51 protein-coding genes and 5 pseudogenes are annotated in these 46,503 nt (G+C 73.2%); 20 read left to right on the top strand and 36 right to left on the bottom strand.

Annotation, left to right across the window (positions count from 1 at the left end; genetic code table 11):
* From ACRYR7_RS07860 to ACRYR7_RS07850, 3 genes are all read left to right on the top strand, one after another.
* A partial coding sequence (locus tag ACRYR7_RS07860; protein WP_432571517.1) for a helix-turn-helix transcriptional regulator occupies positions 1 to 545 on the top strand: 545 nt, incomplete at its 5' end.
* Positions 546 to 693: 148 nt separating this feature from the next.
* Positions 694 to 1,650, top strand: a complete 957-nt coding sequence (locus tag ACRYR7_RS07855) for an AraC family transcriptional regulator (protein WP_432571516.1) — start codon at positions 694 to 696, stop codon at positions 1,648 to 1,650.
* Positions 1,647 to 2,651: an AraC family transcriptional regulator gene (locus ACRYR7_RS07850; RefSeq protein ID WP_432571515.1), complete on the top strand. Its 1,005-nt coding sequence runs from the start codon at positions 1,647 to 1,649 to the stop codon at positions 2,649 to 2,651. The genes ACRYR7_RS07855 and ACRYR7_RS07850 overlap by 4 nt, the downstream gene beginning before the upstream one ends.
* Before the next feature lie 261 nt (positions 2,652 to 2,912).
* Here ACRYR7_RS07850 and ACRYR7_RS07845 read toward each other — a convergent pair whose 3' ends face one another.
* From ACRYR7_RS07845 to ACRYR7_RS07835, 3 genes are all read right to left on the bottom strand, one after another.
* Positions 2,913 to 3,461, bottom strand: coding sequence for a GNAT family N-acetyltransferase (locus ACRYR7_RS07845; protein WP_432571522.1), 549 nt, complete (start codon positions 3,459 to 3,461; stop codon positions 2,913 to 2,915).
* A gap of 353 nt (positions 3,462 to 3,814) precedes the next feature.
* Positions 3,815 to 3,946 (bottom strand): hypothetical protein, encoded by a 132-nt coding sequence (locus tag ACRYR7_RS07840; protein WP_432571514.1) that lies wholly within the window; start codon positions 3,944 to 3,946, stop codon positions 3,815 to 3,817.
* Positions 3,943 to 4,098, bottom strand: coding sequence for a hypothetical protein (locus ACRYR7_RS07835; protein WP_432571523.1), 156 nt, complete (start codon positions 4,096 to 4,098; stop codon positions 3,943 to 3,945). The genes ACRYR7_RS07840 and ACRYR7_RS07835 overlap by 4 nt, the downstream gene beginning before the upstream one ends.
* Positions 4,099 to 4,131: 33 nt before the next feature.
* On the opposite strand from ACRYR7_RS07835, the pseudogene ACRYR7_RS07830 reads away from it, so the two are divergent.
* Positions 4,132 to 4,541: pseudogene (locus ACRYR7_RS07830) on the top strand (transposase family protein); the annotation flags it as partial.
* A gap of 65 nt (positions 4,542 to 4,606) precedes the next feature.
* Here ACRYR7_RS07830 and ACRYR7_RS07825 read toward each other — a convergent pair.
* The gene (locus tag ACRYR7_RS07825) at positions 4,607 to 4,972 is read right to left on the bottom strand and encodes a MerR family transcriptional regulator (RefSeq protein WP_432571513.1); all 366 of its coding nucleotides are present in this window, start codon (positions 4,970 to 4,972) and stop codon (positions 4,607 to 4,609) included.
* Between the two features lie 67 nt (positions 4,973 to 5,039).
* On the opposite strand from ACRYR7_RS07825, the gene ACRYR7_RS07820 reads away from it, so the two are divergent.
* A complete protein-coding gene (locus ACRYR7_RS07820; RefSeq protein WP_432571512.1) occupies positions 5,040 to 5,744 on the top strand; it encodes an SDR family oxidoreductase in 705 nt (234 codons plus the stop codon).
* Between the two features lie 41 nt (positions 5,745 to 5,785).
* Here ACRYR7_RS07820 and ACRYR7_RS07815 read toward each other — a convergent pair whose 3' ends face one another.
* From ACRYR7_RS07815 to ACRYR7_RS07790, 6 genes are all read right to left on the bottom strand, one after another.
* Complete coding sequence (locus tag ACRYR7_RS07815; RefSeq protein ID WP_432571521.1) at positions 5,786 to 7,012, bottom strand: threonine aldolase family protein; 1,227 nt, start codon at positions 7,010 to 7,012, stop codon at positions 5,786 to 5,788.
* A gap of 666 nt (positions 7,013 to 7,678) precedes the next feature.
* A complete protein-coding gene (locus ACRYR7_RS07810) occupies positions 7,679 to 8,179 on the bottom strand; it encodes a phosphotransferase (RefSeq protein WP_432571511.1) in 501 nt (166 codons plus the stop codon).
* Between the two features lie 91 nt (positions 8,180 to 8,270).
* Complete coding sequence (locus ACRYR7_RS07805; protein ID WP_432571510.1) at positions 8,271 to 8,408, bottom strand: PIN domain-containing protein; 138 nt, start codon at positions 8,406 to 8,408, stop codon at positions 8,271 to 8,273.
* An 80-nt stretch (positions 8,409 to 8,488) separates the two neighbouring features.
* On the bottom strand, positions 8,489 to 8,674 hold the full coding sequence (locus tag ACRYR7_RS07800; protein ID WP_432571509.1) for a PIN domain-containing protein: 186 nt from the start codon (positions 8,672 to 8,674) through the stop codon (positions 8,489 to 8,491).
* A 45-nt stretch (positions 8,675 to 8,719) separates the two neighbouring features.
* Positions 8,720 to 8,932: a type II toxin-antitoxin system VapB family antitoxin gene (locus ACRYR7_RS07795; protein WP_432571508.1), complete on the bottom strand. Its 213-nt coding sequence runs from the start codon at positions 8,930 to 8,932 to the stop codon at positions 8,720 to 8,722.
* 241 nt (positions 8,933 to 9,173) lie between these two features.
* Positions 9,174 to 9,617, bottom strand: coding sequence for a VOC family protein (locus ACRYR7_RS07790; protein WP_432571507.1), 444 nt, complete (start codon positions 9,615 to 9,617; stop codon positions 9,174 to 9,176).
* A gap of 441 nt (positions 9,618 to 10,058) precedes the next feature.
* Between ACRYR7_RS07790 and ACRYR7_RS07785 the strand changes: the two genes are divergently transcribed.
* Entirely contained in the window at positions 10,059 to 10,952 is an 894-nt protein-coding gene (locus ACRYR7_RS07785; protein WP_432571506.1) for a hypothetical protein, read from the top strand.
* 345 nt (positions 10,953 to 11,297) lie between these two features.
* On the top strand, positions 11,298 to 11,867 hold the full coding sequence (locus ACRYR7_RS07780; RefSeq protein WP_432571505.1) for a dihydrofolate reductase family protein: 570 nt from the start codon (positions 11,298 to 11,300) through the stop codon (positions 11,865 to 11,867).
* 80 nt (positions 11,868 to 11,947) lie between these two features.
* On the opposite strand, the pseudogene ACRYR7_RS07775 reads toward ACRYR7_RS07780, so the two are convergent.
* A pseudogene (locus ACRYR7_RS07775) lies at positions 11,948 to 12,439 on the bottom strand (hypothetical protein); the annotation flags it as partial.
* A 127-nt stretch (positions 12,440 to 12,566) separates the two neighbouring features.
* On the opposite strand from ACRYR7_RS07775, the gene ACRYR7_RS07770 reads away from it, so the two are divergent.
* Entirely contained in the window at positions 12,567 to 13,817 is a 1,251-nt protein-coding gene (locus ACRYR7_RS07770) for an ABC transporter substrate-binding protein (protein WP_432571504.1), read from the top strand.
* A 70-nt stretch (positions 13,818 to 13,887) separates the two neighbouring features.
* Positions 13,888 to 14,639, top strand: a pseudogene (locus ACRYR7_RS07765) (IS5 family transposase).
* Positions 14,640 to 14,651: 12 nt separating this feature from the next.
* On the opposite strand, the gene ACRYR7_RS07760 reads toward ACRYR7_RS07765, so the two are convergent.
* The 4 genes from ACRYR7_RS07760 to ACRYR7_RS07745 all read right to left on the bottom strand — a co-directional run bounded on the left by ACRYR7_RS07760 (position 14,652) and on the right by ACRYR7_RS07745 (position 17,786).
* Entirely contained in the window at positions 14,652 to 15,719 is a 1,068-nt protein-coding gene (locus ACRYR7_RS07760; RefSeq protein WP_432571503.1) for a hypothetical protein, read from the bottom strand.
* Positions 15,716 to 16,258, bottom strand: coding sequence for an RNA polymerase sigma factor (locus ACRYR7_RS07755; RefSeq protein WP_432571502.1), 543 nt, complete (start codon positions 16,256 to 16,258; stop codon positions 15,716 to 15,718). Before ACRYR7_RS07755 ends, ACRYR7_RS07760 begins: the two co-directional genes overlap by 4 nt.
* A gap of 391 nt (positions 16,259 to 16,649) precedes the next feature.
* Positions 16,650 to 16,979, bottom strand: coding sequence for a hypothetical protein (locus ACRYR7_RS07750; protein WP_432571501.1), 330 nt, complete (start codon positions 16,977 to 16,979; stop codon positions 16,650 to 16,652).
* 585 nt (positions 16,980 to 17,564) lie between these two features.
* Entirely contained in the window at positions 17,565 to 17,786 is a 222-nt protein-coding gene (locus ACRYR7_RS07745; RefSeq protein ID WP_432571500.1) for a hypothetical protein, read from the bottom strand.
* A 1,166-nt stretch (positions 17,787 to 18,952) separates the two neighbouring features.
* Here ACRYR7_RS07745 and ACRYR7_RS07740 point away from each other — a divergent pair.
* From ACRYR7_RS07740 to ACRYR7_RS07730, 3 genes are all read left to right on the top strand, one after another.
* The gene (locus ACRYR7_RS07740; protein WP_432571499.1) at positions 18,953 to 19,780 is read left to right on the top strand and encodes a hypothetical protein; all 828 of its coding nucleotides are present in this window, start codon (positions 18,953 to 18,955) and stop codon (positions 19,778 to 19,780) included.
* 321 nt (positions 19,781 to 20,101) lie between these two features.
* A complete protein-coding gene (locus ACRYR7_RS07735; protein WP_432571498.1) occupies positions 20,102 to 20,494 on the top strand; it encodes a hypothetical protein in 393 nt (130 codons plus the stop codon).
* Positions 20,494 to 22,950, top strand: a complete 2,457-nt coding sequence (locus ACRYR7_RS07730) for a DUF4132 domain-containing protein (protein WP_432571497.1) — start codon at positions 20,494 to 20,496, stop codon at positions 22,948 to 22,950. Before ACRYR7_RS07735 ends, ACRYR7_RS07730 begins: the two co-directional genes overlap by 1 nt.
* 73 nt (positions 22,951 to 23,023) lie before the next feature.
* On the opposite strand, the pseudogene ACRYR7_RS07725 reads toward ACRYR7_RS07730, so the two are convergent.
* Positions 23,024 to 23,167, bottom strand: a pseudogene (locus ACRYR7_RS07725) (putative immunity protein); the annotation flags it as partial.
* Between the two features lie 206 nt (positions 23,168 to 23,373).
* Here ACRYR7_RS07725 and ACRYR7_RS07720 point away from each other — a divergent pair.
* The gene (locus ACRYR7_RS07720) at positions 23,374 to 23,601 is read left to right on the top strand and encodes a DUF4926 domain-containing protein (protein WP_432571496.1); all 228 of its coding nucleotides are present in this window, start codon (positions 23,374 to 23,376) and stop codon (positions 23,599 to 23,601) included.
* A gap of 155 nt (positions 23,602 to 23,756) precedes the next feature.
* Here the strand turns inward: ACRYR7_RS07720 and ACRYR7_RS07715 are convergent, their stop codons facing one another.
* Positions 23,757 to 24,524: a GNAT family N-acetyltransferase gene (locus ACRYR7_RS07715; RefSeq protein WP_432571520.1), complete on the bottom strand. Its 768-nt coding sequence runs from the start codon at positions 24,522 to 24,524 to the stop codon at positions 23,757 to 23,759.
* A gap of 347 nt (positions 24,525 to 24,871) precedes the next feature.
* Between ACRYR7_RS07715 and ACRYR7_RS07710 the strand changes: the two are divergent.
* A pseudogene (locus ACRYR7_RS07710) lies at positions 24,872 to 25,273 on the top strand (GNAT family N-acetyltransferase); the annotation flags it as partial.
* 590 nt (positions 25,274 to 25,863) lie between these two features.
* On the opposite strand, the gene ACRYR7_RS07705 reads toward ACRYR7_RS07710, so the two are convergent.
* From ACRYR7_RS07705 to ACRYR7_RS07630, 16 genes are all read right to left on the bottom strand, one after another.
* On the bottom strand, positions 25,864 to 27,045 hold the full coding sequence (locus ACRYR7_RS07705; protein WP_432571495.1) for a hypothetical protein: 1,182 nt from the start codon (positions 27,043 to 27,045) through the stop codon (positions 25,864 to 25,866).
* Positions 27,038 to 27,550: a SigE family RNA polymerase sigma factor gene (locus tag ACRYR7_RS07700; RefSeq protein ID WP_432571494.1), complete on the bottom strand. Its 513-nt coding sequence runs from the start codon at positions 27,548 to 27,550 to the stop codon at positions 27,038 to 27,040. The genes ACRYR7_RS07705 and ACRYR7_RS07700 overlap by 8 nt, the downstream gene beginning before the upstream one ends.
* 667 nt (positions 27,551 to 28,217) lie before the next feature.
* Positions 28,218 to 28,562, bottom strand: coding sequence for a hypothetical protein (locus ACRYR7_RS07695; RefSeq protein WP_432571493.1), 345 nt, complete (start codon positions 28,560 to 28,562; stop codon positions 28,218 to 28,220).
* Positions 28,563 to 28,650: 88 nt separating this feature from the next.
* Positions 28,651 to 28,950, bottom strand: coding sequence for a hypothetical protein (locus ACRYR7_RS07690; protein WP_432571492.1), 300 nt, complete (start codon positions 28,948 to 28,950; stop codon positions 28,651 to 28,653).
* 281 nt (positions 28,951 to 29,231) lie between these two features.
* Entirely contained in the window at positions 29,232 to 29,675 is a 444-nt protein-coding gene (locus tag ACRYR7_RS07685; protein WP_432571491.1) for a hypothetical protein, read from the bottom strand.
* A 64-nt stretch (positions 29,676 to 29,739) separates the two neighbouring features.
* Positions 29,740 to 30,375, bottom strand: a complete 636-nt coding sequence (locus ACRYR7_RS07680) for a hypothetical protein (protein WP_432571490.1) — start codon at positions 30,373 to 30,375, stop codon at positions 29,740 to 29,742.
* A 238-nt stretch (positions 30,376 to 30,613) separates the two neighbouring features.
* Positions 30,614 to 31,387 carry an HAAS signaling domain-containing protein gene (locus ACRYR7_RS07675; RefSeq protein ID WP_432571489.1) on the bottom strand — a complete coding sequence of 258 codons (774 nt, stop codon included), beginning with the start codon at positions 31,385 to 31,387 and terminating at the stop codon, positions 30,614 to 30,616.
* A complete protein-coding gene (locus ACRYR7_RS07670; RefSeq protein WP_432571488.1) occupies positions 31,384 to 31,797 on the bottom strand; it encodes a PadR family transcriptional regulator in 414 nt (137 codons plus the stop codon). Before ACRYR7_RS07670 ends, ACRYR7_RS07675 begins: the two co-directional genes overlap by 4 nt.
* Positions 31,798 to 31,951: 154 nt before the next feature.
* Complete coding sequence (locus ACRYR7_RS07665) at positions 31,952 to 32,365, bottom strand: hypothetical protein (protein WP_432571487.1); 414 nt, start codon at positions 32,363 to 32,365, stop codon at positions 31,952 to 31,954.
* A 137-nt stretch (positions 32,366 to 32,502) separates the two neighbouring features.
* On the bottom strand, positions 32,503 to 33,249 hold the full coding sequence (locus tag ACRYR7_RS07660) for a hypothetical protein (RefSeq protein WP_432571486.1): 747 nt from the start codon (positions 33,247 to 33,249) through the stop codon (positions 32,503 to 32,505).
* On the bottom strand, positions 33,246 to 33,833 hold the full coding sequence (locus tag ACRYR7_RS07655) for a SigE family RNA polymerase sigma factor (protein WP_432571485.1): 588 nt from the start codon (positions 33,831 to 33,833) through the stop codon (positions 33,246 to 33,248). The genes ACRYR7_RS07660 and ACRYR7_RS07655 overlap by 4 nt, the downstream gene beginning before the upstream one ends.
* A gap of 281 nt (positions 33,834 to 34,114) precedes the next feature.
* A complete protein-coding gene (locus ACRYR7_RS07650; protein ID WP_432571484.1) occupies positions 34,115 to 34,969 on the bottom strand; it encodes a hypothetical protein in 855 nt (284 codons plus the stop codon).
* Positions 34,970 to 35,251: 282 nt separating this feature from the next.
* Positions 35,252 to 35,587: a hypothetical protein gene (locus ACRYR7_RS07645; RefSeq protein ID WP_432571483.1), complete on the bottom strand. Its 336-nt coding sequence runs from the start codon at positions 35,585 to 35,587 to the stop codon at positions 35,252 to 35,254.
* Positions 35,588 to 35,856: 269 nt separating this feature from the next.
* A complete protein-coding gene (locus tag ACRYR7_RS07640; RefSeq protein WP_432571482.1) occupies positions 35,857 to 36,096 on the bottom strand; it encodes a DUF4287 domain-containing protein in 240 nt (79 codons plus the stop codon).
* A 234-nt stretch (positions 36,097 to 36,330) separates the two neighbouring features.
* Positions 36,331 to 36,783: a VOC family protein gene (locus ACRYR7_RS07635; RefSeq protein ID WP_432571481.1), complete on the bottom strand. Its 453-nt coding sequence runs from the start codon at positions 36,781 to 36,783 to the stop codon at positions 36,331 to 36,333.
* Positions 36,784 to 36,998: 215 nt separating this feature from the next.
* Positions 36,999 to 37,160, bottom strand: a complete 162-nt coding sequence (locus tag ACRYR7_RS07630) for a VOC family protein (protein ID WP_432571480.1) — start codon at positions 37,158 to 37,160, stop codon at positions 36,999 to 37,001.
* A gap of 19 nt (positions 37,161 to 37,179) precedes the next feature.
* On the opposite strand from ACRYR7_RS07630, the gene ACRYR7_RS07625 reads away from it, so the two are divergent.
* Positions 37,180 to 37,338, top strand: a complete 159-nt coding sequence (locus tag ACRYR7_RS07625; RefSeq protein WP_432571479.1) for a hypothetical protein — start codon at positions 37,180 to 37,182, stop codon at positions 37,336 to 37,338.
* Positions 37,335 to 37,748 (top strand): hypothetical protein, encoded by a 414-nt coding sequence (locus ACRYR7_RS07620; protein ID WP_432571478.1) that lies wholly within the window; start codon positions 37,335 to 37,337, stop codon positions 37,746 to 37,748. Before ACRYR7_RS07625 ends, ACRYR7_RS07620 begins: the two co-directional genes overlap by 4 nt.
* 104 nt (positions 37,749 to 37,852) lie before the next feature.
* Here ACRYR7_RS07620 and ACRYR7_RS07615 read toward each other — a convergent pair whose 3' ends face one another.
* The 3 genes from ACRYR7_RS07615 to ACRYR7_RS07605 form a co-directional block, all read right to left on the bottom strand.
* Positions 37,853 to 38,398: a MarR family winged helix-turn-helix transcriptional regulator gene (locus tag ACRYR7_RS07615; protein WP_432571477.1), complete on the bottom strand. Its 546-nt coding sequence runs from the start codon at positions 38,396 to 38,398 to the stop codon at positions 37,853 to 37,855.
* Between the two features lie 179 nt (positions 38,399 to 38,577).
* Positions 38,578 to 38,919: an HU family DNA-binding protein gene (locus ACRYR7_RS07610; protein WP_432571519.1), complete on the bottom strand. Its 342-nt coding sequence runs from the start codon at positions 38,917 to 38,919 to the stop codon at positions 38,578 to 38,580.
* Between the two features lie 146 nt (positions 38,920 to 39,065).
* Entirely contained in the window at positions 39,066 to 40,118 is a 1,053-nt protein-coding gene (locus ACRYR7_RS07605) for a LacI family DNA-binding transcriptional regulator (protein WP_432571476.1), read from the bottom strand.
* A gap of 521 nt (positions 40,119 to 40,639) precedes the next feature.
* Here ACRYR7_RS07605 and ACRYR7_RS07600 point away from each other — a divergent pair.
* The 4 genes from ACRYR7_RS07600 to ACRYR7_RS07585 all read left to right on the top strand — a co-directional run bounded on the left by ACRYR7_RS07600 (position 40,640) and on the right by ACRYR7_RS07585 (position 46,300).
* Positions 40,640 to 41,962 carry an ABC transporter substrate-binding protein gene (locus ACRYR7_RS07600; protein WP_432571475.1) on the top strand — a complete coding sequence of 441 codons (1,323 nt, stop codon included), beginning with the start codon at positions 40,640 to 40,642 and terminating at the stop codon, positions 41,960 to 41,962.
* 110 nt (positions 41,963 to 42,072) lie between these two features.
* Positions 42,073 to 43,011, top strand: a complete 939-nt coding sequence (locus ACRYR7_RS07595; RefSeq protein WP_432571474.1) for a carbohydrate ABC transporter permease — start codon at positions 42,073 to 42,075, stop codon at positions 43,009 to 43,011.
* 125 nt (positions 43,012 to 43,136) lie between these two features.
* On the top strand, positions 43,137 to 43,955 hold the full coding sequence (locus ACRYR7_RS07590; RefSeq protein ID WP_432571518.1) for a carbohydrate ABC transporter permease: 819 nt from the start codon (positions 43,137 to 43,139) through the stop codon (positions 43,953 to 43,955).
* Positions 43,956 to 44,023: 68 nt separating this feature from the next.
* Positions 44,024 to 46,300, top strand: a complete 2,277-nt coding sequence (locus ACRYR7_RS07585) for an alpha-L-rhamnosidase (protein ID WP_432571473.1) — start codon at positions 44,024 to 44,026, stop codon at positions 46,298 to 46,300.
* Positions 46,301 to 46,503 lie beyond the last annotated feature (203 nt).

Below are 46,503 nucleotides of genomic sequence, written 5' to 3'. Positions count from 1 at the left end.
AGGCGGCGCAGGGCGCCGCCTGCTACGCCGAGCGGAACCCGGGCGTCCCCGGCATCCAGGGGATCGCGCTGCACGCCCGCGCCCTGCTCGACGAGGACCCGGAACTCCTGGCCGAGGCCGTGCGCGTCCTGGCGACGGGACCGAGGGTTCCCGTGTACTCGGTGGCCGCCGGTGACCTCGCTGCGCTGCTGGCCGGGTCCGAGCGGCGCGCCGAGGCGCTGCAGGCCTGGCGCCGGGCCAGCGACGCCCTGCGGTCCTGGGGGGCGAGCACCGTCATCGTCGATCCGCGAGCGCTGGCCCTGCAGGACGGCGACCAGCCGGCCCGTGCGCAGCGGTCCCGCCCGGTCAGCGGTTGGGACGCCTTGACCGCGGCCGAGCAGCGCGTCGCCGAACTCGTCGGCCGGGGCGGCACCAACCGCTCGGTCGCCTCGCAGCTGGGTGTCTCCCCTCACACGGTCAGCACCCACCTGAGAGCGGTCTTCGGCAAGCTGGGCATCAACTCGCGGGTGCAGCTGGCCCACACCGTCGCCGCTCGCCGCGACTGACGCCGCACGAGGCGGCCGGTGCCGGCAGCCGCGGGCGCCGCGGACGGCCCGGCTCGACGTCCGCAACGCCCCCCGGGCGGCGCGCGCGGACCCGGCGCGCCCCTGTGCGCCCGCTACGCTGACCGGCAGCCTGGACCAGGGAGACCCCGTGACCGTGCTGCTCGACACCGACCTGCTGCCCGAGGCCGACCGCGCCGACGCCGTCCACGCCGCCTACGACGGCCAGCACCCGCGGCGCACCGTCGTGCTCGGTCCCCGCCCCGTGCGCCACCGCGTCCAGCGCCTCGAGCTCGGGCCGGAGGTGCACCTGCTGCGCACCGCGGGCAACGCCCTGGACATCGTCCGCACCCCCGGGCAGGTGCGTGCAGACGCGCCCGAGCACGTGGCCATCGGCTGGCACCGTCGCGGGGACGCGCTCGTCTCGACCGCCGGCGGTGACAGCGGCATCCCCGCCGGTGAGCTGAACTGCGTGGACATGACCGCGCCCTACCGGTTGAGCCACCGCACCGCCCACGACCACGACGTGCTCATCCTGAGCAACCGGCAGGCGGGGGTCCCGGTCGACGTCGTCCGGGCCGCTGCGCCGGCGCTGCGCCGCAGCCCCGTCTACGACCTGGTGCGCCGGCACCTGGCCGGCCTGCACGTCGCGGTCGCCGGGCTGCCGGCCCGGCACCGCCCGCTCACCGGGCAGGCCACCCTCGCCCTGGTGCGCGCGCTGCTCACCACCGCAGCGGACTGCGCGAGCGCCGACGACGCGATGGACGCGGCGCTGGAGACGCGGATCACCCTCTACGTGGACGCGCACCTCGGCGAGCGCGACCTGACCGTCGAGCGCATCGCCGCGGCGCACGCCGTCTCCGTGCGCCACCTCTACACCCTGTGGGCCCGGGCGGGGCACCCGCTGACGCCGGCCCAGTGGATCCTCGAACGACGGCTGCAGCTGGCGCAGCAGCTGCTCGCGGCCGGACCTGGCGTCAGCATCGCGGTCATCGCCCGCCGCTGCGGTTTCGCCGACCACAGCCACTTCAGCCGCCGGTTCCGGCAGGCCTTCGGCCTCTCCCCGACCGAGTGGCGGGTGGCGGCCGGTCGAGGAGCGGCGCGGTGAGCGTGCTCCTCGACACCGCGGCGCTGCCGGCCGCCCAGCGGGCCCAGGCGCTGCAGGAGTCCTTCCGCGGGGAGAGCGCGCAGCGGGTCACCTCCGTCGGCGCCGGCCCGGTGCACCACCGCATCGACCTGGTCGAGCTGGGACCCGAGGTGCGCCTGCGCCGCACCGTCGGCAGCCCGCTGCACGTGGTCCGCGACGAGCGCCACGTGCGGCGCGAGCCGTCGGAGCACGTGAGCTTCGGCCTGCAGCGGGCCGGCACCTCGCTGCTGTCGGTGGGCGGCAGCACCGGCCCGACGCGCGCCGGCCACCTGCACTGCGTGGACACCACCCGACCCTACGAGCTCCGGCAGCGCGGGACCAACGAGCGCGACGACCTCGTCGTGGCCGACCAGCAGCTGGGGGTGTCGGTGGACGTGGTCCGCGCCGCCGCACCGGCGCTGGCCCGCAGCCCCGTGCACGACCTGGTCCGCGACCACCTGGCCGGCCTGTTCGACGCCACCGCCCAGCTCGCCGCCAACCCCCGCCTGCTCGCCGGCCAGGCGACGGTGGCGCTCCTGCGGACCCTCCTGCTGACCGCGGCCGAGCACTCCGCCGGGCGGGGTGCTCTGGCCGACTCGCTCGAGCACCGGGTCCGTGCCTACGTCGACGCGCACCTGGGCGACCCGGAGCTGTCGATGGAGGTGGTCGCCGCTGTCCACCACGTGTCGGTGCGGCACCTCTGCAACGCGTGGGCGCGCGCCGGTCACGAGCGCACCCTCACCCGGTGGATCACCGAGCGGCGCCTGGAACGATCCCGCGAGCAACTGCTCGCCGAGGGGTCAGCGTCGACGAGCATCGCCGCCGTCGCCCGCCGATGCGGCTTCTCCGACCCCAGCCACTTCAGCCGCCGGTTCCGTGCCGCGTACGGCATCACGCCCCGCGAGTGGCGGGCCGTGCGATCGGGTGCAGCGCCGAGGTCCCGAGGGGGTGTCGTGCCGACCCCCTTGAGGCCACCGCCATGAGCGTGTGACCGGCCCCTGGCTGCGACGTGGTGGCCGGGGCAGGGGCAGCAGGAGCCTCGGCGTGTCACCACGGACGCCGAGGCTGCGAGGGACGGTTGCGGCGCGCTGTTCGCCCCACCCGCGCACCGGTGAGGGCGGGGAGGAGCCGGTGCGCTCACGAGCAGGCGCGCTGGGTGCGGCGGCGCTTCCGCGCTCGCCGACCTGGACGCGTGGATGGCTGATCGCGCCCGTGCCCGGTGGGTGGGGTGGGCCCGGTGAGCCTCAAGTGCCGGGCCGGCGAAGACCGACGGCGTCGTGGCGCCAGAACACCTCGGGGTAGACCAGGGTGCCCGTCATCCACGGTTCGTACGCAGGCAGTAGGAAGACCTGGAAGGCGGCCTCGGGGATGCGCAGGGAGGGCCTGCGCAAGCCGTGTTGAGCGCCGGGCTGGAAGCCTAGGCGCGCGTAGTAGCCGGGATCGCCCTCGAGGAACACCAGGGGCACGGCCCGTGTGCTGTCGTGCTGCAGCGCTGCCGCTACCAGGGCCCGTCCGATGCCGCGGCGCTGCACCGTGGGCAGCACGGCCAGCGGGCTGAGCACGCGCACGCTGACCAGGCGGCGCGGTGCGTCGAGCAGCGCGTCGGTGAGCACGAGGTGGCCGACGACGGTGCCGTCCGTCTCGGCGAGCAGGGAGAGCCCGTGGCCGGCGCTGACCCGGGCGCGCAGGTCCTCGACCAGGTCGGCCACGGCCCGTCCGTGCTCGTCGAAGGCCTGCAGGTGCAGCTGCCGCACGGCGGGCCGGTCGCCGGGCTGCTCGCGGCGGTAGTGGATCTGCTTCACCGTGCTGCCGCGGTGGGACGGGTTCCTGCGTGGACGAGTTGCGCTGTCGGGTTCCCGCGCGTGCCCGCCGGGCAGGGCGGTGCCGGGGCACCCGGTGGGCGCTGTCGTGGCATCGGTGGATCTCGCAGCACGCGGGCATCCTGCGTCCCGTGCGCCCCTGCCCGCACCCTCTTTTCACTCTGGGCGTGGAGCCCGGCCGTGGTGAGCGCTCGGCGCTCGCAGGCGCTGACCGGGCCGGGGTGCCCGGGTGCCGGAAGTGGCGCCTGAACCGGTGGCCGTGAGCGCGCGTGCTGCTCAGCCGATGCTCACGGGGCCCGACCGCCGCCGGTGTCACACAGTGAGGGTCAGCGGGCCGCGGCCCACGCCGCCCACGACCGGTGCGGCGGTGCAGCAGCAGGCGGGCGCGCGCCGGCCAGCTCCTGCTCGCCGGGTTCCTCGAAGTGCTCCCGCCAGCGCGCCAGGTCCTGGGCACTCACAAGCCGTTGCGTTGGTCCGTCGCAGGTAGTCGACGGGCACAGATCAACGTCACCGCCAGACGGGCCAACGCGGTGATCGTGGTGACGCTGGTGTCGTAGCGCAGCGCCAGCCGCTTGCAGCTCAGCAGCCAGCTGATCGTGCGCTGGGCCACCCAGCGGAGGGGGCACCTCCCGCTTGTGGGGGACTCGCCGACCTCAACGGCGCCCCGCCGGTCGTGACCTTGACCAGCGGCAACCGCTACGAGCACATCGACGAGTCACCCAGCTGCTGCCGCTGGTCGATGCCTTCCCGACCGTTCGAGGAGTCCGCGGCCGACCCCGCTTGCGACCGCGCTGCCTCTCCGCCGACCGTGGCTGCGCTACGGCGTCTACCGCCGCGCACGACGACAACGCGGCATCACCCACGGTTCTGGGCTCTGCCGTGTTCGCCGGGTGGTGGAGCGGACGTTCGCCGGGGTACCTCCCGGTTGCGGGGGCGCTGCACCGGTTCAAGCGACTGCGGACCCGCTGCGAGGTCCGCGCCGATCTGCACCTGAGGCTGCTGCAGCCGGCCTGCTCGCTGGTCCGCTGCCGCAGAGTACCGGCGTCACAGTGAGAGGGACTGCAAGGAAGACCGACCAGGCCTCGACGCTCAGCAGGCGTCAGCTGCCCAGCACTCCCTCAGGCGACGTAGGTGTAGCCCGAGCCGGGGTTCTCCGCGTTGTGTATCACCTTGTCGAGCTCGGCGCGGGCCGCCAGCAACTCCTGGATCTGCCGATCGATCCGTTCACGTTCGTGCTTCAGCCGCCCGCGCACTTCAGGGGTGGACGTCTTGGTGTCGACGCACGGCAGCAGCTTGGCCACCGCCTTGCTGGACAGGCCCGCCGCGTAGAGCTGCTGGATGAGCTTGACCCGGTCGACGGCCGTCTCGCCGTAGTGCCGTTGCCCGCTGGGGCTGCGCTGAGCGGACAGCAGTCCCTGCTCCTCGTAGTAGCGCAGAACTCGAACACTCACCCCCGCAGCCGCGGCGACCTCACCGATCCGCACTCCCGTACCTCCGCTCCCGGTGAACTACTTGCCTCTCACATCAGTGTCAGGGTTTAGCGTAGTTGACGTGAACATCGACAGCACCACCACCGCACTGGTCACCGGTGCCAACCGCGGCATCGGGGCGCACTTCGTCAGTCAGCTCCTGGAGCGTGGGGCCACGGTCTACGCCGCCGCCCGCCGACCTGACTCCATCGACGTCCCCGGGGCCCGCGTCCTCGCGCTGGACATCACCGACCCCGAGGCCGTCGCCTCGGCCGCGCGGAGCGCCGGTGACGTGAACCTCCTGATCAACAACGCGGGGTCCTCGACGTGGGTGGACCTCCTGGGGGACCTGGACGCCGTTCGCGCCGAGATGGACGTGAACTTCTGGGGAACCCTCTCGATGGTGCGCGCGTTCGCGCCGATCCTCGCCGCGAACGGCGGCGGCGCGGTGGTCAACATCGCCTCGGCGCTCTCCTGGTCCGCCTACCCCGGCAACGGCGCCTACGCCGTGTCCAAGGCGGCGAACTGGAACATGAGCAACGCCCTGCGTCTGGAACTGGCGAGCCAGGGAACCCTCGTCACCTCAGCGCACCTGGGGGCCACCGACACCGACATGATCAAGGGCTACGACCTGCCGAAGAACGACCCCGCCGACGTCGCCCGCGCGGTCCTCGACGGCGTCGCGGCGTCGAGGATCGAGGTCGTCGTCGACGAGTCGACCGAGGTGATCAAGGCCTCGCTGGCCAAGGACCCGGCAGAGTTCTACCGCCAGTTCCTCACGGCCTGACCGCCGCACCGCTGAGCGCCACACCGCTGAGCGCTGCGGCTTCACCGCGGTGGCGTCCCGGTGAGCGCGCGCAGGACGCCGAGGTACTCGCGCAGCGCGGTGCGCACGTCCTCGGCGCTCCAGCGCAGCCCCTCCTCGCCCACGGTGACCTCGGTGAAGGCCAGGCCCGGCGGCAGGCCCGGTTCGCGCCAGGTCCCGGTGAACAGCGCGGTGCCGCTCTGCTCGGCGTGCCGGGTGGCGGCCTCGGTCAGCACGTCGGCGCGGTGGGGCAGCCACACCTGGAACTGGTGGGTGTGCGGGACCAGCGGGTGCACCTTGGACCAGGCCGCGCCGGAGGCGGCCAGCTCCCGGCCCAGGGCGTCGGCGACCAGCCGGGCGTGCTCGACGCGGGCGGGCAGGCGGGGCAGGTCGCGGGCCAGGCCGTGCAGGGCGGTCAGTGCCGCGGGGTGCTGCTGGAAGATGTTGCCGCCGTAGCGGTGGCGCTCCAGCCGGGCCTGCTCGACGAAGTCCGCGGGACCGGCCAGCGCTGCGCCGGACAGCCCCCGCAGGGACTTGTAGAAGGAGACGTAGACGCTGTCGGCCAGGGCGGCGATCTCCTCCAGGCCGTGGCCGAGGTGGGTGGTGCTCTCCCACAGCCGGGCCCCGTCGAGGTGGACGCGCATTCCGCGCTCGCGCGCCGCGTCGGTGACCGCGAGGAGTTCGTCCCAGCTGGGCAGCAGGAACCCGGCATCGCGCAGGGGCAGTTCGAGCACGAGGGTCCCGGCCGGCTCGGGCAGGGCCCGCACGTCCTCGGCGGTGGTGGGGCGCGGCTGGGTGGTGACCGGGACGGTGCTCAGACCGGCGAGGCGGGTGAGGGCGTCGGACTCGTGCACCTGCGGGTGGGACAGGGCGTGCAGCGCCACCGTGCCCGGTCGGCTGCCCCGCCCCGCGCCACGTCCCGCACCCGGTGCGGCGTCGTGGGCCCAGCAGCGCAGGGCGGCCTGCTGGGCCGTGGTGCCGGAGGGGAAGAAGGCGGCGTCCTCGGTGCCCAGCAGGGCGGCGACGCGTCGCTCGAGGTGGCCGACGACGCCGCTGCCGTAGAGGTCGCTCGGGGCATCGAGGTCGACGCCCAGGTCGCCGGCCGCGCCGGCGGCGTCGGCCAGGGCGTCCAGGCGCTGGCGCAGCGTGGCGGTGGTGGTGGGGCGCTCCAGGACGCGGGTGGCGCGCTGGAGCGCGCGGATCTCGCGTTCGCCGCGAGCGGCGCGCCTGCTGCTGTTCACGGCGATCAGCGTACGTGGGGCGCCGGTGGGTGGTTGGGCTGGTGTGGGCGCTGCCGCCGGTGGTGGACGTGCTGGTCCTCTGCAGGTCCCCGTCGTCTGCGCATGCCCGCTCGCGCCCTGGCCCCCCGCGCTCTGGCGGTGGAGTACCACCGGCAGCCCCTCGGTCCGTCAGCGCGGGTGGGGCCGTCCTGCACGGGCGGGCCCTCGAGGTCGATGAGCGCGTGCGGCACCCCTGCTTCGCGCAGCAGGGCACCCAGCGCCGCGGCCGCGGTGCTCTTGCCGGCCCCGACGGTGCCGGTGCTTGGCGCCGCGGCAGGCAGGAGGGATCGAGCTGGTGGTGGGCCGGTGGGCGGGGCAGGAGTCGGTGGCTGGCTCAACGGGGCTCCTCGGTGAGCTGCCGGATGCGGGCGCTGATCCAGCGCGCGTCGCGCCGGTACAGCTGCACGTGGGCGCGCAGGTGCGCGTGTCCCTCCTGGCGCGCGCGGCGGTGAAGGCGGCCAGGTCCTCCAAGCGCTGCACCGCGGCCGCGGGCACCTCACCGGGCTGCACCCAGGGGCCGTAGGCGCCGCAGAGCAGGTGCAGGCGCCGGGCCCGCTCGGGCACACCGGTGGTGATGGCATCGGTGTTGTCCGGGTGCGTCAGCGGCACCAGGCGGTACGCCAGGTGGGCCAGGTCTCACACCCGCGGACCCGGGGAGGCGGTGTCCCAGTCGATGAGCCCGCTCAGGCGCTGGTCGGTGAAGACCCTGTTGTAGGGGGCGACGTCGTTGTGGCAGATCACCTGTACCGGTTCGTGCCCGCTCAGCCGCCAGTTCGCGCCGTGGGTGTCGAAGCCGGCGCTGGCGGCGTGCAGCTGCGCCAGCAGGCGGGCGGCGTCGGTCAGGACCTCACCGCGCCAGACCCAGGACGGCAGCGGGTGCTGCGGCACCTGACCGGGCAGGTGGGAGGTGCTGTCGCGGCCGTGCTCGTCGATGCCCAGCGGTGCGGGCACCTGCGTCACGCCCCGACGGTGCAGGTGGGCCAGCAGGCGCTGGATGGTCGGTGTCCACGCACCCGCGGGGCGCCGCACGCTGGCGCCGATGCGCACGGCACCGCCGCTGTTGCCGCTGTGGAGCACCTCCTCGACCTGTGGTGCACCGGCGTCCCTCGGCGCGCCGGCTTCCTCGTGAGCGTCCACGATCGCCATGCTGGGGCAGCGAGGGCCGCTGCAGCCACTGCTTTGCCTCGCGGCGATCGGTCGCTCTCGGCCGGACGTCGCCTCGCCGGGGTCACCCAGTGGGCGTGTCCCGGGGAACCACTCGCTCTTGTGGCAACGAGTTGACGCGAGCGATCAGCTCGAAGTCCTTCTCCAGGTGCAGGAGCGTCAGCTCGTGTTCGATGGCCGTGGCGGCCAGCAGCAGGTCCACCGGTCCAGGGGGCCGGTGCCAGCCTCGGTGGGTCAGGCGCTCCTACAGGTCCTGCGCGCGAGCGCTGAGCTCGATGACGGTCATCGCTTCGGTGATGTCGGCGATGACGTCGCGGTGGTCCTGCGGGGAGCGGCGGAGAACCCGATCTCCGGCACGTTCGGGCGAGCGATGGCGAGCAGGTCCGCGCGCAGGAGCTTGTTCCACCGGGCGGTCACGACCGGTTGGTGCCGGCGGTCGTGGGCGGACTCGTCGAGCAGGAAGCTCACGCAGCGCCTTGCCGCTGGTCCTCGACAGCAGGCGCCTCGACGCCGTCACCGTTGGCCTTGGAGTGCTCCTGGAGCAGGGGGGGCGAAGTAACCGCTCTCGGCGCGGGTGATGAGACGTTCGGCCGCGGCGCGGCGGCGTTCCTGGTGCAGGGGCGCGCGCAGGGCGGCTTCGACGGTGTCGCACTTGGCGGTCGTCCCGGTGAGGGCGGCCACCTGGGCGAGCAGGTCGTCGTCGATGTCGATGTGGGTCTTGCTCACGTGCGACCTCCCGATCGTGTACACGTCGACGGTAACCGGTGTACACGAGGGTGGCTACGACCACGGCAGTCGTCCCGTGGGTTTTCGTGGCGGCCGGGGATCACGGGTGGATCGACCGGCTGCGACGCACCCGGCGAAACTTCCTGACCGCCTGAGCCCGCAGGCCTGACCGCGAAGCCAGGCACTGCGCTTCTGCCCACTGCAGCCCATGCGTGCCGGGGTGCCGGGGTGCCGGGGTGCCTCAGCCGATCCGCTGCGCCAAGGACACGATGATCCCCTCCGGCCCGCGCACGTACGCCATCCGCCAGATCTCCTCGTACTCACCCACGCCGCCGACCAAGCCGTACCCGTTCCTGGCCAGCGGCTCGAGGAGGGCGTCGAGGTCGTCGACCTCGAAGGCCACGTTGCGCAGGCCCAGCTCGGTGGACATGGCGGTGGGCGAGCCCGGCTGGTGCTGGGGCCGCTCGAAGGTGGACAGCTCCACCGAGGTGCCGCTCTGCGGCGCCTGCAGCACGACGATGCGGGTGCGGGAGGCGGGGATGCCGATGACGGTGTCCAGGAAGTCGCCTTCGACCACCATCGGGCCCGCCTGGACCCGCAGGCCCAGGGCGACGAAGAAGGCGCTGACCTGCTCGAGGTCGGCGACGGTGACGCCGACGTGGTCGAAGCGGCGGATCGATGGCATCGAGGTCTCCTGCGTGGCTGCTCACCGGGCGGCGGCGTTGCCCGCCGGCCGCCCGTCGCTGTCGCGGGTGGGACCGCAGGCAGGTCTTGGACTCATCGCCCGACCAGTACGAGACGCCCCTCGTCCACGGGCGACGGGGATGGCCCCGTTCCTGCGGACCCGCTGGTCCTGATGTGGTCGACCGGGTCGTGATCACCGCGTTCGCAAGAGCGGGGTGAGGTCCCCGCGTGCTCCGACGCCCTGCACCCCTGATCGAAGCACCTGCTGATGCCGCTACCGGTGAGGGCTCACCGTCACGCAGCTGCGCACTCACCGTCGGGTGAGCCGTCCGAGCAGTACGAGCACGGCTGCGGTGGTGAGATGGTCGCTGTGGACGGTGCGCAGCAGGGGCAACACGTGCACGGGGGCGACGAGGACGGCCGGGGTGCAGCGCAGGGTGCCGTGCCAGGCCGGGCGTGGCTGGCGGCCCTGCCCGCTGCGCTGGACCCTCAGCGCCGCGTGCTGGAGCACGTGCTGGGCTTCTGCGAGCGCACCGAAGCGGTGACGTCGTTGTCGGTCGGCTGCTCGCTGGGACGTGGAGCCGGCGATGAGCTCTCCGACGTCGATGCCGCCATCGGGCTGGCGGCACCGGCGGGCGGCGCCGGTGGGGGACGGGTGCTGGCCGTGGAAGACGCCCTGCTCGCGTCCCTGCCGGGGGCCGGAGCGCTGGTGGACGTGCTGCGCCAGCGCACCGGTCACGTTGACGGCCCCGTGCGGCGCGTGTTCGCGCAGTTCGCCGACGGTGTCCAGCTGGACGTGGCGCTGATGGTCGAGGCGCAGGTGCGCCGCGGGCGGGCGGCTCCGGACTTCGTCGCGCTGTACCGCGCTGCGTCAGAGCCGACCGGGTCGACCGGTCGAGTCTTCCCTGCCGCGGACCAGGTCAGCGCTGAGCAGGTCCGCGAGTGGGCGTTCTCGGGCTGGTGCGCGCTGGCCGATGCGGACAAGTACCTGCGGCGCGGTTCGCTGTGGGAGGCGCACCACCGCCTGCACCAGGCCCGCGGGCACATCTGGGCGCTGTGGGCTGCCGCCCGAGGTGCGATCTACCCCTGGCACGGGCTCTCGCAGGTCCTCGACCGAGACCCCGACGATCTGCCCCCCGGCATCGAGGAGACCGTGGCGGGCCTGCAGGCGCAGCAGCTGCTCCGCGCCGCGCGTGCCAGCGCCGAGGTCCTGGCCCGCGTCAGCGCCCTGGCCGCCGCGCGGTGCGTCACCGCGGGCACGGCGGGCGAGGGGGTGCAGCTGCCGGTGGCGATGGGCGAGTACGTCAGCGCCCGGTTGGCGTCCACCACGCGTTGAGCCCACCACGCGCTGGGCCCACCACGCGCTGAGCCGGCTACGTGCTCACGAGTGCCCCCGGGTGGCCTCGCCGGTCTGTGCCGCGCTCGTGGCGCGGTTCCTTCCCGTGGTTTCCAGATCGCCGGTGTCCCGCCGCCGACCGCGTGCCCTCCGACGTGATCGTGGAGTCGCACGGAACCTGACCCGAATCCCCGAACACCGTGATCAGGCAGGGCCGTCCCAACCCTGGTGCGTGCGGGCGTGCGGGCGTGCGGGAGCAGGCTGGGCGCCGATGAGAAGCGGTGCCGTCGCAGGTCCACGCAGGGTCCGGTGACGGCGGGGCGCCCAGCGGGGGAGAGCAACGAGATGAGACCACTTCGCTACTCGATCAACGTCACGCTCGACGGCTGCTGCCACCACGAGGCGGGACTGCCTCCAGATGAGGAGTCGATGCGCTACTGGACCGCTCAGGTGCAGTGCGCCGATGCCCTGCTCTTCGGCCGGGTGACCTACGAGATGATGCGCTCGGCCTGGCGCAAGCCGGCCACGGGCACGTGGCCGGACTGGATGGACGAGCGGCGGCTGGCCTTCGCCGAAGCCGTCGACGGGGCGAGCAAGCACGTGGTGTCCAGCACCTTGAGCGGGGTCGACTGGCGTGCCGAGCTGGTGCGGGGCGAGGTGGGTCCAGCGGTGCAGCAGCTCAAGCAGGAGCCCGGGCGGGGCTTGTGGGTGGGGGGTGTGAGGCTGCCCCGCGCGCTGGCCGATGCGGGATTGATCGACGAGTACGAGTTCCTGGTGCACCCGGTCCTGGCCGGGTACGGTCCGACGTTGCTGGCTGGTCTGCGCGAGCGCCTTCAGCTGGAGCTGGTGGACCGTCGTGAGTTCGGGTCGGGGGTCGTCTGCCTGCGGTACCGGCCCACGCGAGGTGAGGACTGACGAGGTGAGGGACCGTCAACGCCCGGGTCCGCTGGACCGTGGGACACGCTGTAGGTCTCCATCGGAGCCGGGTCTTGACAGGTACCCGCTTCGCCTCTGTCGGTGGGGTTGCGCCCGGTCAGCTCACCCCTTTTTCGCCCGCAGGCTGACGGGGTCGGCGGTGGCCCGCGACCAGTCCAGCAGACCCTGCTGCCCGAGACGATCGAGCACGGCGCCGTGCAGCTCGTCCCGCATGCCGGCGTCCTGCCACTGACGCAGGTGGCGCCAGCGCGTCGCCCCCACGCTGCGCGCGGGAGGTGCCTCTGCCCGAGTCGTGACCCAGCTCGAGCGGGTGGGGGGTACCTCCCGCGTGCGGGGGACTTGGCCCAGCCGATGCCGGTGCTCAACACGAAGACGATGCCCTCGAGCACCGCCCGGTCCTCACACCGAGGCCGACCGGTGCGCCCACGCGGTGCCGGTGGCCCACCCGGTGCCGGTGGCGGCGGCGGGGTCAGCGGGGCGAGCAGCTCCCACAGCTCATCGGTGATCAGCTGGCGAGGCCGAACGGGGGCGTCGGTGGCCGTGCGATCCAGGCTGCGCCTTGTTCAGCGCGACACGCCAGAGCTTCGGACCAACTTATGCAACGGACTGTAAACTGTCGACCTTCTGCCCTCGCTGTTCGTCGTCGATCGTGAAGTGAAGTTGAGAGGAAACAAATCAGTGAGCCGCGAGTCGCGCCAGCAGTCCGAATTGACATCGGGGCGTCTTCGCGCCGGGCTAGCTGCTGCACTTCTTCTGCCGTTCGCACTCAGCGCTTGCGGCGATGGCTCCGATGAAGAAGCGGCGAGTGGTGCAAGCGAACTACGGGTCTTGGACTACTACACGTCAACGACGAACAACGCTCCGTGGAATCGTGCCCTAAAAACCTGCGGACAGGTCGTGGGGGTGGAGATCAACCGGGAGTCGGTTCCCGTCGACGCGTTGATGCAGCGGGTGTTGCGGCAGAGTTCTTCCAAGACGCTGCCCGACGTCCTGATGCTCGACAATCCCGACGTCCAGCAGGTCGCGGCCTCGGGTGCGTTGGCCTCGCTCGACGACCTCGGGATCGACACCGCTGGTGTCGCCAACGGCGTCCTGCAGGCGTCAACATACGAGGGTGAGCTCTACGGTCTTCAGCCAGTCACCAACACGATAGCGCTGTTCTACAACAAGAAACTTCTCGATGCCGCAGGCGTGACGCCGCCCACCACGTGGGACGAACTCAAGACAGCCTCAGCAAAGCTGACCGAGGGCGACCGATACGGGTTTGCCATGTCGAACGTCGGCACCTTCGAAGGGACCTGGCAATTTCTACCGTTCATGTGGTCCAACGGTGGGAACGAAGAGAACATCGACACCCCTCAGACCGCGGCCGCACTGCAACTGATCAAGGACCTCATGACGTCGGGTTCTCTGTCCCAGTCATCGGTGAACTGGCCGCAGGATGAGGTTACTGACCACTTCATCGCCGGCAACGCCGCGATGATGATCAACGGCCCCTGGAGTTTCCCGGCCCTCGACCGGACTGCTGACCTCGAGTACGGTGTCGTCCCCATCCCCGCCCCGCAGGCCAGCGGCAAGCTCGTCCTGCCGTTCGGGGGTGAAGCGTGGACCGTTCCGCAGACCGGTGACGAGGACAAGCAGAAGAAGGCCGCTGAACTCGTCCAGTGCCTCAACCGGGACGATGTCGAGGTCGAGATCTCTCTGCGCACCGGCACTGTGCCCACCAAGCCTGCACTCGCGGACCGGGTCACATCTCAGAACCCGCACCTCAAGGTCTTCACTGACCAGGTTCCGAACCTGCGTGCCCGAACCGGCGCTCTTGGGTCAGACTGGCCTGAAGCGGCCACGAGGATCTACACGGCGGTCCAAGAAGCCCTCGTCGGCGGCATGACGCCAGAGGGTGCGCTCGAGCAGGCACAGAATGGCTGACCACCTCAGTCGGCGGCGCCTTCGCCCGGTGCCTGCTCACCGACGCCAAGTCGATGGGCACGGACCCGCGATGCGGCGTCGACTCACCGATGAGCTGTGGGAGCTGCTCGCCCCGCTGCCCCCCCCCCCGCTCGAGCTGGGTCACGGCTCGGGCGGGGGCACCTCCCGCGCGTAGCGTGGGGGCGACGTGCTGGCGACGCCTGCGCCAGTGGCAGGACGCCGGCGTGTGGGACGAGCTGCACGGCGCGGTGCTGGACCGGCTGGGGCAGCAGGGCTTGCTGGACTGGTCCCGCGCCGGCGCCGACTCCGTCAGCGTCCGGGCGAAAAGAGGGGCGCCCTGACTGGCCCGAACCCCACGGACAGAGCGAAGCTGGGCTGGGGGTACCTCCCGCCTGCGGGGGAGAAGTACCACCTGCCCGTGGCCGCCGACGGGCTACCGATCAACGTCGCGCTCTCCAGCGCCAACCGGCACGACTCCCTGTTCCTGACACCGCTGCTCGACAGCCAGCGCCCCGTCAAGAGCCCCGGTCGCGGGCGCCCGCGCCGCCGGCTGGTCAAGCTGCACGCCGACAAGGGTCCGACAACCGGCGGGTCCGCGCCTACCTGCGCCGACGGGGCATCACTGCGCGCATCGCCCGCATCGGTGTGGACTCCAGCCAGCGCCTGGGCCGGTACCGCTGGGTGGTCGAGCGCACGATCAGCTGGTTGCTGAGCTACGAGCGCCTGGCGCTGTGCTACGACACCAGCGCCACTACCATCACCGCGCTGGCCCGCCTGGCGATCACGCTGATCTGCGCCCGACGACTACCCACTATGAACTAATGCAACGGCTTGTTACAGGTCTGGCACGGACTCGTTCCTGGTCAGCTGCCCGCTGCTCAGGAGCTGCTCGTCGGCGTCGAAGGCCTGCCAGGTGAGGACCTGGCTCTGGCCGGCGGCGCTGGTGCGCGGGCTGGCCCACCAGATGCCGTTGCGCACGACCGCGCTGAACGAGGCCCCCGTGCCGGTGCTCACGGTGAACGTCTTCACGCTCGGCTGGGCCCACCCGTAGACGCTGAGCACCTGCGAGCCGTCCGGGGCCGTCACGGGCGCGGACCACCCCGAGGCGCCCGCAGCGGCCGTCTCCTGCTGGTGAGGAGCCTCGATGACCGCGTCGCCGACCACGCCGCCGGGCAGGCTGTAGCACAGGTGGTGCTGCCCGCTGGGCTCCTCGGTGCCCACCGCAGCGCTCAAGGCCGAGCGCGCGGCGAAGACGGTGCTCCACCCGGGGCTTCCCGCCCGGGTGGGAGCCCCGGTGGAGAGCTGGGTGGAGGTCTGTGCAGAGGGCTGGGCGCACTGCCGGGCCAGGTCGCTGACCTGCTCGAAGGCGACGGTGCGCACGTGCGCGTCGGCGTCGGTGATCGGCGTGCTCGTGGCTGCCGGGATGGAAGTCGCCGGGGTCGAGCCCGCTGGTGAAGGGCCGGCGCTCTGCTCGCTGGGGGTGGAGGTGGGAGCCGCCGGCACCAGCCGCACGCTCGAGGCACCACCGGAGGGGTGCAGCCAGGCGGCCAGGACGGCACCGGCCGCGGCGGCGGACACGGCGGCGAGCAGGGTGGTACCGCCCAGCACGCCCCGCCCGGCGCGCGATCCGCGCCAGCGCCCCCCGTGCTCGCGGCGTGGCCGGGACCGGTGGTCGGCGGCCAGCAGCTGCTGGTGGCGCTGCCAGCGCGCCTGGCCGGCAGAGCGCTGGGCGGCCCGCGCGGCGGCCGCGACGGCGTCCAACTCCTGCTGCAGGTCCGTGCCCGGCTTGCCGCCCGGGCTGCTGCTCGTGCTGCTGCTCGTGCTGCCGGTGCTGTCGGCCGTGGCAGAGTGCTCCCCGACGTTCTCGTCGGGGTCGCTGCGGGAAGTCTCGTTCGGGTTCACGTGGGGTCCTTCAGCAGGGCGGCCAGGGTGGACTGGGCGCACGAGAGCGTCGACTTGGCGGTGCCCAGGCGGATGCCGAGGGCGGCGGCGACCTCGGCGACGGGCAGGTCGAGCCAGTAGCGCAGCACCAGTGCGCGTCGCTGACGCGCCGGCAGCTGCCGCACAGCGTCGAGCAGGCGCGTGGTGCGCTCACCGGCCAGGACGCTGTCCTCGGCGGAGGGGTGCACGCGGAGCGGCTCGCCGGGGGTGCGGCGCACGGTGCGCAGGTGGCGCAGGCGGGAAGTGGTCACGTTGATGGTGGTGCGCCGCACGTAGGCCAGGGCCGCTGCCGGCTCGCGCAGGTCCTGCCAGCGCCGGTGCAGGCGCACGAAGGCTTCCTGGGCGACGTCCTCGGGGTCGTCGGCGCCCAGCAGGCGCGCCAGGCGCACGGTGGCCAGGAAGTGCTCGCTGAACAGCGCGTGGTAGGCCTCCTGCCGCGAGAGCTCACCCGCAGGCCGCTCACCTGTAGGCGGCCCACCTGCAGGCGGCTGGGCGGGCACCCCAGCAGCAGGGTGCGGGGGTGCGTCCCGCGCTGTGCCGGCCGGGCCGGGTTCGGCTCTCACACTGCCTGGACGCCTCACGGGCGCAAACGTTCCACACCATCCGCGGTGGCTTCGTCAACGCCTGGTGCCGCCACACCCGCCGTCCCCGCTGTCGGCGAGGGCTGGCGCTGGCGATGATGTCGTGCCCCGAGCATCGACCCCTGAGCACCGGCCCCCGTGCGTGGGGCCGCCTCCGCGCGCGGGGCGGGGTCACGCTGTCACCGGCGGGCACGTGGACCGTGCCGTCCCGCCCCACCTGCCCGGGTCGCCAAGGTGGCGTGCGGGGGCGCAGGGGCATCGACGTTCCGAGCGGGTGTAACGAGGACGTCACGCCGATGCAACGCAGCGCTCACTTGTCTTTACTTAGAGTGAAGTCAGTCGTCGAAGGGGACACCGTGCGCGAGGTCGCGATCAGCTTGACCTTCTCCGACCTGATCGACTCGCTGGCCAGGTGCGCCTCGCCGACCGACTCGGACGTGCGCGGCGCACTGGTCGTTGCCGGGTCCGCGCCCTGGCCGCACCCGAGCGGGCGCGAGGACGGGCGGGCGCCGGCGTGACGCCGCGCGCTGTGGTGCAGAGCGCCCGCGACTGCCCCGCGCAGCACCCCGATGCGCTGCTGATCGTCACCGGCGACCACGAGTGCGGTGGCCTGGGCATCGAGGGTGTCGACGAGCAGCACGAGAGCGGCACGGGGCAGAGCACGAGCGAGGCCGAAGACGTCTCCGCCGAGCACGGGCCCTTCGCCGTCGCCGGCAGCGAGAGGCGGTTCGTCGTGGACTGGACCGCCACCGGCCACCGGGCACGCCGGGGTGCCCGCCCCGGTGAGCGCCGGGCGCCCCGGCGGCGCGGCGCTGAGCGGCACCTGCGCCGACACCCACCTGCGCGAGGTGGTCGGCGGGGTGCTCGCCGCTGAGCCGCAACCCCCGTCGCTGAACGGTGAGCCCGGTGCGGGGGGTGGGCCGGGGCCACCGGTCCCGCCCCCCGCCCTACGCCGAGACGCCCCTCACTCCTAGACCCACCCTGCGCCGCAGGACCCCTGCGCACCTCGTCCCCGCATCGCTTGGCCACCGCCGGTGTCGCCGGTGTCGCCGGTGTCGCCGCCGCGGTGTTGGTCAGCACCACCGTGGCGGGGTGACTGCTGCACCCCGGGCGCAGCGCTCGCTCTTGCCGGGGCGGTGCTGCCCCCGGGAGCAGTGCTGCACCCGGGAGCGGGTCAGCGGCTCGGGGCGGGGTGCGGTGGACGGGGTGTCCGGCACCCGTGCGCTCAGGCGGACGCGCTGGATGCCATCGTCGGCAGGGCCACCTGCGCACGCGGCAGCGAGCTGACGCGCGGCACGTGCCCGTCCGTGACGATGGGTGCGACCTGGCGCCCCTCCTCGCGCGGGGCCCGCTGCTGCACCCGGGCCAGCAGTTCGCTGCGGTCCTCCTCGGTGAGCCTGGCGATCCAGTCCACCACCCGCAGGACGTCCTCGTGCTCGTGAGACATCTCCGACTCCCCCCGTCAACCTGCTCTGGAGGGCGCACGCTACTGGTTGCACAGGGAACCTACCGGTGGTTCGCGGAAGTCGTCAGGGCGCTGCGCACCTCGCCGGAACAGCGGTCAACGCGGCGTTGGTGATTGACCGCAGCGCGTGATTCTCACCTCCTCGCCGAGGCGTTGTCAGCACGCGCCGTGTCAGCGCGCGCCGTGTCAGCGCGCGCCGTCCTCCTCTGGCTGGCCCGCGAGCCTGCAGAGCTGCACCAGCGGTTCCGTGTGGTGCCGCGACAGGGGTGGTGGGGACAGCGCAGTGCCTGCCCCGCACGTGATCACGCCGCTCGTCGGAAGGACGTGTCAGCAGCACGCAGAGGCATCTCGTGGGCGAAGATCGATCGAGAACCCATCCGGCTGTCCGTCATCGCTGATCAGGAGTCGTTGCTGTCCTCGCTGCTGCACCGGCACTCACGGTGGGCAGGCGTCCATGCCGCCGGTAGTGGCGCAGCCGTTCCTGGTGCTGACGCCGGCGGCGCCAGGTCGACCAGCAGGCGGCGGGCCCCCGGGACCGTGCAGCCGGTCGACCCACCCGCGCTGCCGCGGCCCAGGCGGCGACGACCGCTTCGGCGCCCTGCTCTCCGGCGGTCCCAGCCGGCTGGGACCGAGTGGCCGACGACCAGGCCGACGTCGGCACGGAGGGGGAGGGGCACCTGCCGCCTGCAGGGGGACGTGCGCGTACCACGCGCGGTCGTCGCGCACCTGGTGGTGGTCCAGGCCGGCGTCGCCCTTGGCCTGCTGCGAGCACCCCTCGATGCGCCACCGGGAGCCGGCGAGCCGGGCAAGCTCCGCCAAGCCGGTGCTGCGCGCTTCGCAGCACAGGTGGTGGGCCAGCTCCCCGGGGTTGATCGAGCGCCGCGCCGGCATCCAGTGCCCTTTCCCTGCTCGCCAGGCGATGCGGATCGAGGTGCGTGTCCACTCGCTGATCCGCTCGCCGTGCGCACCGGTGCTGTCACCGGTGCGGGCGTAGAGCTGATCGCGCGCAGACGTCAACGAACACCCGTGACCGACCCCGGCGATCCGCCGCGGGCCTGCGAACCCGGCCGGCGGGGCGCTGACCTGACGGGGCGGGAGCAGCCGGGTCGGTCCGCAGCAGTCGGTGCGATCCACGCAGCACCGGGGCGGTGGACGTCGTCGTGCGGGCCGTCCGGCACGCTGGGCAGGTGCGCACCGCCTGCCAGCTCGCCCTCGCGACCGCTTGCCTGCCGCTGCTGCTCACCGGCTGCACCTCGACGGCGCAGGCGGATGCGGACGCCGACGCCCGAGCCGGCGACGTTGGGCGCTCCCTGGACCGCACCGCCGGCGCCAGCAACGACCTCGCCGACGTCGTGGGCTTCGCCCTGCGCGACGGGCAGGGTGCGACGTGGCCGGCGGTGGAGCTGCTGCAGGTGGCGCCCGGGCCCGGCGGGACGGTCGACGGCACCGTCGTGCAGGTGCGCATCACCGGGTACCGGGCTGCCGATGACGCTCAGGGCTTCGACCTGGGCCCGGAGCAGGCTGCGGTGGTGCGGCGCTGCTACCGCTACGTGTTGCGCACGTGGGGCATCGACGTCCACCCGGGTACCGGCGAACCGCTCGCGAAAAGGATCGGCCGAGGCTGCGAGCAGCGCGAGGTCATCGACGTGCCGAAACCGCCGCCGGTGCCGCACCTGACGGGTGCGGACACCCAGGCCCTGCAGGTGGCCCTGGCCCGGCCCGGTGCCGCGGCGGTGCGGGCGGCGTTGGACGCTGCGCCGCGTCCCGGTGTGCGGGTCGACGTGGGGGTGCGCGAGGGCTGGGTGGGGGCGGCGCTGTCTGCGGCTCCCCGCGGCAGCGATTGCGTGCTGGGTCGGCGCGGACCGGACGGGCAGGTGCAGGTGTGGGTCCCACCCGCTGTGCTCGTCCAGCCGGGTGAGAGCAGTTGCGACGCCTCGACGGCCGCAGCGGGAGGTGCGATGGTGTCACCGCACTAGATCGCTGACCTCCGGCTCCACAGCGCCGCCTGAGTGCACCTCTCGTCGGCGCGGCCGCTGCTGACCGAGCTTCACCGTCTCAGCGCACGGTTCAAGACCGCTGGGTCTTCGTCACGAGCGCGACGTCGCCTGCAGCTCAGGACCGCGCACGACGCGGGATGACCGTGAGGTCGCAGACGAGCTGGGGACCGCTGCCGGAGATCAGGACCGCCGGGTGCGCAGAGCGCGGATGGGTACGTGGCCGGCGACCCCTGGGCGCCGTCGCACTGGGCGGCTGCACCCGGCCCGCGAATGTCGGGGGGCGACTCTAGGGTCCTCGACGTGGCAGTGATCAGCTTCGTCGACGAGACGACGTCCGGGCAACGCAGCGACGGGTGGGGACTGCAGGTGCTCGAGGAGAGCCTCCCGCTGCGCGAACTGATCCGCCGGCGCATCTTCCAGGAGGTCGCCGAGCACCACGCCCGCCGGCCCGAGCGCTTCACCGGACTCGTGCAGCCCACCACCGCCGAGCGCGCCCTCAACGGCGAGCACGTCCGCGCCCCCCGCCGGGTGGACCCGCAGGAGCAGTTCGATCGAGCGGTAGAAGCATTCTCGCGCAACGTTTTCTTCGTCATCGTCGACGATCGGCAGGTCAGCGACCTCGACGTGGAGGTCGACCTCCGTTCTGGCCCTGAGGTCATCTTCCTCAAGCTCGTGCCGCTGGTGGGTGGCTGATGACCGACGTCTGGCTGCAGCGGGTGGTGGAGGACCTCCAGGGGTCCGCGGCGGCCGGGGACGAGGCCGAGCTGGTCCGGCGCCTGCTCTCCGGGCACGGCGGGGCGTCGGAGCCGTTCACCTCCGCGGTGCGTTCCCTGCCCCGTGACCTGCGCACCCGCCTGACGGGAGCGGTCTTGGCCCGCAGCGTTGACGACGTCCTCGACCGGGCCTGGGCGCTGTCGCTGCTGACGCACGACCTGGACGGAGCGCTGACTCCTGACGACGTCGAGCGGCAGGTGCCCGACCTCGCGGGGCGGTGGACGTCGCACCGCCCGCACCGCCTGGCCGGGTGCATCGAGATCGCCCGGCGCGCCGGGGTGGAGGTGCCGCTGCCCCTGGTGGAGGTGGGACGGCGCTCCGTGCAGCTGGAGCAGTACGAGCGCGGCCCGCTCCCCGCGGCGCTCGCCGGGGTCCGTGCTCCCGCGCTCAACAGCGGTGAAGCGTGGTCGGACGCGGTGCTGGCGCAGCTGCCTGCGCTCGGTCCCGCCTGGCGCGCGCTGCTGGAGCACGCGCTGAGCGCGACCTCGGGGAAGCCGAGCGCCCGCTGGGACGAGCGCGCGCGGCAGCTGCTGGCGCAGGTCGGCGACGGCTTGCGCCCGGCCGTCGTGAGCTGGCTCGCGCTCGTGGGGCGTCCCCGGACCGCGCCGCTGGAGCGTCGGCAGTGGGGGTACGACGCCAACGAGGCGTTCGACCCGCACAACGCCAACGCGCTGCGCGGGCTGGTGTGGACCCTGTCGCTGCTGCCCGGCGACGCCGCCACCGCCCGCGCCCTGGGCGCCCTCGTCGAGACCTCCCTGCGCAAGGTCCCCGGTCTGGGCCCGCGCAGCCCGAAGACCGCCAACGCCGGCGTCTACGCCCTGTCCCGCCTGGAGGGCGAGGACGCGCTCGGCCAGCTGGCCCGGCTCGCGGCGCGCGTCACCCACAGGACGACCTCGAAGGAGGTCCACGCGGCCCTGGACCGGCGGGCCGCGGCCGCAGGGATCTCCCGCGAGGAGGTCGAGGAGCTCGCCGTCCCCGGCTACGGGCTGCAGGTCGGGGGCAGGTGCGTCGTGCACCTGGGCCGGGCCACCGCGGAACTCGCGGTCGCCGACAGCGACGTCACCCTCACCTGGCGCAACGCAGCGGGGAAGGTGGTGAAGTCCGTGCCGGCCGCGGTCCGGCGCGAGCACCGCGAGGAGCTGCAGGAGCTCAAAGCCACGGCGAAGGACGTCGCCGCGATGCTCAGCGCCCAGGTGGAGCGAGTGGACCGGCAGTTCCTCGCCCGGCGCACCTGGCCGTTCACCGCCTGGCGCGAGCGCTACCTCGACCACCCCCTCGTCGGGACCATCGCCCGGCGCTTGATCTGGGTGGTGGACGGCACCCCGCTCGGGTGGGCGGACGGGGCGCTGCGCGGCCTGGACGAGGCGGCAGCCGAGCCGGGCGCGGACGCCGAGGTCCGCCTGTGGCACCCCGCCGGCCGCGACGTCGGTGAGGTTCTGGCGTGGCGGGAGTGGTTGACCCGCCACGAGGTCGTGCAGCCGTTCAAGCAGGCCCACCGGGAGGTCTACCTGCTCACCGACGCCGAGCGCGCCACCGCCACCTACTCCAACCGCTTCGCCGCCCATGTCGTGCGCCAGCACCAGTTCAACGCCCTGGCCGCGGCCCGCGGCTGGACGCACCGGCTGCGGCTCATGGTCGACGGCAGCTTCCCGCCCGCCATCCGGGACCTGCCCCGGTGGGGTCTGCGGGCGGAGTTCTGGGTCGAGGGCGCAGGCGAGGAGTACGGGCAGGACACCACCGAGGCCGGTGCCTACCTGCGCCTGACCACCGACCAGGTCCGCTTCTACCCGCGTTCAGCTCCCGAGAACACCAGCCACGGCTACGGCGGGGGGTACGAGTCCTGGAGCGGGACGGAGCGCCAGCCCGCTGCCGCGTTGGAGCTGCAGGAGGTTCCCACCCTCGTGCTGAGCGAGGTGCTGCGCGACGTGGACCTCTTCGTCGGGGTCGCCAGCGTCGGCAACGACCCCACCTGGCAGGACGGCGGGCCCCAGGGGCGGTTCCGCGCGTACTGGCAGTCCTACAGCTTCGGAGAACTCTCGGCCACGGCTGCCACCCGGCGCGACCTCCTGGCGCGTCTCGTACCGCGACTGGCGATCGCGGAGCGCTGCTCCCTGCGGGACAGGTTCCTCGTGGTGCGTGGGGACCTGCGCACCTACAAGATCCACCTGGGGTCGGGGAACGTCCTCATGGAGCCGAACGACCAGTACCTCTGCATCGTCGCCAAGCAGACCCCGGACGCAGGCAGCGATGCGGTGTTCCTGCCCTTCGAGGGGGACCGCACCCTCGAGGTGATCCTGTCCAAGGCGTTGCTGCTCGCCGACGATTCCGCGATCACTGACGTCACGATCACCTCGCAGATCCGCTGCGATCGGTGATGAGTCGTCCAACTCAGCGCTCCGCGGCACCCGGGTTCCACGGCGCACAGATCGCCGCTGCAGCAGTCCGTGAGGGCTGTTCGTGCTCGAAGAGGTGCAGAACGTGTTCGGCGCACTCAGCAGCCCGTAGCACGAGGAGCTGGTGGTCCTCTTCGCTGAGCCCTTCGCCGTGGCGGATCGTGATCAGGCGTGGGTCACGGACCTTCGCAAGGACCACGCGACCAGCGTGCCAGCCGTACGGGAGCATCGGGGACCTTCCGATACCGCCAGCGGCCATCGACATGCGAGGGCGGTCGCTGACGTCCACGACAGCGGGATGACCGTGCGCTGGTGGGCGGAGTGGTTCGTTGAGCATCACGTGAGGGGCGACGCTACGGTGGCCGCGCTGCAAGACCGCAAGGGATCATCGGTGGGAGGCCAGAGGTGTCGGCTCGCTTCTCGCTCCTAGACGTTGTCGTCTTGGTCGAGGGCATCCCTCAAGAAGGTGTACCCGCGGGGTCGTTGGGGACCGTTGTCGACCTCTACGGCGTGCCGTCTGCCACGAGTTGTGAGGTCGAAGTGGCCGACGATGAGGGTAGGACGCCGTGGGTGGGGCCGGTCGCCTACGAGCATCTGCGTCCCCACTGGTGGCCCAGACGAACGGAAGTTTGACTCTGCGGGTGTGCTCGCGCGTCGGAGGGCGAGCGCGCCGCCTTCGCGCTTGGTCTGCACCCGGACGTCGACAAGACCGTGACGTCGTGGGTCGGGTGCGACAGCGCGCACAACGCGGAATCACCGCGCATTCCGCAGGACCGGCTGCGGGTTCGTCAGGGCTTCCAGACGTAGGGGGTCGTGGTGGTGACCTCCACGAAGCCCATGCGCACCAGGATGGGCTTGCTGTCGCTGGAGGCGTCGACCTGCAAGTACCGCACCCCTCGCTGCAGGGCCAGCTGCGCCCGCCGGGCCACCAGAGCCCGGTAGAGGCCCCGCCCCCGCCAGGCCGACACGGTCGATCCTCCCCACAGGCCGGCGAAGCCGGTGCCGGGCTTGAGCACCAGCCAGGCCGCGCAGACGACCCGCCCCTCGGCCTCGGCCACGAGCACCGCCACGTCGTCCGGTGCTGCGCTGACCCGGGCGTGCAGGTCCTCGGCCAGCCAGGAGAGGTCCGCGTTCCACACCTGCGACTGCACGGCCGCGATGCGCTCGAGGTCGGCGCGCCCGCTGACCTGCCGCAGGCTCACCCCCGCCGGCAGGAGCGGGTCGGTGGCCATCTGCTCGACGGCACCGATCAGCACGGTCTCGGTGTCCTCGGGGGTGAAGCCGGCGGCCCGCAGCCGCTGGGGCAGGTCGGCGGGCTGGTCGTGCGCGCGCGTCTTCCACTCCACGGCCTCACCGCGCGCGGCGAAGAAGTCGCGCTGGGCGGTGATCAGCTGGTCCAGGTCGGCCCCGCGCAGGCCGGTGTCCACGGGTGGGTCGATCAGGCCGCGGTGCTGGCCGACGATGCGCAGCACGGGGCCGGTGCGCTGGTGGTGCACGCCGTGGGGCGGGTGGGTAGGTGTCCAGCCGCGCACCTGCTGGTCGTAGGCGGCGAGCATCTGGGCTGCGTCGATCACCGCCGTGAGCCTAGCGGCGGCTGTCGTCCCGGCCCCGAGCACGTGATCGACGCGGCGCTCGAGCGCTTGTTCAGCGACGCGTCTGAACGTGCCGACGTGCTGGTCGCGGGATGACCGTGAGGTCGACAGCTCGCTGCGGGCACCCGACCGCGGTCCGACTGTACGCACCACGGGGTGCCCCGGCGACCGCCGGTAGTGCTCCGCAGGGTCGTGACGTGGCGCACCTGATCAACCCCCGGGCCAGCGTCGCGGCCTCCCTGCGAGCAGCAGCCGCAGCGCCGGGCTGAGAAGAGCACTCCGTCTACGCCGGCGCTGCCGACCGCGACGACGCAGCCTTCGCCGCCTGGGTCGATGAGCTCATCGACGACGCCCGGCCCGGCTCACCCCGCCCAGAGGGTTTCGTCCCTTCCACCAACCTGTGGTGGGTGCAGGGTGAGCAGTACCTGGGCCGGGTGCAGGTCCGCCACCACCTGACCCTGTTCCTGCGCGAGTTCGGTGTCCGCATCGGCTACTACGTCGTCCCACGGGTGCGCCGGCGCGGGCACGCCACCGCCATCCTGGCTGCTGCGCTACCGGTGGCGGCAGCACTGGGCATCGAGTGCGCGCTGGTGACCTGCGACGTGGACGACACCGCCTCGCGCAAGACGATCGAAGCCAACGGGGGCCTGCTGCAGGACCAGCGTGGGCCGAAGCTGCGCTTCTGGGTGCCCACCGGTCCTGCCCTTGCGTAGCCGTACCGGGCGGCAGTGTCGTGAGGACTGCTCAGGACCTGGGAGCTCGGCATCAATCTCCGATCCGTCAACGAGGCTGCCCGCCGCTGCAGCGCTGGGCTGGGATCACCACAGCGGGCGTGCTCACTGTTCGAGCGAGGAGACGGTGCGGCGTGACTGGACTGCTCATACCGGTCGGTTCGTGGGTGCTGGTGTACGCCATGGCGTGCCGCATGGATCACTGCAAAGCCCGCAACACCATGCCGTCGCGGTACTTCTCCGGGGGCTGGCCCAGCGGCGGGGACAACGGGAGCCATGGCGGCCTAGGCCGCTGAACGCGTTGAGGTGATCGACGCGGCCTGCTGATGCCCGTCGGTGCGTCGGGACGGTCGTTCCACGACGCTCCGCGGCTCGCGGACCTGTCTCACGGCCCGAGCCCGCATCACGGCCAGCCTTTATCGGCGGAAGTCGGACCGCTCGCTCTTCGGCATGACGGCGGATTCGGGCGCTGCGCCTCTACCCGCTGCAGCCCGTGCTCGCCGGGCTGCCGAGGGGGCGCTCGGCGGTGATGCCCGGCGGTGCTCTCCGGCGGTGGTGGTCTCCGTCGGGGGCTACGTGCCCTCGACGGCGGCAAGACCGCTGGCGCGCAGGTCGGCCACGGCTGCGTCCAGCAGGGCGGCCAGGTCGCTGGGCCCGTTGCGCGGGGACCACAGGGTGACGCCGACGATGAGGTCCCCGACGCGTGCGGCGCCGCAGATGCGCGAGATGCCGTCGTAGCTGGTCCACGCCGCCCAGGACTGCTCCGCGCCGGTGACCGGCAGGTCCACGGGTGAGACCTCCTCGGTGAAGCGGCACGATCCCGAGGTGGTGAGAACGGCGTCGAAGGCCACCGGGCCGCCGCCGCGCTGCCAGCCGGTCACCACGACCTCGACCATCTCCTCGTCGGGCCAGCGCGAGCTCTCGTTGACCCAGGTGAACTGCCGGCCGGCGATCTGGGGCGGGTCGAAGGGGCGTGAGCTGCACTCCTGGCCCATGACGGTGGGGTTCTTGGGGTACTGGCCGGCGTCGCCGAGCAGGCTCATCCCCGCCGGCAGGGCCGCCACCACCGCGGGCAGGTCGGGGATGGGGTACGCCACGGGGAAGTCGGGGTTGGCCAGCCCGGCTGGTGCTGCCGGCGCTCCCGGTGACGCCGCTCCACCCGAGGAGGCCGGCGACGCGGGGGACGCCGGTGACGGCGACGTGCTCGCCGTCGCATCCGGGCTCGGCTCCCGGCCCGTGGCGCTAGCCGTGGCGGTGGCCGTGGTTGTGGAGCTGGCTGTGGCTGTGCTCGTGCCGGCCGCAGTGCTCGTGGGGGCCGGGGGGCTCGTGGCGCTCGTGCCCTCGCCGGGCGCTGGTGCCGCAGCCTGCTGCGCGGGGATCGTGGTGACCGTGGCGCTGGGCCAGGCCTGCACGGTGACCGGGACGGCAGCGGCCAGCGCCAGGACGGCCGCGGCCGTCTGCAGGCGGCGGGTGCGCTGGCGGTGGCGCAGGCGCGCGCGCGTGCCCGCGCTCAGGCGCTGCTCGTCGACCCAGCGGGTGCGCACGTCCTGATCGAAGGCTTCGCGCAGCAGCTGGGCGACCGGGTCGTGCGACAGGTCCAGCCCGTCCGGTCCGTCCAGCCCGTCCGGTCCGTCCAGCCCGTCGGGCCGGTCCGACCGGTGCTGGCCGGCCCCGCTGCGCGCGAGGGGATCGCCGCCGCGGGCGAGGGGGTTGCCGCCGGTGCTGCGGCGGGGGTCTTCGGGCTCGTCACGCACGGTGGATGCCTTCCTCGGCGAGGAGCCGGCGCAAGGTGGCCAGGCCGCGGTGGGCGTTGCTGCGCACGGTGGCGGTGGAGCAGTTCATCAGGTCCGCGATCTCAGCGTCGGGCAGGTCCTCGTACAGGCGCAGGGCCAAGGTGATGCGCTGCTTGTCGGGCAGCCGGCGCAGCAGGGCCAGGCAGCGCTGCCGCTCGGCGTGGGGCCCGGCGGGATCGCTCGTGCTCTGCTCGGGCAGGTCCGCGGGGTCGCTGGCGTGCTCGCGGCGCCAGGGGCGCCGGCGCGAGGAGATGGCGGCGTTGACGACCATCTGGTTCAGGTAGGCCGAGGGCTCCTCCAGGGCCTGGATGCGCGACCACTTGAGCACGCAGGTGGCCAGGACGTCCTGCACGACGTCCTCGGCCTGGTGCTCATCGCGCAGCAGGACCTGGGCCAGTCGCACCAGCTGCGGGCCCTTCCAGGCCACGAGGGACTCCAGGTCCCAGACCCCGCGGACCTGCTGCACGGTGGCGGCACCTGCCCGGCGCGCTGAGGTCGTGGGCACTGTGCCCAGCGCAGTGCTGGGTGCAGTGCTGGGCAGAGCACTGGGGTTGGCGCCGGGGGTGGCGCCCGGTGGCAGCCTCGCAGCGGTGCTGTCCCCTCCGGCAGCACCACCAGCGAGCTCCTTCCACCACCGGGGCGTGGGCGTGGGGGCGGTGCAGCTGTGCTCGGCGCCGTCCGGGACAGGTGTCACGCCGGTACAACGCGAGCAGCCGGCCGTGCTGTTGCACGCCGCGGCCGCGAGTGTTGGCCGCGGGTTCCGGCCATGGGCTTTGGCCGCGGGATCACGAGCGCGTGCGTGGTGAGAGCCTGCGCCGGCGCCGGGCACTTCGTCAGGCAGCTTGGTGAGGAGTCCAGGCGGTGAGCGGTTCGAGGGTGGTCCGCGTCGAGCGAGCTCTGCCACCACCGTGTCGCACCTGCGCCGCGCCTTCGCTGCCACCTCGCGTCTGGAAGCACCCGAGCAGCCGCGGGTGCCTGCAGGCGAGGTCGAGGGGGTGGCGAAGGCAGCTCGGGTCTGCTGCGGGATCCGGTGCCGGGCCGGGGCAGCGCGCTCGTGACGGCCGCGGGCTTCACCGCCGGCCCGCCAGCCCGCCACCTTGCTGCTGCTGTGGCAGCCGTGTCGAGGCGGTGCGTCAGCCCGGCAGCGCGTGCGCTTGGGCCTGTGCTTGGTCGTGGTCGAGGTAGCCGACCCCGTGCACGTCGACGTCGATGCCCGCCGCGTCCAGGACCGCTAGCACCCGGTGGCGCACCTCGCCCAGCGCGTCCATCGTGGGGGCCTGATCGCTGGGCACTCCCGCCACGACGACCTCCTCGCCCGCCAGGGCCTCCAGCGGTTGCGTCCAGGCCCGCACGCCCTGCTCGGCCAGGGCGGCCACGCACTGCTCGAGGGTGTGCTCGCTGGGGCTGAGCAGGACCGTCAGCAACCCACCGGTGAAGGCGCTGCTTCCCCGTGCTGCATCGCGCAGATCGATGTCCACGGTGCGCACGTTCGCACGCCGCACCGGTACCGCGCCGGGTTCTCGGGCGGTTGAGCGCACGAGCACCTGCGGTGTGCGCGAGTGCGTCTCACCCTGCCAGGCGCACGATGGCGGAGGCGATCACGCCCACCCACGCCAGCACGCGCAGGGCGCTGGAGCAGTGCGCGCGGGACGTTCCCGGACGACCCCAGCGCTGCAGCGCCAGCGCGTTGCCCACGGCCAGGCAGGCCAGGGAGGCGCCGAAGAGACCGAAGCCGTCGGAGGTGAGCATCAGCGCCGCTGCCAGGGCCACCAGGACGACGAACGCCTCGTCCACGGCGTTCTCGGACCGGGTGCGGGTGGCGGGTGCCTCACCGGCTCCGTCGGCGGGCGTGCTGAGCTGCGACACGGTGTGCTCCTCCTGCGTTCACGGGCCACGGGCCACGGGCCACGAGCTGGACCGGGGCGGTCCAGGCGGCTGAGCACAGCATGTCGGCGTTCTCGCACCCGGAGGGCGTGGACACCTCGCAGGCGCCCGAGCGGCTGTCAGGACTGGACGAGGGGAGGACCCGGTTCGCCGGATCATCGACCTTGGTCGATGGCGGCGCGAGGGGTGGGAGCTCGGGTGCGGTCGCCTGCCCACCGCAACGTTCGCCCAAGGGTTCGGCCGACAGGGCTGCTCGTGCCCGCTCAGGGGCGCTCCGCCCCGGTGGGCTGCGGACCTGAACCCCTCGTGCGCGCCGCGCGCCGACCGGTCCACCACAGGTGGCCCAGGCCGCCGACGCCGAGCAGGGCGCACGCAACGGCGGGCGCCACGTCCCAGGCCCTCACCACCTGCACCCGCAGGCCCGCCCGCGTCCCTGCTGGTTGCACGGTCGCACCGTACGGGTCGCCACCTGCGTGCCGGGGCAGGCTGAGGCAGGACTGCGCCGGGGGGAACAGGTCCTCCTGCACGCCCCAGTCCTGCTGGGCCGTGGGGCCGATCCGCTGCTCGTACTGCCGCTGGCACTGCTCGTCCGGGTCCCAGCCCAGCGCCATGAACGGCAGCACGTACAGCACCGGTGCGAGCAGCAGAGCGGCCACCGAGACCAGCAGCAGCCAGAAGTGCGCCCACCGGACGCGCTGGCTCAGCACACCCCCGTCCGCACCTGGCTGCCGCCCCACCCGCACCTCGCCTGCTGCCTGCTGCTGGTGCTGCTCACGCCGCCGGCGCCGACACCCTCAGCCGACGGGCGCGCAGGTGGCGCACCAGCAGCACGGCGGTGCCCGCCGTCGCGGCGAGCAGGACCAGCCAGCGCGCCACGTGCGCCTCCACGGGCACCTGCGGGCCCTCCACCGGTGAGAGCACCAGCATCTGCAGCCCCGCGCCCAGCGGGAGCGTCAGCCGGGTCAGCAACCCCAGCAGGTCCGTGCGCCACCACCCGGCACCGATCAGCCCCAGCACCGGGCCCAGCAGCGCGCTGGCCATCCACCACCCGGTGGCCTCCGGGTCCGTGAAGGGCCCGGCGCCCAGGAGGGCGTCCAGCGCGTAGTAGGCCGTGGTCGCCGCGAGCAGGCCCAGCGCCCCGGCCAGTGCCGCAGCGCTGCGCGCCCGCGTCGCTGGGGGCGTCGAACCCCGGGAGTCCCGCGAGTCCTGGGTGCGCCCGGTGCCCGTCCGGGTCGCGCTGAGGGCCCCCAGGGCCACGGCCAGCCCCGCCCAGGCCCACCCGGAGTCCACGGCCATGCTCAGCACCCGCAGCACGCTGCCGCCGCAGGGGGAGGCCGCGTGGGAGGAGGCCGCGTTGACGAGCGAGGTCAACGCACCGAACGCGGCCCCCAGCAGCACTGCCAGCACCAGAACCACTGCCAGGGCGCCTGATCGCCTGGCCCGGCGTCCTCGCGCAGCGGCAGGTGAGGGCGTCGCGGCCGCGGGCGGGTTCATGCCGGGCACGTTAGCCAGGGGCAGCGCTACTGCGAGCGGTTTCCCCGTCACGGGTCAGGTGGTGAGGTTCGAGCGGCAGGGTTCGAGCAGCGGGGTTGGAGCGGCAGTGGTGCTGGGTGCCTGGACCCGTGAAGGGACGGCCCGTGAAGGCTCAGCCCGTGAAGGCGCTGCTCGCCACCAGCAGAGCGGCGGCGGCCAGCAGCGGCAGCCACAGCAGGGCGAGCAGCACACCGTCGCGGCGGCGCTGGGCCGCCACGCTGCGCGCCTCCTGCAGCGGGTCAACGACCGGGTCGGCGGCCCGGACCAGCGCGACGAGGCCGGCGATCAGCGCCAGCGCCCCGGGCACCAGCAGCGCCAGCGCGGGCACGCGCACGCTGAGCAGCGGGCCGAGCAGGGCGTGCCCGACGCCCAGCGCGGCCACGACCGCCAGGACCAGGGCGCCCCAGCCGATCGCCGCCGCGCGCCGGGAGGCACCGACCGCGTCCACCAAGAGCGGGGCCAGCAGGCTGACGGCCGCGGGGATGAGCAGCTGCACCTCGGTCAGCTCCGCCCGCTCACCGGCCACCAGGCCCTTGCCGCCCTGGATCGCGCACAGGATCCCCGCGGTCATCGCGGTGTTGCGCACCCACTCCACCACCCGCGAGGGGCCGGGGCGCCCAGGGTGGTCGGCGCAGTCCGTGGCTGCCGCGCCGGTCAGGGCGCTGGCGTACTGCTCGGGGGTGCCGAACGCCTCGACGGGGTCCTCACCGCTGGCGGCCAGGTGGTCGCGCACCTCGGCCAGGACGGCGCCGATGCGCGCGCCGGGCACATCGCGCAGGCGCAGGGCGAGGAGGAGGTCGTCGCAGTAGCGCTCGACCGGGGTCTTCGTCCCCGTGCTGGTGCCCGTGCTGCTGCTGCCCGTGGTGCTGCGGGCGTGTTCGGTCATGGCTGTCCTCCAGCGGCGGTCCGGTCCAGGAGATGGCCGGGCAGCGCGGTGCCGTCCGGCTCGGCGTTCGGGGCGGGGATCAGCTCGCAGGTCAGGGCGGCGAAGGCCCGCCAGCGCTCGCCCTCGCCCGCCAGTCGCTCGCGCCCGGTGGCGGTCAGGGCGTACCACTTGCGACCCGGGCCGGACTGGCCCGGGCGCCAGGTGGTCTGCACCGCACCGCTCTCCTCCAGGCGCGCCAGCAGCGGGTACAGGGTGCCGCCCTTGACGGTGCCCAGGCCCATCGCCTGCAGGTCGGTGCCGATGCGGTAGCCGTAGGTGGGCGCCCGGGCGATGACGGCGAGCACGGCCAGGTCCAGGACCCCGCGCAGCCACTGCGCGGGCCAGGTCTCGGCAGGGCTGGGAGTCGGCACGCCATGATGGTGTCGCAACCTAGCTAGCGAGGCAAGCTACTTTCGCTGGGTCCTGGACCGACGACCGCCCCTGCCGCGCGGCGGGCGGAGGCAGGGGCGCGCTCGCAGCTCGCGCACCGGAGATCCCTCGCGCGCCAGTGGGCTCGCCGAGCGCTCAGCGCGGGGAGTCGGTGGGGGAGTCGGCGGGGGAGGCGGCGGGCTCGGCGGCGCGCTGCACCAGCGCGACCGCGTCCACCAGGCTCAAGCGTCGATCGGCGCGGCGCAGCGCCAAGACCTGCTCGGGGTGCCCGGCCCGGGCGGCACCGGCCTCGGTGAGCACCTGGCGCACCTGCGGCAGGGTCCACTCCTGCGCGGCGCGCAGCGAGGCGGCGCTGCCACGGCGCCGCGCGAGCAGCGAGCAGGCCAGCCCGATCACCCACACGGCGATGCCGGTGCTGCGGTCGCCGACGAACGTGAGCACCGCCCCGGCCACCACCACCGCCAGGGCGGCGACCTGAGCGGCGCTCAGCCACCAGTTCGGCGAGGTGCGCGCCGGTGGCGTGGGATCAGCGCAGGCCGGGTCCGTCACGGGGACGACCGTAGCGGCCGGGCGCACCGCCTCGACAGGGCTGCGCGAGCGGGTGCCCGGCGGTGGTGCACCGGTCGCTCCGGAGCCCGCTCGGCCGCGCTGCGCGCCGACGCACCGTGCGGTGGGGCCTCGGCGGTTCAGCGGTCGGTGTGCAGCCAGGCCGGCGGCGCGGTGGTGAGGGTGACCGTCTCCCAGAACCGGCGCTGCGCGCGGGGCATGCCTTCGTCACCCGGTTCCTGCGGCGGGCTGGCGAAGACGCGCACGAGCCTGCCCTCGACCTCGCTCGTGCGCACGAGGTCCCACGTCCTCGCCACCTGCTCGCGGCACGTCGCCTCGTCCAGGGCGCAGACGAGCACGCCCGGGCCCTCCTCCATCACGTCGGTGACGGGGTGCCCGTTGATCGTATTGGCCTGCACCGAGTGCACCCCCGGCGGCAGCTGCTCGGGCAGCACGAAGGTGCCCGGGTAGCGGCGCAGCGACTCGGCGACCTGGGCGCGCCAGTCGAAGGTCGGATCGCCCGGCAGGTCGAGCAGGTGGTCCCCGCCCCGCTCCGGCAAGGGCACCTCGACGCCGGAGGTCACAGGTGAGGACGCCGGTGCGGGCGCAGCCGGTACGAGGCGCAAGGCATCCTCCCGCGTGCCGGGCAGGTGGGTCAGCCCGGCCACGGCCAGCACCGCGGCCGCCGCCGCGCCGGCCGCCCAGGCGGTGCGCCTGCGGCGCAGGCGGACCCGGCCGCGGCGGTGGGCGCGCTGGAGCACGGCGTCGGCGGTGGCGCCCTCGCCGGGTGCGGGCTGGGCAGCGCGCAGCAGCAGCTGGTGCACCTGCGCCCCGAGGTCTTGGGAGTCCTGGGGGTCCCGGGGCTCGAGCGGGGTGGGCTGGTTCATCGGGCGGCGTCCTTCCTGGCGGCGCGGGCGCGGCGGGGTGCTCCTGCTGCGGGTGCTCCTGCTGCGGGTGCGCTGGGCGCCGGTGGGTCCGGGTGCGGGGCGTGCAGGGCGCGCAGGGTGGCCAGGGCGCGGGCGGTGTGGCTCTTGACGGTGCCTGCGCCGATGCCCAGCAGGTCGGCCACGTCCTGCTCGCTGCGGTCCTCGAGGTAGCGCAGGACCAGCACGGCGCGCTGGCGCGCCGGCAGGGCGCGCAGCACCGCCAGCACCTGCTCGCGGTCCTCGACCGCGCCCAGCTCCACGCTGGGGACGCTGCTTTCAGCACTGTTCTCGGCGCCGGTGTCCCAGGCGACCTCGGTGGGGCGGCGGGCGCGCCGGCGCCAGCGGGAGGTGGCGGCGTTGGCCAGGGCGCGGTGCGCGTAGGCGTGCGGGTCCTGGATGCGCGCCCACTTCAGGTACACCTTCTCCAGGACCTCCTGCGTGAGGTCCTGCCCGGCGTGCTCGTCGGCGCTCAGCAACCGGGCCAGGCGCAGCAGCTGCGGTGTCGCGGTGGCGGCCCAGTCGCTGAAGTCCTCGTCGCGACTCATCGGGCTCCTCGTCTCACACTGCTACGACGTCGCGACGGGCTCGCGCGGAGGTCATGAACGACGACCGCAGGGTGTGACGTGCGTCACGATAGTTGCCGACGGGGGAGCGGCGAGGTGCTGCAGGTGCAGCCCGGCCTGTGGCACCGGTTCACGACCACGGAGCCAGCCGGGTCACCTTCGGGGCGACCGGTGGTGGGATCGCGGCCACCCCGAGCGCCGTCGCGGCCCTGGTGCAGGCGGTGGCCGCAAGCGCTGGGGCCGCTCCTTGCGCCGGGGCTGCTTCAGCGCACCAGGTCCAGGTCCTCACAGGTCCCGTCCAGCACGTCGGTGGCGGCCGCGTGAACCACCACGCACGCCGCGTCCTGCTCGCGCACCCGCACGGTGATCAGCCGCACCGCCTGCCCGGTGGCCCGGGAGGTGGGCAGGTCCTCGGTGGGTGTGGAGCTGAAGTGCGCTCGCGACTGGCCCAGCCCCGCGGTGACCTGCTCGGCGAGGACGTCCCACGCCGGGGCGGTGCGCAGGTCGGTGCGCAGGTCGGTGCGCCAGTCACCACCGGCGGCGTCGCCCTCGACGGCCCGCACCACGCGCTCGGCCAGCCCGGTGGTTCCCCCGGCGGCGGCCACCTCCTGCGTGGCGTCCACCGCCACCAGGTCGTACGGCGCGGGCGGGCGGAAGACCAGCCAGGCCAGCGCGGCGGTGGCCAGCACCCCGGCTAGCGCCACCGCGGCGGCGACGCGCGCGGGCACCAGCAGCGCCAGCACGGCCGTGCCCGCGCCCACCACGGCGCCGCACAGCGCGAAGAGCGGCACCAGGAGCACCAGCAGGGAGCCGACGTCCTCGCTGGAGAAGGCGGTATCGAGCACCACTGCGGCCACCGCGCCCAGCCCGGCGCCGGCCAGCGCGTGCCGGCCCAGCAGCCGCGCACCGCGGGCGGTGCCGCTGAGCGCGCGGGAGAGCGGCACCCCGGCGTACGTGCACGCCAGGACCACCAGCGCCCAGAAGCCTGCGTCGCGGTCGGTGCCGTCCTCACCCCTGGCCAGCGCGGCGAACGCCAGGGCGGCCAGCGCTACGACCGCGGCGCCGGCCAGGCGCCGCCACCAGCGCAGCGCCCCGGTGCCGAAGGCGTCGGTGCGCACCGGTGGAATCGGTTCTGGTGCTGGTTCAGCTGGTACGGGTTCGCCTGGTGCCGGTTCACCGCTCAGCCCGGTCGTGTGCATGGCACCAGCATCGCGCTGCGGCCCGCTGAAGGGCACGGCCGAGCGGGCGCAGGGGGCTGTTCCGTACACCACAGTCGCTGGGAGCCGAACGGCTCAGCAGGGCGCCCGGCGGCACTCAAGGGGTCGGATCCGCGATGGTGCACGCCACGTCAGCGGGATGACCGGACGTTTCCGTCGCTGCGGGGCCCGTTCACCGAGACATCAGGACGCACCTGAAGGTGCCTCTGGGAGCTCCTCGTTGGCTGCTTCCTCCACCCAGTCGATGGCCGCATCGGACAAGTGCAGACCCTCGGATGTGGTCTCACCCACCCACCAAGCTTGCGGGGGGATCGGGCCGCCCACTCGCTCGATGTCCTGCAGGACGGACTGGTTCAACACCTCCCCGTTGTGCGCGACCAGCCAGTCGCGGGAGTCCTGCTGCAGATGGGGCCACCACGTCTCAAGACTCATAGCGCGGATGGTCCTCGACAGCGCAGGTGGTGACAACAGCTCTGTCCCGACGTCGTCGCTCGTCGGCAACAGCGTGGTCATCGGCATGTGCGTGACGTCGCGCCGCGGTGAGCGTGCGGCGCTCGCGGGCGTTGGGGTGCCGGGGTGCCGGGGTGCCGGGGTGCCGGGGTGCCGGGGTGCCGGGGTGCCGGGGTGCCGGGGTGCGGAGCAGTGGGGTGCCCGCGAGCGCGTAGCGGTACTGCGGGGAAGGTGCTGGCGCTCGCGGGCGGCTGGTGGGGGCCGCGCAGGTCATCGGAAGCGGTGCTCCGCGGACTTGGGATGCGCCCGGTGCTGCTGCGACTGGGAGCGCTGCACGCTCAGGCGGGTGCGCTGGGCCTGCTGGACGAGACGGCTGGGGTAGCCGCCACCAGGGCGTTGGCGTGGCCGTGGCCCATGCCGTGCTCCTCCTTGAGCCAGGCCACCAGCTGCATGTGCCGGTCCTCGGGGTGCTGGGCGCGGTGCTGACGCAGCAGGTGCTGCCAGTGCGCGATCGGGTGCCCGTACTTGGCCTCGATGGCGGGGAAGTAGGACGCGGGTCCCTTGACGGTCTCGCTCACGGGTTCCTCCTGCGGGTGCTCATCGTGCTCATCGTGTCGCCGTGGTCGGTGCTGCGGGCCGCTCGCCCGTGCAGGTCGGTCGGTGCTGCGGGATCCTCGCGGGTGCAGACCCGCGCCGGTCGTGGAACTCACCGGGCAGGGCTGCCCGGCTGGGGGTGCTGCTCAGCCGTGGGGTGGGCCGGTGCAGCGCAGTGCTGGCGTGCTCCTGGGCTGCTGCCCCTCGCGCCGCCGCCCTCAGCCGTTCTCGAAGGTGGGCAGGATCAGCGAGCCGTCGTCGTCCAGGGGGAAGCCGGGGTTGTGGGCGATCTCCCAGGCGTGCCCGTCGGGGTCGGTGAAGACCCCGGCGTAGCCGCCGTAGGAGGTGACCGCGGCGGAGCGGGTGATGGTGGCACCGGCTGCCCGCGCGGCGGTGAGGACCTGATCGACCTCGCTGCGCTCGTGGACGTTGTGGGCCAGGGCGATGCCGCTGAAGCCGCCGGCAGCGGGGGAGGCGGGAGCCGGCTCGTCCTGCAGGGCGCAGTCGGCGGCGAGCTCGGCGCGGTCCCACAGCACCACGCCCAGGCCGCCGGCCTGGAAGAAGACGGTCTCCTGCACCTGCTGCCCGCGCCAGCCGAGCTGTTCGTAGAAGCGGCGTGCGCGCTGAAGGTCGCGCACGCCCAGGGTGATCAGGCTGATCCGCTGCTGCACGGGCGCCAGGCTAGGTGGAGCCACCGACACCGCTGCCGTCGTGAGCGGTGTCGTTGCCAGCGGTGCTGGTCGGGGGTGCTGTCCGCCTCGGTGTCGACCTCAGTGCTGGTCTGGGTGCCGCCACCGACGGGACGGCAGGTGCACGTGGGTGGGCGGGTGCTCAGCGCTCGTGGACGGCCGGACGTGGTGCCGGTGTGCTGGTGTTCCAAGGGGCCTCAACCGGTGCGCTGGGCCAGGGAGAGGCTGATCCCCTCTGAGCTGTGCACGTACGCCATCCGCCGGGTGCCTTCGTGCTCACCTAAGCCGCCGACCAGGCCGTAGCCGTCCGCGGCCAGCTGCCGCAGGACCGCGACGAGGCCGTCGACCTCGACGACCACGTCGCGCGAACCCGGTCCGGTGGGCCTCGCGGTGGGGCTCGCGGTGGGCCTCGCGGTGGGCCTCGCGGTGGGCCTCGCGGTGGGCCTGGTGGTGGGTCTCGTCGCCGTCGACACGCAGCCCAGCCTGCGGCGGGTCCTGCCCACCCCGTGCACCGCGACTGGCACGCTGGGGCGGTGAGCACCACATCGCGCGCACCGTCGTGGACCCTGGGGCAGCGCCTGGAGCTGGCCGGCTACGTGCTGCTGGCCGTCGGCGCCGGCGTGCTGGCCATCGTCAACGCGCTGCAGCGGCAGTGGTCGTGGCTGCTGCTCACCCTTGCCCTGGCCGTGGTGGCCGCTGGCGCACTGCTCAAGGCGCTGCGCCGGGCCTCGCCCGCAGCGCGCGCGGCCGCGCAGCAGCACGCGCGCGATGCCGACAGCGCTGTGCGCGCGATGAGCGCCGAGCGCGTCCTGGCCCTGGCGCGCCAGCACCGGCTGGACGTGGACACCTCCGCCGGGCAGATCGCGCTGATCAGGGTGCTGCGGGAGGCGGAGCCGCGGCTGAGCCTGGTGCAGGCCACGACCCTGGTCGATGCCGTGCGCCGGTGAGGCCAACGCCTCCACTGCACGCCCTGATAACACCGCGACCTGCCACGTGGCTCGTCCCGCGCCGCGACGCCCTGCGTCAGGGGCTCTGCGTCAGTGGGTCAGCGTCAGGGGGTCAGCGGTGCGGCCAGGTGGGCGTTCAAGCGCTGCGTCAAGGCGCTGAAGGCCCGCACGTCCGCCTCCTCCCAGGCGGCGAACTGCTCGATGAGCGCCGCGCGGCGCGCGGCGCGGGCGGTGCGCACCTGCTCCCGGCCGGTCTCGGTCAAGCTCAGCTGGACCGCGCGCGCATCGCCCGGGTCCGCCTGGCGCTGCAGCAGGTGCAGGTGTTCGAGCAGGTGCACCTGCCGGCTCAAGGTGGGCTTGCCGATGCGGAAGAAGGCGGCCAGCTCGCTGGGGCGGGCGGATCCGAGGTCGTCGATGCGCACCAGGATGCTGTAGGCCTCGAAGTTCAGCTGCGGGTGCACCGACTGCGCGCTGGCGCGCACCACCGCCCGTGAGCGGCGCAGCAGCACCCCCAGCTCGCGCTCCAGGTGCGCCACCGCTTGCGGCACCGCCACTGCCTCCGGCACCGCCACCGCCTCCGGCGCCGCCGGCACCGCCTGTGCCGTGGTGCTCGCTGCAGTGCCGCTGCTCTCGTCCTCCCCGGTGCTCATCGCCGGAGTGTGCGAACCGCGCGTCAACGTGCACCGGCGCCGGGCCGCCTGCTGCGCACGCGTGCCGGTCGCGCTGCTGTGCTCGGCGCTGTGCTCGTCGCCGTGCTCGTGGTCGTGCTCGGTGCTGGACGGCGCCGCGGAGCTCGCGCACCGCTCGCGCAGCAGCACCCGGGGGCTGCTCAGCTGCCGCTGGCGGCGGCCTTGAGCTTGCTGCCCGCGCTCAGCTTGGCGCTGTAGCCGGCCGGGATCTGAATGCTCTCGCCGGTCTGGGGGTTGCGGCCAGTGCGGGCGGCGCGCTCAGAGCGCTCGAGGCTGAACAGCCCGGGCACGCTGACGGCCTCACCGCGCGCTACCGCCTCGAGCAGGACGTCGCCGAAAGCGGCCAGGACCGCCTCGGCGGTGCTCTTGGACAGCTCGGTGCGCTGGGCCAGCGCGGTGATCAGTTCGGCACGGTTCACGGTCGAATCCTCAAGGGTGCTGCGGTAGTGCTGATGGGTGCTGCTGGCAGCAGATGCTGACAGGTGGCGCGCCAGCGCAGTGTCGATGGGGTGCCGAGTTGCTGGTGCGCACCGCCGTCATCGGCCACGTCGGCATCGTGTCAGTGCCACACGGGCCTCGCGAGCTTCGAGACGCGCGACCTCGACAGCGGCGCTGCTGGTTGCCGCGATCAGGTGATGGGAAGAACGGCTCGCGTGGAGGAGCGCACCACCAGGTGCGGCTGGATGACCTCGTGGCGCGGCTGCTCGCGCCCGCCGATGCGTTCCAGCAGCAGGCGGGTGGCCAGGCGTCCCATCGCGGCGCCGCCCTGGCTGACGCTGGTGAGGTCGATCAGGGGGTGGCTGGCCATCCTGGTGTCGTCGTAGCCGCACACCGAGACCGTGCGCGGGTCCAACCCGTAACGGGCGCCCACCTCGGCCAGGGTGCGCAGGACCCCGAAGGCGGCGTCGTCGTTGCCGGCGAAGACGGCCGTCGGGCGGCTGCCGGCCTGCAGCGCCCCCCGCAGCGCCTGGGCGGCGCGGTGGTCGTCGAAGGAGGTTTCCAGGACCTCGATGTGCTCGGCCAGGCCGGCGTTGGTCATGGCCTTCTCGTAGGCGGCTCGCCGCAGCGCCGGCGGCGTTCTGGCCAGATGCGCCAGGTCCGGGTCGTGGTGGGTCACGTGCAGGATGCGGCGGTGCCCCAGGGCCAGCAGGTGCCCCATCACCAGCTCTGCGCCGCGCACGTCGTCGCCGACCACGGTGTCGTAGCGGGTGGAGGGGTCGTGCCGCCCCAGCTCGACCAGAGGGGTGCGCTCGGCGAAACCCTCCAGCCAGCCGGGCTCGACCAGGGGGGAGTGGGCGATGATGCCGTCGACCTGCCGGTCCGAGAGCGCCTCCAGCGCGCGGCGGCCGCTGGCGTGCGCGGAGTCCACCGGCGCCAGGATCAACTGGTAGCTGCTGCTCTCCAGCTCCTCGACGGCGCCGGCCAGGATGTCGTCGACGAAGGTGGTCCGAAACAGCGGCAGCATCACCCCGATGGTGGAGGTGGTGCCGCGCAGCGCCCGCGCCGCGGTGCTGGGCCGGTACTCCAGCTCCTGGATCGCCCGCTGCACCCGTGCGCGCATGTCGTCGCTGACGCCGTAGGCGTCGCGCAGCACCTTGGAGACCGCGGCCCGCGAGACGCCCGCCGCGGCGGCCACGTCGCTGATCGTCGGCCGCCGTGCGGCACGGCCCGCTCGTTCCATGCTCACATCCTCCAGGGCGGACAGCTCGAGCCGAGACTATCCCGCTGATCCGCGCCGGCTCGCCGGCGCGCAGCCGGTGCGGGCCGCCACGCGTGCGAGTGGGGACCAGGGACAGTGCTTGACACGGCCGGTGCGGCCACTCATTCTGTAGACCGATCTACAGGGCGCTCGAAGAGGAGACACGCTGTTGGACACCGCGCTCACCGCCACACCCATCACGGCGCTCATCACCGCGCTTGTCACGGCACCCGTCAGCGCACCCGTCAGTGCGGCGAGTCGGCCGCTCCCTCATCCCGCCCGCTGACCGCGCGGGCGCGCTGCGCGGCACCGCCCTGCCGCCGGTGCGCAGGTGAGTCAGAGGCTCGTCCCACCGCCTGCGGGTACGGCACCTGCTCGAACCCCCGAGCGTCGAGGCCAGCCCGCACGCTCTCACCTGCACGCCAGCACGAACGCCCGACCCGTTGGAACGTGTCAACGGCTCGTGCACCCAGGACTCACGACCGTCTCGAAGGGGAGACTCGATGATCACCAACCGCGCGAAGTCCCGCACCCTGGCGGCGGCCACCGTCGCCGTGCTCGGGCTGATGACCGGCTGCAGCGCCGGCAGCCTGGGCTCCTCCGACGACGACGGGGGCGGCGGCACCACCATCACCTGGCTCACCGGCGCCGAGCAGGACGACCAGCTGCAGGCCCAGGCCGTCGTCGACGCCTTCGAGCAGGCCAACCCCGACATCACCGTCGAGGTCGAGGGCCGCCCCGGCGGCGGCGAGGGCGACAACCTGGTCAAGACCCGCCTGCAGACCGGCACCATGGCCGACGTCTTCAACTACAACTCCGGCTCGCTCTTCCAGCAGATCGCCCCGGCCAACAACCTCACCCCCATCGACGCCTCCACCGTCGAGACCATCGACGAGGCCTACCACCCGCAGGTCTCGGTGGGCCAGGACGTCTACGGCGTGCCCTACGGCAACGCCTTCGGCGGGGGCATCATGTACAACCGCAGGGTCTTCGAGCAGGTCGGCGTGCAGGTGCCCACCACCTGGGCGGAGCTGGTGGCGGCCGCGGAGAAGATCAAGGCCGCCGGCATCGCGCCGGTGATCCAGACCTACCAGGACACCTGGACCGCGCAGCTGCTGGTGCTGGCCGACTTCCACAACGTCGCCGCCGCCAACCCCTCCTTCGCGCAGGACTACACCGCCGGTCGCGCCAAGTTCGCCACCGACCCCGCCGCCCGGGCCGGCTTCGAGCACCTGCAGGAGATCCACGACAAGGACCTGGCGAACGCCGACTTCGCCTCCACCCGGGTCGAGGACGGCATGCGCCTGCTCGCCGAGGGGGCGGGTGCGATGTACCCCATGCTCAGCCTGAACGTCAGCACCCTGCAGGTCGTCGCGCCCGAGAAGGTCCAGGACGTCGGCTTCTTCGCCCTGCCCGGTCAGGACGCGGGCACCAACGGCTTGACCGCCTGGTACCCCGACGGCGTCTACATCCCCAAGTCCACGACGGGGCAGGAGCTGCAAGCGGCGCAGAAGCTGGCGGCGTTCATCGCCAGCCCGCCCGGTTGCGAAGCCATCGCCACGGTGGTCACCCCCACCGGCCCCTACCTGGCCGAGGGCTGCGAGCTGCCCGCCGACGTGCCGCAGATCACCGAGGACGTCAGCGCCTACTTCGAGCAGGAGCGGCAGTCGGCGGCGCTGGAGTTCTCCTCGCCCGTCAAGGGCCCAGCGCTGGAGCAGATCCTCGTCGAGGTCGGCTCCGGCATCCGCACCGCCGCCGACGGCGCGGCCCTGTACGACCAGGACGTGCAGAAGCAGGCCCAGCAGCTGGGCCTGGAGGGCTGGTGAGCCGTTGACCCCCGCCCGTCCCCGGCGTACCGCGCCGTGCACGGTGCACAACCTGCACCGGGCGCGAGGCGGCGCAGCCGGGGACGGGCCCGTCGCAAGGAGGCCCTCAGGTGTCGTCCACGATCAGCTCCACCACCGGATCCACCACCGGCTCCACGGGAGGGCGAGCGCGCCCGTCCCGCCGTAGCGGGCAGGGGCGCAGCCCCTACCCGAGCTGGTTCTACCTGCCCGCCGCGATCGTCTACGGCGTGCTGTTCATCGTCCCCACCCTGCTCTCCTTCTACTTCGCCCTGACCCGCTGGACGATCTTCGACAGCCAGTTCATCGGCCTGGACAACTTCACCCAGTTCTTCTCCGAACCGGCCCTGACCCGCGGCTTCGTCAACACCTTCGTCTACGCGGTGATCACCTCCACCGCCAAGGTCGTCCTGGGCCTGGGGCTGGGCATGCTGCTCACCAGCCGGATCCTCGGGCGCGGCTACCTGCGCGCGGTCGTCTTCTTCCCCGTCCTGGTCTCCTCCGTCGGCGTCGGCATCACCTTCCAGGTGCTGATGAACCCCACCAAGGGCGCCATCAACGCCGCCCTGGCCGTCATCGGCATCGACGGTCCCGGCTGGCTGACCAACCCCGACCTGGCGCTGTTCTCCGTGGCGATGGTCGACGTGTGGAAGGGCGTGGGGCTGGCCACCCTGATCTACATGGCCGGCATCGTCTCCATCCCCAAGGAGTACTACGAGGCCGCCAGGGTCGACGGTGCCGGCTCCTGGACGCTGTTCCGCAACGTGATCTTCCCGCTGTCCTGGCCGGCGACCTCCACCGTCATCACCCTGTCCCTGATCGGGGGCCTGCGCTCCTTCGACCTGATCTGGGCGATGACTCGCGGCGGGCCCGGCTTCACCTCCGACGTCATCGCCAGCGTGATCTACAAGCAGTACCAGGCCGGTTTCTACGGCCTGTCCACCGCCGGCAACGTCATCCTCTTCCTGGCCGTGATTGCCATCGTGTTCCCGCTGACGCGGTTCCTGGCTCGCAAGGAGGTCGAGCTGTGAGCTCCACCACCACTCCGTCCTCCGGCCCGGCCGGTGCTGCCGGGCCCCTGGTCCCGCGCTCGGGCGGCCGCGTGCCCAGTCGTCAGTCGGCTCTCGGCGGGCGCGTCGGCGGCCCGCGGGCCGCGCTGTACCGTTACGGCGCCGGCGCTCTGGCCATCGTCGTCAGCGTCGTCGTCTTCATCGTCCCCTTCGCCTTCATCGTCCTGGTGGCGGCGATGGATGCCCGCCAGGCCGGGGAGTTCAGCTTCGCCTGGCCGCGTGAGCCCCAGGTGTGGCAGAACCTCACCGACGTCGTGGCCGCTCGCGACTACCTGCTGATCATCGCGTTCATCAACTCCATCGTGCTCACCGTGGCCTCGGTGACCTTCATGGTGGTGCTCGGCTCGATGGTCGCCTTCGTGCTGCAACGGCGCACCACCCGCTTCACCGGCTTCATCAACTTCCTCGTGCTGGCCGGGTTGATCATGCCGCCGGCGATCGTGCCGACCATCTGGGTGCTGCAGCGCCTGGGGCTGTTCGGCACCATGCCCGGGCTGATCCTGGTGGAGGTCGCCTTCGGGCTGTCCTTCACGATCCTGCTCTTCCGCGCCTTCATCTCCACCATCCCGCGCGAGCTGGACGAGGCGGCCGTGCTGGACGGGGCCGGTCCGCTGCGGCTGTTCTTCCGCGTCATCCTGCCGCTGCTGCGCCCCGTGCTGGTCACCGTCGTGCTGGTGCAGTCGGTCAACGTCTTCAACGACTTCCAGACCCCGCTGTACTTCCTGCCCGGCGATGCCGGGGCCACGGTGCAGCTGACGCTGTTCAACTTCCAGAGCCAGAACCTCTCCAGCTACAACCTGCTGTTCATGGACATCCTGCTCATCACGATCCCGCCGCTGGTGCTGTACCTGTTCTTCAACCGCCAGATCGTCGCCGGCATGACCGCCGGCGCGGTCAAGGGCTGAGCGCCACCACTCGCAGCACCACTCGCAGCACCACTCGCAGCACCACTCGCACCACGAGGAGCTCCCGCATGCCCCCCACCTGGCAGGCCAGCATGATCACCGCGGACGAGGTGCCACAGGCACCGCTGCTGCGCACCCGTTTCACCCTCGACACCGGCCACGGCCCCGTCCGCGCCGCCCACCTGCACGTCAGCGCCAAGGGCCTGGTCGAGCCGTACCTGGACGGTGCCCCCGTCACCGACGAGGTCCTCTCGCCCGGATGGAGCAGCTACGAGTGGCGGCTGCGCTACCGCACCCACGACGTCACCGCCGCCCTGGGGGGAGGGGGCGGAGAGCACGTGCTGGGCCTGGCCCTGGGCAGCGGCTGGTCGCACGGCCGGCTGGCCTGGAGCGGCAAGAGCGCGCTGTACGGAGAGGAGATCGGCGGCTTCGCGCAGCTGGAGATCGACTTCGCCGACGGGCACACCCAGATCGTCGCCACCGACGAGACCTGGCGGGCGCACCCCTCCGCCGTGCTGGCCGACGAGATCTACGACGGGCAGAGCATCGACGCCCGGCTGCTCGACCCCGCCTGGGCCACCACCGGCTCCTCCGAGGACGGCTGGAGCGGGGTGCACGCCCTCGACTTCGACACCTCGATCCTCACCGAGCACCTCGGACCACCCGTGCGCCGTCAGGAGGTCATCTCGGCGAAGGAGGTGTGGACCTCCCCGTCGGGCAAGACGCTGGTCGACTTCGGGCAGAACCTCGTCGGCTGGCTGCGCTTCACCGTCACCGGCGAGGCCGGCTCGAGCATCACCATCCGCCACGCTGAGGTCCTCGAGCACGGCGAGCTGGGAACCCGCCCGCTGCGCAGCGCCAAGGCCACCGACACCCTCGTCCTCTCCGGGGGCCAGGACGTCTTCGAGCCGACGTTCACCTTCCACGGCTTCCGCTACGCGCAGGTCGAGGGCTGGCCCGGCGAGCTGCGCCCGCAGGACCTGCAAGCCGTCGTCGTCCACTCCGACCTGGACCGCACCGGCACCTTCGAGTGCAGCGACGCGGACCTGAACCAGCTGCACCGCAATATCGTGTGGGGAACCAGGGGCAACTTCCTGGACGTGCCCACCGACTGCCCGCAGCGCGATGAGCGTCTGGGGTGGACCGGTGACCTGGCCGTCTTCGCCCCCACCGCGGCGTACCTGTTCGACGTGCGCGACTTCCTGCGCGACTGGCTGCGCGACCTGGACGCCGAGCAGGCCCACAACGACGGCATCGTGCCGTGGGTGGTGCCCGACGTGCTGAAGTTCTCCCCGCCGCACCCGCAGATGGCCGAGAGCGAAGCCACCTCGTTCTGGTCCGACGTGGCGGCCTGGCTGCCGTGGACGCTGTACCAGGCCTACGGCGACCGTGAGGCCCTGGCCGAGGCCTACCCGGCCGCAGCCGCCCACGTGCGCCGCGTCGCCGGCCTGCTCTCACCCACCGGTCTGTGGGACACCGGTTTCCAGTTCGCCGACTGGCTGGACCCCGACGCCCCGCCGGACGACCCGGCCGCGGCCAAGGCCGACAAGGGCGTGGTCTCCACCGCCGCGGCGTACCGCAGCGCGCGCACCACCGCCGACATCGCCCGGGTGCTCGGGCACGAGGACGACGCCGCCGAGTTCGAGGCGCTGGCCCAGCGGATCCGGGCTGCGTTCGGGGAGCACTACGTCTCCGACGACGGCAGCGGCGGCACCACCGTCACCAGCGACTGCGCGACGGTGTACGCGCTGGCCATCGAGTTCGGCCTGCTCGATCCGGACCAGCGCCAGGCGGCGGGGCAGCGACTGGCGGAGCTGGTGGTCAAGGCCGGCTACCGCATCTCCACCGGCTTCGCCGGCACCCCGTACGTCACCGACGCCCTCGCCTCCACCGGGCACCTGGAGGACGCCTACCGGCTGCTGCTGGAGAAGGAGTGCCCCTCGTGGCTGTACCCCGTGAGCATGGGCGCGACCACGGTCTGGGAGCGCTGGGACTCCATGCTCCCCGACGGCACCATCAACCCTGGGCAGATGACGTCCTTCAACCACTACGCCCTGGGGGCGGTGGCCGACTGGATGCACCGCACCATCGCCGGCATCGCCCCGCTGGAGCCCGGCTACGCCCGAGCCCTCATCGCCCCGCAGCCCGGGGGCGGGATCACCTGGGCGCGCGGCGCGCTGCAGACCCCGCACGGGCGGCTGGGCGTCTCCTGGCGCCTTCAAGGCGCTGAGCTCTCCGTGGAGGTGGAGGTGCCCGAGGGCACCAGCGCGGTGCTGCGCCTGCCCGGGCAGGACGAGCACGAGCTGAGCACCGGCACCCACCGTCTGACGGCACCGGCTGCGTGAGGCAACGGATCCGGTGACGGTACGGGTCTCCTGACGGCGCCGACCGCGTGAGGGTGCTCACCGGGTGATCGTTCACCGGGGTGCGGTAGCCACGGACCACTGGATCGATGGGGGGGGGGGGGGGGGGGCGCCGCCCCCCCCCCCCCCTCCCGCCCCGGCCCCGCCGGGCGGCGGGGGCGGGGGGGGCGCCCGGCCCGGGCTCC

Source organism: Kineococcus gurbantunggutensis, from assembly GCF_050871925.1.
In the GTDB taxonomy this organism is placed as follows: Bacteria; Actinomycetota; Actinomycetes; order Actinomycetales; family Kineococcaceae; genus Kineococcus.
The sequence above is the reverse complement of the archived record's forward strand: the minus strand, read 5'-3'. Positions and strand labels throughout refer to the sequence as shown.

Coding starts and splice junctions, on each gene's coding strand:
- ACRYR7_RS07745 (WP_432571500.1), bottom strand. CDS start 17,786: ATGTCTCACGAGCACGAGGACGTCCTGCGGGTGGTGGACTGGATCGCC.
- ACRYR7_RS07790 (WP_432571507.1), bottom strand. CDS start 9,617: ATGCCATCGATCCGCCGCTTCGACCACGTCGGCGTCACCGTCGCCGAC.
- ACRYR7_RS07660 (WP_432571486.1), bottom strand. CDS start 33,249: ATGAACCAGCCCACCCCGCTCGAGCCCCGGGACCCCCAGGACTCCCAA.
- ACRYR7_RS07675 (WP_432571489.1), bottom strand. CDS start 31,387: ATGACCGAACACGCCCGCAGCACCACGGGCAGCAGCAGCACGGGCACC.
- ACRYR7_RS07715 (WP_432571520.1), bottom strand. CDS start 24,524: ATGCTCGCCGCCTACGACCAGCAGGTGCGCGGCTGGACACCTACCCAC.
- ACRYR7_RS07615 (WP_432571477.1), bottom strand. CDS start 38,398: ATGAGCACCGGGGAGGACGAGAGCAGCGGCACTGCAGCGAGCACCACG.
- ACRYR7_RS07645 (WP_432571483.1), bottom strand. CDS start 35,587: ATGCCGATGACCACGCTGTTGCCGACGAGCGACGACGTCGGGACAGAG.
- ACRYR7_RS07780 (WP_432571505.1), top strand. CDS start 11,298: ATGAGACCACTTCGCTACTCGATCAACGTCACGCTCGACGGCTGCTGC.
- ACRYR7_RS07605 (WP_432571476.1), bottom strand. CDS start 40,118: ATGGAACGAGCGGGCCGTGCCGCACGGCGGCCGACGATCAGCGACGTG.
- ACRYR7_RS07600 (WP_432571475.1), top strand. CDS start 40,640: ATGATCACCAACCGCGCGAAGTCCCGCACCCTGGCGGCGGCCACCGTC.
- ACRYR7_RS07585 (WP_432571473.1), top strand. CDS start 44,024: ATGCCCCCCACCTGGCAGGCCAGCATGATCACCGCGGACGAGGTGCCA.
- ACRYR7_RS07655 (WP_432571485.1), bottom strand. CDS start 33,833: ATGAGTCGCGACGAGGACTTCAGCGACTGGGCCGCCACCGCGACACCG.
- ACRYR7_RS07730 (WP_432571497.1), top strand. CDS start 20,494: ATGACCGACGTCTGGCTGCAGCGGGTGGTGGAGGACCTCCAGGGGTCC.